General features: G+C 69.2%; 55 protein-coding genes (2 of these 55 only partly in view). 30 read left to right on the top strand and 25 right to left on the bottom strand.

Going from position 1 to position 54,678, the window contains the following annotated elements; translation table 11 throughout:
- Both AC3RCE_RS03340 and AC3RCE_RS03335 read right to left on the bottom strand, forming a co-directional pair.
- A protein-coding gene (locus tag AC3RCE_RS03340) for a glycosyl hydrolase family 18 protein (protein WP_492254524.1) crosses the window boundary here: on the bottom strand, positions 1–2,104 show its 5' portion. The gene continues 302 nt to the left of window position 1, outside the view; 2,104 of the gene's 2,406 nt are visible here — the first part of the coding sequence; its start codon is at positions 2,102–2,104; its stop codon lies beyond the left edge, outside the window.
- A gap of 568 nt (positions 2,105–2,672) precedes the next feature.
- Positions 2,673–3,203, bottom strand: a complete 531-nt coding sequence (locus AC3RCE_RS03335) for a general secretion pathway protein GspB (protein WP_492254523.1) — start codon at positions 3,201–3,203, stop codon at positions 2,673–2,675.
- 30 nt (positions 3,204–3,233) lie between these two features.
- On the opposite strand from AC3RCE_RS03335, the gene AC3RCE_RS03330 reads away from it, so the two are divergent.
- Positions 3,234–3,527 (top strand): hypothetical protein, encoded by a 294-nt coding sequence (locus AC3RCE_RS03330; protein ID WP_492254522.1) that lies wholly within the window; start codon positions 3,234–3,236, stop codon positions 3,525–3,527.
- Between the two features lie 7 nt (positions 3,528–3,534).
- Here the strand turns inward: AC3RCE_RS03330 and AC3RCE_RS03325 are convergent, their stop codons facing one another.
- Positions 3,535–5,295, bottom strand: a complete 1,761-nt coding sequence (locus AC3RCE_RS03325; protein ID WP_492254521.1) for an ExeA family protein — start codon at positions 5,293–5,295, stop codon at positions 3,535–3,537.
- Positions 5,296–5,534: 239 nt separating this feature from the next.
- Here AC3RCE_RS03325 and AC3RCE_RS03320 point away from each other — a divergent pair, with 239 nt between their 5' ends.
- The 9 genes from AC3RCE_RS03320 (at position 5,535) to AC3RCE_RS03280 (ending at position 17,117) form a co-directional block, all read left to right on the top strand.
- Complete coding sequence (locus AC3RCE_RS03320) at positions 5,535–7,481, top strand: AMP-dependent synthetase/ligase (protein ID WP_492254520.1); 1,947 nt, start codon at positions 5,535–5,537, stop codon at positions 7,479–7,481.
- Between the two features lie 37 nt (positions 7,482–7,518).
- Positions 7,519–8,304, top strand: a complete 786-nt coding sequence (locus AC3RCE_RS03315) for an ABC transporter ATP-binding protein (RefSeq protein WP_055400027.1) — start codon at positions 7,519–7,521, stop codon at positions 8,302–8,304.
- Between the two features lie 18 nt (positions 8,305–8,322).
- Positions 8,323–9,252 (top strand): branched-chain amino acid ABC transporter permease, encoded by a 930-nt coding sequence (locus AC3RCE_RS03310; RefSeq protein ID WP_218297233.1) that lies wholly within the window; start codon positions 8,323–8,325, stop codon positions 9,250–9,252.
- Positions 9,253–9,280: 28 nt separating this feature from the next.
- Entirely contained in the window at positions 9,281–10,357 is a 1,077-nt protein-coding gene (locus AC3RCE_RS03305) for a branched-chain amino acid ABC transporter permease (protein WP_218297234.1), read from the top strand.
- A 187-nt stretch (positions 10,358–10,544) separates the two neighbouring features.
- Positions 10,545–11,873, top strand: a complete 1,329-nt coding sequence (locus AC3RCE_RS03300) for an ABC transporter substrate-binding protein (RefSeq protein ID WP_218297235.1) — start codon at positions 10,545–10,547, stop codon at positions 11,871–11,873.
- Positions 11,874–12,099: 226 nt separating this feature from the next.
- On the top strand, positions 12,100–12,912 hold the full coding sequence (locus AC3RCE_RS03295; protein ID WP_218297236.1) for an ABC transporter ATP-binding protein: 813 nt from the start codon (positions 12,100–12,102) through the stop codon (positions 12,910–12,912).
- Positions 12,913–13,119: 207 nt separating this feature from the next.
- A complete protein-coding gene (locus AC3RCE_RS03290) occupies positions 13,120–14,367 on the top strand; it encodes a phenylacetate--CoA ligase family protein (protein WP_492246293.1) in 1,248 nt (415 codons plus the stop codon).
- Between the two features lie 389 nt (positions 14,368–14,756).
- The gene (locus tag AC3RCE_RS03285; RefSeq protein ID WP_218297238.1) at positions 14,757–15,746 is read left to right on the top strand and encodes a tripartite tricarboxylate transporter substrate-binding protein; all 990 of its coding nucleotides are present in this window, start codon (positions 14,757–14,759) and stop codon (positions 15,744–15,746) included.
- Between the two features lie 378 nt (positions 15,747–16,124).
- Positions 16,125–17,117 (top strand): Bug family tripartite tricarboxylate transporter substrate binding protein, encoded by a 993-nt coding sequence (locus AC3RCE_RS03280; protein WP_218297390.1) that lies wholly within the window; start codon positions 16,125–16,127, stop codon positions 17,115–17,117.
- A 48-nt stretch (positions 17,118–17,165) separates the two neighbouring features.
- On the opposite strand, the gene AC3RCE_RS03275 is transcribed toward AC3RCE_RS03280, so the two are convergent.
- The 3 genes from AC3RCE_RS03275 to AC3RCE_RS03265 all read right to left on the bottom strand — a co-directional run bounded on the left by AC3RCE_RS03275 (position 17,166) and on the right by AC3RCE_RS03265 (position 19,358).
- On the bottom strand, positions 17,166–17,552 hold the full coding sequence (locus tag AC3RCE_RS03275; RefSeq protein ID WP_492254519.1) for a nuclear transport factor 2 family protein: 387 nt from the start codon (positions 17,550–17,552) through the stop codon (positions 17,166–17,168).
- A 133-nt stretch (positions 17,553–17,685) separates the two neighbouring features.
- Positions 17,686–18,003 carry a DUF1840 domain-containing protein gene (locus AC3RCE_RS03270; RefSeq protein WP_492254518.1) on the bottom strand — a complete coding sequence of 106 codons (318 nt, stop codon included), beginning with the start codon at positions 18,001–18,003 and terminating at the stop codon, positions 17,686–17,688.
- Between the two features lie 86 nt (positions 18,004–18,089).
- A complete protein-coding gene (locus AC3RCE_RS03265) occupies positions 18,090–19,358 on the bottom strand; it encodes a class I SAM-dependent methyltransferase (RefSeq protein WP_218297240.1) in 1,269 nt (422 codons plus the stop codon).
- A gap of 107 nt (positions 19,359–19,465) precedes the next feature.
- Between AC3RCE_RS03265 and AC3RCE_RS03260 the strand changes: the two genes are divergently transcribed.
- From AC3RCE_RS03260 to AC3RCE_RS03235, 6 genes are read left to right on the top strand one after another with little or no spacing between them, the layout of a single operon-like run.
- Entirely contained in the window at positions 19,466–21,826 is a 2,361-nt protein-coding gene (locus tag AC3RCE_RS03260; protein ID WP_492246290.1) for a bifunctional salicylyl-CoA 5-hydroxylase/oxidoreductase, read from the top strand.
- A 2-nt stretch (positions 21,827–21,828) separates the two neighbouring features.
- Positions 21,829–22,320 carry a MarR family winged helix-turn-helix transcriptional regulator gene (locus AC3RCE_RS03255; protein WP_218297242.1) on the top strand — a complete coding sequence of 164 codons (492 nt, stop codon included), beginning with the start codon at positions 21,829–21,831 and terminating at the stop codon, positions 22,318–22,320.
- Positions 22,317–23,171: an enoyl-CoA hydratase family protein gene (locus AC3RCE_RS03250; RefSeq protein WP_492246289.1), complete on the top strand. Its 855-nt coding sequence runs from the start codon at positions 22,317–22,319 to the stop codon at positions 23,169–23,171. Before AC3RCE_RS03255 ends, AC3RCE_RS03250 begins: the two co-directional genes overlap by 4 nt.
- Before the next feature lie 4 nt (positions 23,172–23,175).
- Entirely contained in the window at positions 23,176–24,381 is a 1,206-nt protein-coding gene (locus tag AC3RCE_RS03245) for an acyl-CoA dehydrogenase family protein (RefSeq protein WP_492246288.1), read from the top strand.
- A gap of 4 nt (positions 24,382–24,385) precedes the next feature.
- Positions 24,386–26,050 (top strand): AMP-binding protein, encoded by a 1,665-nt coding sequence (locus tag AC3RCE_RS03240; protein WP_492254517.1) that lies wholly within the window; start codon positions 24,386–24,388, stop codon positions 26,048–26,050.
- The gene (locus AC3RCE_RS03235; RefSeq protein ID WP_492254516.1) at positions 26,047–26,451 is read left to right on the top strand and encodes a RidA family protein; all 405 of its coding nucleotides are present in this window, start codon (positions 26,047–26,049) and stop codon (positions 26,449–26,451) included. The genes AC3RCE_RS03240 and AC3RCE_RS03235 overlap by 4 nt, the downstream gene beginning before the upstream one ends.
- A gap of 889 nt (positions 26,452–27,340) precedes the next feature.
- Here the strand turns inward: AC3RCE_RS03235 and AC3RCE_RS03230 are convergent.
- Positions 27,341–28,288, bottom strand: coding sequence for an EamA family transporter (locus AC3RCE_RS03230; protein ID WP_492254515.1), 948 nt, complete (start codon positions 28,286–28,288; stop codon positions 27,341–27,343).
- A 97-nt stretch (positions 28,289–28,385) separates the two neighbouring features.
- On the opposite strand from AC3RCE_RS03230, the gene AC3RCE_RS03225 reads away from it, so the two are divergent.
- Positions 28,386–28,850, top strand: a complete 465-nt coding sequence (locus tag AC3RCE_RS03225; protein ID WP_218341419.1) for an Lrp/AsnC family transcriptional regulator — start codon at positions 28,386–28,388, stop codon at positions 28,848–28,850.
- 30 nt (positions 28,851–28,880) lie between these two features.
- On the opposite strand, the gene AC3RCE_RS03220 is transcribed toward AC3RCE_RS03225, so the two are convergent.
- The 12 genes from AC3RCE_RS03220 to phnG all read right to left on the bottom strand — a co-directional run bounded on the left by AC3RCE_RS03220 (position 28,881) and on the right by phnG (position 38,653).
- On the bottom strand, positions 28,881–29,477 hold the full coding sequence (locus AC3RCE_RS03220) for a phosphonate degradation HD-domain oxygenase (RefSeq protein ID WP_218297249.1): 597 nt from the start codon (positions 29,475–29,477) through the stop codon (positions 28,881–28,883).
- 14 nt (positions 29,478–29,491) lie between these two features.
- On the bottom strand, positions 29,492–30,298 hold the full coding sequence (phnE, locus tag AC3RCE_RS03215) for a phosphonate ABC transporter, permease protein PhnE (protein WP_492254514.1): 807 nt from the start codon (positions 30,296–30,298) through the stop codon (positions 29,492–29,494).
- A gap of 37 nt (positions 30,299–30,335) precedes the next feature.
- Positions 30,336–31,286, bottom strand: coding sequence for a phosphonate ABC transporter substrate-binding protein (gene phnD / locus AC3RCE_RS03210; protein WP_492254513.1), 951 nt, complete (start codon positions 31,284–31,286; stop codon positions 30,336–30,338).
- A 79-nt stretch (positions 31,287–31,365) separates the two neighbouring features.
- Complete coding sequence (gene phnC, locus AC3RCE_RS03205) at positions 31,366–32,229, bottom strand: phosphonate ABC transporter ATP-binding protein (RefSeq protein WP_218341415.1); 864 nt, start codon at positions 32,227–32,229, stop codon at positions 31,366–31,368.
- Between the two features lie 92 nt (positions 32,230–32,321).
- Positions 32,322–33,479 carry an alpha-D-ribose 1-methylphosphonate 5-triphosphate diphosphatase gene (locus AC3RCE_RS03200; RefSeq protein WP_492254512.1) on the bottom strand — a complete coding sequence of 386 codons (1,158 nt, stop codon included), beginning with the start codon at positions 33,477–33,479 and terminating at the stop codon, positions 32,322–32,324.
- Complete coding sequence (gene phnL, locus AC3RCE_RS03195) at positions 33,476–34,207, bottom strand: phosphonate C-P lyase system protein PhnL (RefSeq protein WP_492254511.1); 732 nt, start codon at positions 34,205–34,207, stop codon at positions 33,476–33,478. Before phnL ends, AC3RCE_RS03200 begins: the two co-directional genes overlap by 4 nt.
- Positions 34,204–34,995 (bottom strand): phosphonate C-P lyase system protein PhnK, encoded by a 792-nt coding sequence (gene phnK / locus AC3RCE_RS03190; RefSeq protein ID WP_492254510.1) that lies wholly within the window; start codon positions 34,993–34,995, stop codon positions 34,204–34,206. The genes phnL and phnK overlap by 4 nt, the downstream gene beginning before the upstream one ends.
- A gap of 5 nt (positions 34,996–35,000) precedes the next feature.
- Positions 35,001–35,459 carry a GNAT family N-acetyltransferase gene (locus AC3RCE_RS03185; RefSeq protein WP_492254509.1) on the bottom strand — a complete coding sequence of 153 codons (459 nt, stop codon included), beginning with the start codon at positions 35,457–35,459 and terminating at the stop codon, positions 35,001–35,003.
- Complete coding sequence (locus AC3RCE_RS03180; protein ID WP_492254508.1) at positions 35,456–36,373, bottom strand: alpha-D-ribose 1-methylphosphonate 5-phosphate C-P-lyase PhnJ; 918 nt, start codon at positions 36,371–36,373, stop codon at positions 35,456–35,458. Before AC3RCE_RS03180 ends, AC3RCE_RS03185 begins: the two co-directional genes overlap by 4 nt.
- The gene (locus AC3RCE_RS03175; RefSeq protein ID WP_492254507.1) at positions 36,370–37,488 is read right to left on the bottom strand and encodes a carbon-phosphorus lyase complex subunit; all 1,119 of its coding nucleotides are present in this window, start codon (positions 37,486–37,488) and stop codon (positions 36,370–36,372) included. The genes AC3RCE_RS03180 and AC3RCE_RS03175 overlap by 4 nt, the downstream gene beginning before the upstream one ends.
- Positions 37,489–37,493: 5 nt before the next feature.
- Positions 37,494–38,135, bottom strand: a complete 642-nt coding sequence (phnH, locus tag AC3RCE_RS03170; protein ID WP_369641261.1) for a phosphonate C-P lyase system protein PhnH — start codon at positions 38,133–38,135, stop codon at positions 37,494–37,496.
- Positions 38,132–38,653 carry a phosphonate C-P lyase system protein PhnG gene (phnG, locus tag AC3RCE_RS03165; RefSeq protein WP_369641260.1) on the bottom strand — a complete coding sequence of 174 codons (522 nt, stop codon included), beginning with the start codon at positions 38,651–38,653 and terminating at the stop codon, positions 38,132–38,134. Before phnG ends, phnH begins: the two co-directional genes overlap by 4 nt.
- Before the next feature lie 75 nt (positions 38,654–38,728).
- On the opposite strand from phnG, the gene phnF reads away from it, so the two are divergent.
- Genes phnF through AC3RCE_RS03140 form a run of 5 tightly spaced genes read left to right on the top strand, consistent with a single transcriptional unit; the run spans position 38,729 to position 42,477 of the window.
- Positions 38,729–39,496 carry a phosphonate metabolism transcriptional regulator PhnF gene (phnF, locus tag AC3RCE_RS03160; RefSeq protein WP_492254506.1) on the top strand — a complete coding sequence of 256 codons (768 nt, stop codon included), beginning with the start codon at positions 38,729–38,731 and terminating at the stop codon, positions 39,494–39,496.
- Entirely contained in the window at positions 39,486–40,220 is a 735-nt protein-coding gene (locus tag AC3RCE_RS03155; protein WP_492254505.1) for a DUF1045 domain-containing protein, read from the top strand. The genes phnF and AC3RCE_RS03155 overlap by 11 nt, the downstream gene beginning before the upstream one ends.
- On the top strand, positions 40,217–40,843 hold the full coding sequence (phnN, locus tag AC3RCE_RS03150; RefSeq protein WP_218297261.1) for a phosphonate metabolism protein/1,5-bisphosphokinase (PRPP-forming) PhnN: 627 nt from the start codon (positions 40,217–40,219) through the stop codon (positions 40,841–40,843). The genes AC3RCE_RS03155 and phnN overlap by 4 nt, the downstream gene beginning before the upstream one ends.
- Positions 40,840–41,262, top strand: coding sequence for an arsenate reductase (glutaredoxin) (arsC, locus tag AC3RCE_RS03145; protein WP_492254504.1), 423 nt, complete (start codon positions 40,840–40,842; stop codon positions 41,260–41,262). The genes phnN and arsC overlap by 4 nt, the downstream gene beginning before the upstream one ends.
- Positions 41,263–41,283: 21 nt before the next feature.
- Positions 41,284–42,477: an MFS transporter gene (locus tag AC3RCE_RS03140; RefSeq protein WP_492254503.1), complete on the top strand. Its 1,194-nt coding sequence runs from the start codon at positions 41,284–41,286 to the stop codon at positions 42,475–42,477.
- Here AC3RCE_RS03140 and AC3RCE_RS03135 read toward each other — a convergent pair whose 3' ends face one another.
- Positions 42,478–43,134 (bottom strand): DNA-3-methyladenine glycosylase I, encoded by a 657-nt coding sequence (locus tag AC3RCE_RS03135; RefSeq protein WP_492254502.1) that lies wholly within the window; start codon positions 43,132–43,134, stop codon positions 42,478–42,480. It lies immediately after the preceding gene.
- 85 nt (positions 43,135–43,219) lie between these two features.
- Between AC3RCE_RS03135 and AC3RCE_RS03130 the strand changes: the two genes are divergently transcribed.
- The 3 genes from AC3RCE_RS03130 to AC3RCE_RS03120 are packed head-to-tail and all read left to right on the top strand — an operon-like array spanning position 43,220 to position 45,515.
- Positions 43,220–44,374, top strand: coding sequence for an aminopeptidase (locus tag AC3RCE_RS03130; protein ID WP_492254501.1), 1,155 nt, complete (start codon positions 43,220–43,222; stop codon positions 44,372–44,374).
- A gap of 11 nt (positions 44,375–44,385) precedes the next feature.
- On the top strand, positions 44,386–44,793 hold the full coding sequence (locus tag AC3RCE_RS03125) for a polyhydroxyalkanoic acid system family protein (protein ID WP_218297266.1): 408 nt from the start codon (positions 44,386–44,388) through the stop codon (positions 44,791–44,793).
- Positions 44,794–44,810: 17 nt separating this feature from the next.
- The gene (locus AC3RCE_RS03120; RefSeq protein ID WP_218297267.1) at positions 44,811–45,515 is read left to right on the top strand and encodes a nitroreductase; all 705 of its coding nucleotides are present in this window, start codon (positions 44,811–44,813) and stop codon (positions 45,513–45,515) included.
- 16 nt (positions 45,516–45,531) lie between these two features.
- Here AC3RCE_RS03120 and ocd read toward each other — a convergent pair whose 3' ends face one another.
- A complete protein-coding gene (ocd, locus tag AC3RCE_RS03115; RefSeq protein WP_218297268.1) occupies positions 45,532–46,593 on the bottom strand; it encodes an ornithine cyclodeaminase in 1,062 nt (353 codons plus the stop codon).
- 159 nt (positions 46,594–46,752) lie between these two features.
- Complete coding sequence (locus tag AC3RCE_RS03110; RefSeq protein ID WP_218297269.1) at positions 46,753–47,481, bottom strand: IclR family transcriptional regulator; 729 nt, start codon at positions 47,479–47,481, stop codon at positions 46,753–46,755.
- Positions 47,482–47,640: 159 nt separating this feature from the next.
- On the opposite strand from AC3RCE_RS03110, the gene AC3RCE_RS03105 reads away from it, so the two are divergent.
- On the top strand, positions 47,641–48,573 hold the full coding sequence (locus tag AC3RCE_RS03105; RefSeq protein WP_492254500.1) for a hydroxymethylglutaryl-CoA lyase: 933 nt from the start codon (positions 47,641–47,643) through the stop codon (positions 48,571–48,573).
- Entirely contained in the window at positions 48,566–49,795 is a 1,230-nt protein-coding gene (locus AC3RCE_RS03100; RefSeq protein ID WP_218297271.1) for a CaiB/BaiF CoA transferase family protein, read from the top strand. Before AC3RCE_RS03105 ends, AC3RCE_RS03100 begins: the two co-directional genes overlap by 8 nt.
- Before the next feature lie 179 nt (positions 49,796–49,974).
- Here AC3RCE_RS03100 and AC3RCE_RS03095 read toward each other — a convergent pair whose 3' ends face one another.
- Positions 49,975–50,229, bottom strand: coding sequence for an acyl-CoA-binding protein (locus AC3RCE_RS03095; RefSeq protein ID WP_218297272.1), 255 nt, complete (start codon positions 50,227–50,229; stop codon positions 49,975–49,977).
- Between the two features lie 163 nt (positions 50,230–50,392).
- Between AC3RCE_RS03095 and AC3RCE_RS03090 the strand changes: the two genes are divergently transcribed.
- A complete protein-coding gene (locus AC3RCE_RS03090) occupies positions 50,393–52,027 on the top strand; it encodes a wax ester/triacylglycerol synthase family O-acyltransferase (protein WP_492254499.1) in 1,635 nt (544 codons plus the stop codon).
- Positions 52,024–52,644 carry a DUF922 domain-containing Zn-dependent protease gene (locus tag AC3RCE_RS03085; RefSeq protein WP_492254498.1) on the top strand — a complete coding sequence of 207 codons (621 nt, stop codon included), beginning with the start codon at positions 52,024–52,026 and terminating at the stop codon, positions 52,642–52,644. Before AC3RCE_RS03090 ends, AC3RCE_RS03085 begins: the two co-directional genes overlap by 4 nt.
- Positions 52,645–52,671: 27 nt before the next feature.
- On the opposite strand, the gene AC3RCE_RS03080 is transcribed toward AC3RCE_RS03085, so the two are convergent.
- A complete protein-coding gene (locus tag AC3RCE_RS03080; RefSeq protein ID WP_218341398.1) occupies positions 52,672–53,529 on the bottom strand; it encodes a LysR family transcriptional regulator in 858 nt (285 codons plus the stop codon).
- Positions 53,530–53,624: 95 nt separating this feature from the next.
- Here AC3RCE_RS03080 and AC3RCE_RS03075 point away from each other — a divergent pair, with 95 nt between their 5' ends.
- Positions 53,625–54,005: a tautomerase family protein gene (locus AC3RCE_RS03075; protein ID WP_218341397.1), complete on the top strand. Its 381-nt coding sequence runs from the start codon at positions 53,625–53,627 to the stop codon at positions 54,003–54,005.
- A gap of 113 nt (positions 54,006–54,118) precedes the next feature.
- Here the strand turns inward: AC3RCE_RS03075 and AC3RCE_RS03070 are convergent, their stop codons facing one another.
- Positions 54,119–54,678 carry the end of a tannase/feruloyl esterase family alpha/beta hydrolase gene (locus tag AC3RCE_RS03070; RefSeq protein ID WP_255591698.1) on the bottom strand. It continues 1,078 nt past the right edge of the window, so the window shows 560 of its 1,638 coding nt (coding positions 1,079–1,638); its start codon lies off the right edge, out of view — the gene reads right to left on this strand; its stop codon occupies positions 54,119–54,121.

Below are 54,678 nucleotides of genomic sequence, written 5' to 3'. Positions count from 1 at the left end.
CGGCGATGGAGCGCTCATCCTCGAAGCTCAGGTAGGTGACCGGCGTGGAGCCCCGGTACCAGGGCTGCGAGTACGTGATGTACCCCTGCTTGGCCACGTCGTCCCAGCGATATGCGGCGCCGGGCTGCCCGAAGGCGTTTTCCTCCACCAGGCGCTGGTAGTTGTTCATCCAGTCGCCGTTGTCCACCCAGCCCTGCATGCCCGTGAGGTCCTGGCGCGGCCCCGTCACCGGACGGGGGTAGTACACGCCGTAGAGCCCGATGCCAATGCCCAGCTTGGTGCGCGGTACGCCCGCGCTCAGGTAGGCCTGCACCGTGGAGGCGATGGACGTGGGGTGCAGGTCGCCCTCGCCGAACAGGGGGGAGTGGTGCCACGACTTCCAGCCCCAGTCGCCCGCCATGCTGTAGGTCATCAGGTTGTACTGGTCCACCAGCTCGGCCACCTGGGCGTGCCAGGGCGTGATGTCCGGCTGGTTCTTGTTCACCCAGAAGCCGGGCCAGCTCAGTTCCAGCGGCGCGTTCGGCGCCTGGTAGCGGGCACGCAGCGCCGAGGCGGCGCGCAGCTCGCGCAGCAGCGCCAGGGCCTGGGCGCGGCCGACCTCGGTGTCCAGCTTTTCTTCCCAGTCGATGTCCACGCCGTCGTAGTTTTTCTGCACCGCCTTGTCGAGGATGTTCTTGATGAAGCGTGCGCGCACCGTGGGGTTCGCCGTGGCGGCGATGAACCCCGCGCCATCGCTGTCCCCGCCCACCATCATCACCGCCTTGACGCCCGCCGCATGGGCCTTGGCGATCAGCGCGTCCTCCACGTTGGCCAGATGGCCCGTTCCGGCGCCCTCCAGCAGATCGCCCGCCTGTCCGCCGGGCAGCGAGCCCAGCGCGGGCGCATAGCGGCCGAACACGAAATGGGTCATGGTGGTCATGTCCACGGCGTCCGGCGGGAACAGGTTCCAGAACCAGCCCGCGTAGTAGCCATTGACCCACTTACCGCTCTTGGTCACGGGGTTCCAGCCAACACGCACGCCCTGCTGGGTGGCCGTGGCGGTGACGCCGCCCACCGGGGGCAGCGGGTTGCCTGCGTCCACCGTCACGTTGACGAGCGCGCTGGTGGCCTGGCCCGCGCTGTTGACGCACTCCAGCGTGTAGGCGGCGCTGGCGGCAGGACTGACCTGCTCGCTGCCCTGCACCGGGCGCGCACCGCTCCAGCCACCCGAGGCGGTGCAGCCGGAGGCGTTCTGAGACTGCCAGTCCAGGCGCGCGCTTTCTCCCGGCCGGATGCGGCTGGGCGTCGCGGCGAAGCTAGCGATGGTGGGGGGCACCGGCGGCGGGCTGTTGCGCACGAGGATCACCGTGGAGGCCCCGGTGGCATCTCCCTGCGCGTTGCTGCAGCTCAGGCTGTAGGTGGTCGTCACCACCGGGCTGGCGGGGGCGGTGCCGCTGACGGGGCGGTCGCCGCTCCAGCCGCCGGATGCCGTGCACGTGGCGGCGTTCTCGGTGCTCCACGCCAGGGTGCTCGTGGCGCCAGCGTCAATGGTGCCCGGGTCCGCCCCGAACGACAGGATGCGTGGCGGCGCGGGCGGCGGCGGCTCGGCCCCGCCTTCGATGACGAGCTGGGCCAGGCCTTCTCCGCCGGCCTCGAAATACTCCATGCGCACCGTATGGTTGCCGGCCGCCAGGGGCAGTTCGGCCACGTCCATCGTGATGCCGTGCGGGGTCCAGTTGTCGATCACCCGCTGGCCGTTGACGAACACGCGCACGCCATCGTCGGTAAACGTCACGAACCGGGCGGTGCCGGCCGCAAAGGGCACCGAGGCCGTCCAGCGCGCGGAGAAACCATCCACCGGCAGCCGGGGGTCGGGGCTGTCGGTCATCCAGTAGCGGTCGATCGGCCCCTCTTCGCAGCGGGTCAGCGCCGGTGCGCCGGACAGTCCGGTATTGGGAAAGTACTCCGCCAGCCACTGGCCCGGCGCGCAACTGACCTGCGCTATCGCGCTGCCGCCGGCCAGCATCCAGGAGGCGGCCAATAGCCGCAGCAGGGTCCCTGCATGGCGGGACCGGATGCGCCAGGAACGCGCTGCGCGCTCCCTCGCCGCTGGTAGATGGGGCATGGTGAAATTTCTCCTGGAAGACAAGGCAAAGGGCAAAAGAAAACAAAAACGCCGCGCGGCAGAACGGTGTGATTCCTGAATCAAATGTGGCTTTGACGCTTGTCCCATATTGATTCTTTGCTATTGGATTCATACCGGCAGCAGGCACGGCGCTTTGGCGGCGGCAGGCAGGAGCGCAGGCCTTGCAGGCAGCGCTCCGCCACCGGGCCCATTGTCCGAAGCGGTGCGCGGCAAATCCATCCGACTGATGTCCTACGACCTTGTGCGCCGGGTCGTAAGACCCGCTCCACCCCCCACCCCGAACGCGGCGCGCGGCAGAAAGGCGTGGCCGCCCCGTGCACCGGCGCGGGCTCCCCCGGTGGCGCACCGCGGTCCACCGGGCCGCACGGAGCCCAGGCGTTCGCCGCCCTGCGGCGGCGACCAGCCCCGCAAAAGCGCGTTCAGCGCGGCCCGCGCCAGGAGAGCAAAAGAGTCCACGGCCGCGCCACGGGCGGCCCTGGTGGAGCGGCAGGCGTCATGCAGACGCACCGGCCGGCATCCCAGGGGGTGCCGGCGCCCCGGGGACGCCCTATTGCGCGGCCACCGCGTACCGGTAGCCGCGGAAGGTCCAGACCGTGCGCCCCGGCTCGATCTTCTCCAGCACCAGGCCCGGCGCGGCCTGGTCGCCCTCGTGCAGCACCTGCCCGTTGACGATGGCCATGCGGTACACCGGGTTGCTGGAATGCGTGGCCCCCGTGACCTTGAGCGCGGGCAACTGCGCGCGCAGGGTGTCCGGCAGGTCGGTCTGGGCGAACACCGGGCTCGCGGGCGGCGGCGCAGCGCCGGGGTCCTGCGTGGAGCGCGGGGCAGACCCGTTGGCTGGGAGCGGCGCGCCAAGCGACTCACGCGGGCGCGCCGGATCGGCCACCGGCGCCCGTGCGGCGGGTGGTGCCACCACCACCGCGGCCACAGGCCGCTCGCGCTCACGCGCGGTGCCGCCGCGCTTGTCCGCCGCGCGCTTGCTGTCCGCCGGGCGCGGCTCGGGTGCGGGCGCCGGCGGGGCCGTCCGGGCGAGCGCGGGCTCTGGCGCCGGCGCCGGCGCGGGCACGGAAGAAGCCAAGGGGGCGGCGGCGCCACTGGAGCTGCCGTTGTGACAGGTGCTGTGGGTGTGGCGGGCGCGGCAGGGGCAGGCGCCACCACGGCGGGCGCGGCCGGGGCCACCGCCGTCGCCACCGGGGCCTGCGGCCGCAGGGCCCACCAGGTACCACCGGCCGCCAGCACGGCCACGCCCACCACCGCCGCCGCCACGGCCCACAGCGGGGCCGGCGCCGCCCGGTGGACGGCGGGCAATTCCCCGGCCGCGGGCGCGGCCTGGGAGTGCAGGCCCGGCACGGCCCCCCGGCCGCGTTCGGCGTCGGCACGCCGCAGCGCATCAAGGATGTAGGACATGGTCAGTCTCCGTTGCGCAGGCGCGGCTCGTTCACGCCCGTGGCGCGGTTGAGCAGCATGAGTGTCAGGGGGCCGGCACGGCCATCGGGCGTCACGCCCTGGGCCAGCTGGAAGCGGTGGATGCGCGACTGGCGCAGCGCGGGCGTCACCGGCCGGCTTCCGGAGCCCGTGCCGCCGGCCGCCTTGCTGGCCAGTTGCTGGTCCAGCCAGGCCGCGCCGGCCGGGGTGTCGCTGATCTCGCCGCGATCGGGCATGCCGGCCGGGGCGCGCCACAGCGTGGCGATGTCGCCGCGCCACGCCTGCGCCAGTTCGGCCACCGGCACCCGCAGCGTGCGGCCGCCGCCTTCCAGCGTGGCGGTCTCGCCGTCCAGGCCGCGCAGCAGCACGGAGACCGGGGCCTCGGCTTCATCCGACGGATACAGCGCGAGCAGCACGGGCCGGTCGATCTGCCGCACCAGGTTCAGGCCCGCGCGGCGGTTGCGGTAGCAGCGCAGCCCCTCGCGCGGCAAGGTGGCGCAAGCGTCCGCCCCCGCGGGCAGCTTCACGCCCCAGGCCGAGGCCAGCGCCTGCCAGGCCGGCGCATCGCTGGCGGGCTGCGCCAGCACGAATTGCTCCAGCGCGGAAGGTTGCGCCCCCGGCGGGATGGTGGCCGCGGCCGCCCCCTGCGCGGCGGACGCGGTGGACGCCGCCGCCAGCACCGCGGGCGCCACCAGGGGCGCGGCTACGGGCGGCGGGGGCGTGGCGGCGGGACGGGAGGCCGCGCGCGATGGAGCGGCGGCTCCGGCGTCCGTGGCCGCCTGCGGCCCCGGCTGCGGCGCGGGCCACAGGCCCAGCGCCCAGCCCGCGGCCGCCACGGCCACGGCACCCGCCACGGCGCCCAGGCCCGTGGACGCCCAGCGTGGCAGCGGTGGCCGCGCGCTGCGCGCCGCGGCGGCCGATGCCGGTGCGTCGAACACTTCGCGCGCGGCGCGGTTGACGATGGCCCTGGTGACCTGGCGCGCCCCCGCCGCGTAGGCGCCGAGCAGCGCCCGGTCGCACAGCAGGTTGATGCGCCGGGGCACGCCGTGGGAGAGCGCATGCACGCGCTGGATGGCGCGCCGCTCGAACGGGATCGGCCCGTTGAGCCCGGCCACGGCGAGGCGGTGCGCGATGTACTGCTGCGTCTCCTGCGGGGTCAGGGCGTCCAGGTGAAAGCGCGCGATCACGCGCTGGGCCAGCTGCTCCATCGAAGGCCGCGCCACCATGGCGCGCAGCTCGGGCTGGCCGATGAGAATGATCTGCAGCAGCTTGCGCTCGCTGGTCTCCAGGTTGGTGAGCAGGCGCAACTGCTCCAGCACGTCGGCCGCGAGGTTCTGTGCCTCGTCGATGATGAGCACGTTGTTGCGCCCCGAGGCGTGCGCGGCCAGCAGCGACGCGTTGAGCGGGTCGATGCAGTCCTTGACCGTCTCCACCCCCGGCACGGCCGGCTTGTGCGGCACGCCGAACTCGTCGCAGATGGAACGCAGCAGCTCGCCCACGGTGAGCTTGGGATTGAAGATGTAGGCCACGTTGCAGTTCGCCGGAATCTGCTCCAGGAAACAGCGGCACACCGTGGTCTTGCCCGTGCCCACCTCGCCGGTGAGCAGCACGAAGCCGCCGCCCGCGTCCAGCCCATACAGGAGGTGCGCCAGCGCCTCGCGGTGCCGCTCGCTCATGAACAGGTAGCGCGGGTCCGGTGCTATGGAAAACGGGGGATGCTGAAGACCGAAAAACGGGGCGTACATGCCGTGAGGATACCGCCCTGCCATGAAACGCCCCCCGGCCGTACCCGGGCACAGCGCGGGGCCTGCCCGGACAGGGAGGCAGGGTTTCACCCACCGAGTAGTTTCCCGTAAATTGTCGTCGGCAAGACAAGATGGCGTCAAAGTCAGTCCTAGCATCCGATCCATACACCCATACGCAGCCACAAGGCCGCGATCCCGGCAGTCACCGGACGGACACCTCTTATCTTTAGGAACCTGCAATGTTGACCACGTTCCCGCAATTGCTGCTCAAGCATGCCGCCGAGCGCCCCGACGCGCCGGCGCTGCGCGAAAAAGAATACGGCATCTGGCAGACCCACAGCTGGGCCGACCTGGTGCGCCTGGTGGAACAGGTGGCGGCCGGCCTGCACCTGGCGGGCCTGCAGCGCCACGAGCACATGGTGGTGATCGGCGCCAACCGCCCCCGCCTGTATGCCACCATGCTCGCGGCGCAATCGCTGGGCGCCATTCCGGTGCCCCTGTACCAGGACGCCGTGGGCGCGGAATGCATCTTCCCCCTGAACAACGCCGAGGTGCGCTTTTGCCTGGTGGAAGACCAGGAACAGGTCGACAAGCTGCTCGAGATCCGCGCGCAGTGCCCGCAGATCTCGAACATCTTCTTTGACGATCCGCGCGGCCTGCGCAACTACGAGGAAGAAGGCCTCGCGTCGCTGGACTCGCTGATCGAGGCGGGCAAGGCGCATGCCGCCAGGAACCCCCAGTGGTTCCGCGCCGAGGTGGCCAAGGCCCAGCCCGACGATGTGGCGGCGATGTTCTTCACCTCGGGCACCACGGGCAACCCCAAGGGCGTGGTGCACACCCACAGCACGCTGCTGGACCGCGCATCCGCGGGCGCCGAGTTCGACAAGCTCACCAGCAGCGAAGAGGTGCTGGCCTACCTGCCCCCGGCCTGGATCGGCCAGAACATCTTCAGCTATGCGCAGTGGCTGGCCTGCGGCTACGTGGTGAACTGCCCCGAGTCGGCCAGCACCGTGACCATCGACCTGAAGGAAGTGGGCCCCACCTACTACTTCGCGCCACCACGCATCTTCGAAGGCCTGCTCACCAGCGTGATGATCCGCATGGAAGACGCGGGCACCCTCAAGCGCAAGATGTTCCAGGCCTGCATGGCCGTGGCCCAGCGCGTGGGCCCCGCGCTCATGGACGGCCTGCCGGTGGGCACGCTCGACCGCATCAAGTACGCCCTGGGCAACCTGCTGGTGTACGGCCCGCTGCGCAACAACCTGGGTTTCAGCCGCGTGCGCGTGGCCTACACGGCGGGCGAGGCCATCGGGCCCGACCTGTTCACCTTCTACCGCTCCATCGGCATCAACCTCAAGCAGCTGTACGGCTCCACCGAGACCGCCGTGTTCGTGTGCCTGCAGCCCGACAACCAGGCGCGCGCCGACACCGTGGGCGTGCCCATCCGGGGCGTGGAGATCAAGGTCGCCGACAATGGCGAGATCCTGGTCAAGTCCGCCGGCCTGCTCAAGGAGTACTACAAGAACCCCAAGGCCACGGCCGAGGTGCTCACGGCCGACGGCTGGTACCACACGAGCGACGCGGGCTTCCTCGACGCGCACGGCCACCTCAAGATCATTGACCGCGTGAAGGACGTGGGCCGCATCAAGGGCGGCGCCAACGATGGCGCCATGTTTGCGCCCAAGTATGTGGAGAACAAGCTCAAGTTCTTCCCGCACATCAAGGAAGTCGTCGCCCTGGGCGACGGCCGCGAGAAGGTGTGTGTAATGGTCAACATCGACTTCGACGCCGTGGGCAACTGGGCCGAGCGCCGCAACCTGCCCTACGCGGGCTACACCGACCTGGCGCAAAAGCCCGACGTGTACGAACTGATCCGCGAGTGCATCGAGAAGGTCAACGCCGACCTCGCCACCGATTCCATGCTGGCGGGCAGCCAGGTCAGCCGCTTCCTGGTGCTGCACAAGGAACTCGATGCCGACGACGGCGAGCTCACGCGCACCAACAAGGTCCGCCGCGGCTTCATCGCCGAGAAATACGGCGTGCTCGTGGACGCTCTCTACGCGGGCCGCACCGAGCAGTACATCGAGACCCAGGTCAAGTTCGAGGACGGCCGCACCGGCAGCGTGAGCGCCACCCTGAAGCTGTCGGACACCAAGACCTTCGCGCCGGTGAAAAAGGCCGCATGACCCCGCACCCCACCCATTGAGTCCAGGCATTCAATCCATGACCAAAAAGAAGATCGGTGACGTCATCCTCGACGTCAAGAACATCAGCCTGCGGTTTGGCGGTGTGAAGGCGCTGACGGACATCTCGTTCAACGTCAAGGAGCACGAGATCCGCGCCATCATCGGCCCCAACGGCGCGGGCAAGAGCTCCATGCTCAACTGCATCAACGGCGTGTACACGCCGCAGGACGGCTCCATCACCTTCCGTGGCAAGACCTTCTCGCACATGAACTCGCGCCAGGTGGCCGAGATGGGCGTGGCGCGCACGTTCCAGAACCTGGCGCTGTTCAAGGGCATGAGCGTGATCGACAACATCATGACCGGGCGCAACCTCAAGATCAAAAGCAACCTGCTGATGCAGGCGCTGCGCATCGGCCCCGCCGAGCGCGAGGAGATCCGCCACCGCGAATACGTCGAGCACATCATCGACTTCCTGGAAATCCAGGCCTTCCGCAAGACCCCCGTGGGCCAGCTGCCCTACGGCCTGCAAAAGCGCGTGGACCTGGGCCGGGCCCTGGCCATGGAGCCCCAGGTGCTGCTGCTCGACGAGCCCATGGCCGGCATGAACGTGGAAGAGAAGCAGGACATGTGCCGCTTCATCCTCGACGTGAACGACGAGTTCGGGACCACCATCGTGCTCATCGAGCACGACATGGGCGTGGTGATGGACATCAGCGACCGGGTGGTGGTGCTCGACTACGGCAAGAAGATCGGCGACGGCAGCCCCGACGAAGTGCGCAACAACGAAGACGTGATCAGTGCCTATCTGGGCACGAGCCACTAAGGGCGGGAGAAAAAAACAATGGCATTCTTTCTCGAAACACTGATCGGCGGCCTCATGGCCGGCATGCTGTATTCGCTGGTGGCGCTGGGCTTCGTGCTGATCTACAAGGCATCGGGCGTCTTCAACTTCGCGCAGGGCGCGATGGTGCTGTTCGCCGCGCTGGCCATGGCCCGCTTTGCCGAGTGGATTCCCAAGTGGACGGGCATCAGCAGCCCCATCGTGGCCAACCTCGCGGCCTTCGTGATCGCGGGCGCCATCATGTTCGTGGTGGCCTGGCTGATCGAGAAGCTGGTGCTGCGCCACCTGGTGAACCAGGAAGGCGCCACGCTGCTCATGGCCACGCTGGGCATCACCTACTTCATGGAAGGCCTGGGCCAGACGCTGTTTGGCAGCGACATCTACAAGATCGACGTGGGCATGCCCAAGGACCCGATCTTCATGCTGGACAGCCTCTTCCAGGGCGGCATCCTGGTGAACAAGGAAGACGTGATCGCCGCCGCCATCGCCGCCGCACTGGTGGCGCTGCTGTCGGTGTTCTTCCAGAAGACGTCCACCGGCCGCGCCCTGCGCGCCGTGGCGGACGACCACCAGGCCGCGCAATCCATCGGCATTCCGCTCAACCGCATCTGGGTGATCGTATGGTGCGTGGCCGGCGTCGTGGCCCTGGTGGCCGGGATGATCTGGGGCAGCAAGCTCGGGGTGCAGTTCTCGCTGACCACGGTCGCGCTGCGCGCGCTGCCGGTGGTGATCCTGGGGGGCCTCACGTCCGTGCCCGGCGCCATCATCGGCGGGCTGATCATCGGCGTGGGCGAGAAGCTGTCCGAGGTGTACCTGGGCCCGTTCGTGGGCGGGGGCATCGAGATCTGGTTTGCGTATGTGCTGGCGCTGGTGTTCCTTCTGTTCAGACCGCAAGGTTTGTTCGGGGAGAAGATCATCGACCGCGTGTAACCCATAACAACAAGAACAGGAAACTTCCATGCTCTACCGCGAAAACGGCCAGTTCAAGACCAGCTACCGCGCCGACCAGCAGATCTTCCCCATCGCGCAGGACCGCATCGCCATCGCGCTGCTGCTGGCCGTCGCCTTCCTGGTCGTGCCCATGCTGGCCAGCGACTACATCTTCCGCGCCATCCTGATTCCCTTCGTCATCATGGCGCTGGCGGCCCTGGGGGTGAACATCCTCGTGGGCTACTGCGGCCAGATCTCGCTGGGCTCGGGCGCGTTCATGGCGGTGGGGGCCTATGGCGCCTACAACTTCTTCGTGCGCTTTCCGGGCATGCCGCTGATTCCGGCGCTGATCCTGGGCGGCCTCTGCGCCACGTTCTTCGGCATCCTGTTCGGGCTGCCCAGCCTGCGCGTCAAGGGCCTGTACCTGGCGGTGGCCACCCTGGCCGCGCAGTTCTTCTCCGACTGGATGTTCCTGCGCATCAAGTGGTTCACCAACAACTCGGACTCGGGCTCGGTGTCGGTGAACAACCTGCAGGTCTTCGGCCTGCCCATCGAGAGCGCCACCAGCAAGTACCTGTTCTGCCTGGCCCTGCTGGTCGTCGTGGCCCTGCTGGCCAAGAACCTGGTGCGTGGCGCCATCGGCCGCGAATGGATGGCCATCCGCGACATGGACGTGGCGGCGGCCGTGATCGGCATCCGCCCCATGTACGCCAAGCTCAGCGCCTTCGCCGTGAGTTCCTTCATCGTGGGCATGGCCGGCGCGCTGTGGGCCTTCGTGCACCTGGGCGCGTGGGAGCCCGCGGCCTTCTCGGTGGAAATCTCGTTCCGCCTCCTGTTCATGGTGATCATCGGCGGCCTGGGCTCCATCTCCGGGGGGTTCTTTGGCGCCGCCTTCATCGTGGTGCTGCCCATCGTGCTCAACCAGTTCCTGCCAGCCTTCATGGGCCTGTTCGGCATCGAGGTGTCCACCGCCGGTGTCTCGCACGCCGAGCTGATGATCTTCGGCGCGCTGATCGTGTGGTTCCTGATCGTGGAGCCGCATGGCCTGGCCAAGCTGTGGTCCACCGCCAAGCAGAAGCTGCGCCTGTGGCCCTTCCCGCATTGATTGATATGCACCCCCTGAGTCGCTTCGCGCCTTCCCCCTCTCCTTCGGGAGGGGGACGCCACCGGTGGCCTGGCAAAGCCAGTTCCACGGTGGCGCTGGCCTCGTGCATGCCAGTGCAAAGCTCGCAGCCCTTGAATCCGTCGGTTTCTTCCCCGTGCTTCAACACATTCATCCAAAGGAGACATCCATGAAGCTTTCGAAACTCGTGATCGCCGCTGCCGTGGTCGCCGCCGGTGCGTCGACCATCACCACCAGTGCCTTCGCACAAGCCAAGGAGCAGTTCTTCCCGCTGCTGTCGTACCGCACCGGCCCCTACGCGCCCAACGGCGTGCCATGGGCCAACGGCAAGCAGGACTACATCAAGATGATCAACGCCCGCGACGGCGGCATCAACGGCGTGAAGCTCACCTTTGAAGAATGCGAAACCGGCTACGCCACCGACCGTGGCGTGGAGTGCTACGAGCGCCTGAAGGGGCGTCCCGGCGTGTCGCTGTTCGACCCGCAGGCCACCGGCATCACTTTCGCGCTGACCGAGAAGGCCCCCGTGGACAAGATCCCGCTGATGACGCTGGGCTACGGCCTGTCGGTGGCGCAGGACGGCCAGGCGTTCAAGTGGAACTTCCCCTTCATGGGCAGCTACTGGACCGGCGCCGACATCCTGATCCAGCACATCGGCAAGGCCGCGGGCGGCATGGACAAGCTCAAGGGCAAGAAGATCGCCCTGGTGTACCACGACAGCCCGTTCGGCAAGGAGCCGATCCCGCTGCTGCAGGAACGCTCCAAGATGCATGGCTTCGAGCTGCAGATGCTGCCCGTGACCGCGCCCGGCGTGGAGCAGAAAGCCACCTGGCTGCAGGTGCGCCAGAGCCGCCCCGACTACGTGCTGCTGTGGGGCTGGGGCGTGATGAACTCCACCGCCCTCAAGGAAGCCCAGGCCACCGGCTATCCGCGCGACAAGATGTATGGCGTGTGGTGGGCTGGCGCCGAGCCGGACGTGCGTGACGTGGGCGAAGGCGCCAAGGGCTACAACGCGCTGGCCTTGAACACCTCGGGCCAGCAGCCCAAGGTGATCCAGGACATCCTGAAGAACGTGCACGACAAGGGCCAGGGCACGGGACCCAAGGACGAAGTGGGCTCGGTGCTGTACACCCGCGGCGTGATCATCCAGATGCTGGCCGTGGAATCGGTGCGCCGCGCGCAGGAGCGTTTCGGCAAGGGCAAGGTCATGACCGGCGAGCAGGTGCGCTGGGGCATGGAGAACCTGGCCCTGGACCAGAAGAAGCTCGACGCCATGGGCTTTGGCGGCGTGATGCGCCCCCTGTCCACGAGCTGCGCCGACCACATGGGCTCCACCTGGGCCCGCGTGCACACCTGGGATGGCGCCAAGTGGAACTTCTCGTCCGACTGGTACCAGGCCGATGAGCAGATCCTCAAGCCCATGATCAAGGCGGGCGCCGACAAGTACCTGGCCGACAAGAAGATGACGCGCCGGGATGCGGCGGACTGCCAGTCTTGATTCGGACCATCCCCCTGAGGCGCTGACGCGCCTTCCCCCTTCTCTCTTAGCGCTTCGCGCTGCGGGAAGGGGGACGCCACCAGCGCGGCGGGGCGGCCCTTGCGCGGTGGCCCTGGCCTGGGCAGCGACCGTTTCAAGGGCCAGTGAACAGCGGTTGCCTCTTTGGCAGCCGCCAATCCAAAGGGTTGTGCAGCAGCTTTTTGGATTGGCACAGGAAGGCAAGACCATGGACTCCAACAGCAACATCGTTCTCAACGTCAACGGCATCGAGGTCATCTACAACCACGTGATCCTCGTGCTCAAGGGCGTCTCGCTGCAGGTGCGCGAAGGCAGCATCGTGGCCATCCTGGGGGGCAACGGGGCGGGCAAGACAACCACGCTGCGCGCCATCTCCAATTTGCTCAAGGGCGAACGCGGCGAGGTCACCAAGGGCAGCATCGAGCTGCGTGGCGAGCGCATCGAGAACCTCTCGCCCGCCGACCTGGTGCAGCGCGGCGTGGTGCAGGTGATGGAGGGGCGGCACTGCTTCGCCCACCTGACGATCGAAGAGAACCTGATGACGGGCAGCTACACCCGTACCAGCAAGGCCGAGATCGCGGCCAACCTGGAGAAGGTCTACAACTACTTTCCGCGCCTGAAGACGCGCCGCACCTCGCAGGCGGCGTACACGTCGGGCGGCGAGCAGCAGATGTGCGCCATCGGCCGCGCGCTCATGGCCAACCCCAGCATGGTGCTGCTCGACGAGCCCTCCATGGGCCTGGCACCGCAGATCGTGGAAGAGGTGTTCAACATCGTCAAGGACCTGAACACCAAGGAAAAGGTCACCTTCCTGCTGGCCGAGCAGAACACCAACATGGCGCTCAAGTACTCGGACTACGGCTACATCATGGAAAGCGGCCGCGTGGTGATGGACGGCGCCGCCAGCGACCTGGCCAGCAACGAGGACGTCAAGGAGTTCTACCTGGGCGTGGGCGGTGGCGAGCGCAAGAGCTTCAAGGATGTGAAGAGCTACAAGCGGCGCAAGCGCTGGCTGGCTTGACGTGCCCCCTGAGGCGCTGCGCGCCTTCCCCCTCAGGGGGACGCACCCGGTGGCCTGGCGAAGCCAGTTCCACGGGTGCGCTGACGGGAGCAGCGCACTTTCTGAGACCACGGACGAATCCACTCCCAAATTCATAGCTGATTGCGATTGATGGACAAGCGCTAGAGGCCAATTTCACTTCAAACCACTTCACAAGGAACACCAGGCATGAGCACGTTCTATGACGCCCTGGAAACCCGCAGCCCCGCAGAGCGCGAAGCGGCCCTGATGGCCGCGCTGCCGCGGCAGATCGCCCATGCCCAGAAGGCATCGCCCGCGTTTGCCGGCATCCTGGCGGGCGTGGATGCCGCCGCCGTCACCAGCCGCGCTGCGCTGGCGCAGCTGCCCGTCACGCGCAAGTACGAGCTGCTGGAGCGCCAGCAGGCGGGCCGCGCCGCCAACGTGTTCGGCGGGTTCAGCGCGCTGGGCTTTGGCCCCGGCATGACCCGCGTATTCGCCAGCCCCGGCACCATCTACGAGCCCGAGGGCACGCGCCGCGACTACTGGCGCATGGCGCGGGCCATCCATGCCGTGGGTTTTCGCAGCGGCGAGCTGATCCACAACAGCTTCAGCTACCACTTCGTGCCCGCGGGCTCGATGATGGAAACCGGCGCCCATGCGCTGGGCTGCACCGTGTTTCCGGGCGGCACGGGGCAGACCGAGCAGCAGGTGCAGGCCATGGCCGAACTGCGGCCAGCGGGCTACATCGGCACCCCCAGCTTCCTCAAGATCATTGTCGAGAAGGCCGCGGAAATGGGCATCGCGCTGCCCAGCGTGACCAAGGCGCTGGTCTCGGGCGAGGCGTTCCCCCCCTCGCTGCGCGACTGGTTCGCCGAGCGCGGCATCAGCGGCTACCAGTGCTACGCCACGGCCGACCTGGGGCTGATCGCCTACGAGACCAGCGCGCGCGAGGGCCTGGTGCTCGATGAAGGCGTGATCGTGGAGATCGTGCGCCCCGGCACCGGCGACCCCGTGCCCGAGGGCGAGGTGGGCGAGCTGGTCGTCACCACGCTCAACCCCGACTACCCGCTGATCCGCTTTGGCACCGGCGACCTGTCGGCCGTGCTGCCCGGCGACTGCCCCACGGGCCGGACCAACACCCGCATCAAGGGCTGGATGGGCCGCGCCGACCAGACCACCAAGGTGCGCGGCATGTTCGTGCACCCCGGCCAGGTGGCCACCATCGCGCGGCGCTTTCCGCAGGTGCTGCGCGCGCGGCTGGTGGTCAGCGGCGAGATGGCCAACGACCAGATGGTGCTGCAGGTGGAGACCAGCGAAACCGCCGAGGGCCTGGCGCGCCAGCTGGGCGACGCCATCCGCGAGGTGACCAAGCTGCGCGGCGATGTGCAGATGGTGGCCCCGGGCACCCTGCCCAACGACGGCAAGGTGATCGAGGACGCGCGGAGTTACAAGTAGCCGCCTGCGTCGCCTTCGGCGCCTTCCCCCGAGGGGACGGCCCGCTCGCTGCGGGGCGGCCCTTGCTCGGCGCCTCCCGCCTGGCCTGCGCCGGTATCGAGCGCAGAGGACTGAAGCGGTGCGGTGCAAGCGTGCAGGCAGACAGACAGGCACCCGGTCACTGGACCACCTGCAGTTTGCGGCAACGCAAGAAATGCCCACTTGGCACGGCGGGTCACCGCAGTGTTTACCCTAATCAATACTCCTTTTTTTATAGCATTTAGCGCTTTATTGACGGGCGCTGCAGGCCTTTTTCACTTAAAGCCCCTGCCCCGGGCGGGCTACGTAATATCCGCAATGTTCCCGTAAACCCCCCTCGCTATCATGGCCCGTCATTCACAGGAGAGACCATGAAAAAGATGCTGAAACTCGCACTGATCGCTGCCGCCGCAGCCACCGCTTTCGGCGCCAGCGCCCAGGAGTTCCCCGCCAAGGACAAGACGATCACGATCGTGGTCCCCTACGCCGCGGGCGGCCCCACCGACCGCGTGGCGCGCGACCTGGCCGAAGCCATCCGCAAGCCCCTGGGCGGCATCAGCGTGGTGGTGGACAACTCCGCCGGCGCGGGCAGCACCATCGGCTCCGCCAAGGTGGCGCGGGCCGCACCCGATGGCTACACCCTGCTGCTGAACCACGTGAGCATGGCCACCATGCCCACCATGTACCGCAAGCTGGCCTTCAACGTGGCCAATGACTTCGAGTACCTGGGCATCATCAACGACGTGCCCATGACGCTCATCGCGCGTCCCTCGATGCCCGCGAACAACTACAAGGAACTGGCTGGCTGGCTGCAGCAGAACAAGGGCAAGATCAACCTGGGCAATGCAGGCCAGGGCTCGGCCTCGCACCTGTGCGGCCTGATCTTCCAGAGCGCCGTGCAGGTCGACATGACGGCTGTGCCCTACAAGGGCACCGCGCCCGCCATCACCGACCTGATCGGCGGCCAGATCGACCTGCTGTGCGACCAGACGACCAACACCACCTCGCAGATCGAGGCCAAGAAGGTCAAGGCCTACGCCGTGACCACCTCCAAGCGCCTGACGACGCCCGCCCTCAAGGACCTGCCCACGCTGGCCGAATCCGGCGTGAAGGACTTCAACGTGACCATCTGGCACGGCCTGTACGCGCCCAAGGGCACGCCCGCACCGGTGCTGACCAAGATCAACGAAGCCCTCAAGGTGGCCCTGAAGGACCCTGAGTTCATCAAGAAGCAGGAAGGCCTGGGCGCCGTGGTGGCCACCGACAAGCGCGTCGAACCCGCCGAGCACAAGAAGTTCGTGCTGTCCGAAACCGAGAAATTCGGCGCCGCCATCAAGGCCGCGGGCTCCTACGCGGACTGATCGGCACCTGCGCCCCCAGCCCGCGACCCTGCGGGCTGCGGTGCTCAGGATTGCTTGAAGGATTGAAGGAAGCAGGCAAGCCACCACGCCCCCCGGGGCCTGGTGGCTTTTTTCCTGCCCGCGCCGCCACGGGCCGCCGCACGCCGCCGCGCTCCGGGTAATCCATGTGAACCCCGGCATGCCGGCCCGCGTAAAAAGGGGACCACCGTGGCATTCTCTTGCCGGCAGATCCTCCCTCACAACGAAAGCCCGCCCATGGCGCAACATCGACAAGCCCACCACCACCACCTTGCGCGCAGCACCTCCCAGCCCCGCGCCCCGGCGCGCAGCCGCCGCGAGGCCCTGGCGTTCGCATTCACCCTGAGCGCGCTGGGCGCCATGGCCATCGCGGCGGCCGCCACCCTGCTCGCGCCAGGCTCCGCCCACGCCCAGGCCACGCCTGCCGCGGGCGGTTGGCCCACCAAGCCCGTGCGCATCGTCGTGCCCTTCGCGCCCGGCGGCACCACCGACATCCTGGCCCGCGCGATGGCCCCCGAACTCTCGCGCGCGTTCGGCCAGCAGTTCATCGTGGACAACCGCGCGGGCGCGGGCGGCAACGTGGGCGCCGAGATCGTGGCGAAATCCCCCGGCGACGGCTACACCCTGCTCATGGGCACCGTGGGCACGCACGGCATCAACCGCGCGCTGTACGCCAAGCTGCCGTACGACCCCATCAAGGACTTCGTGCCCATCACCCTGGTGGCCGCCGTGCCCAACGTGATGGTGATGAATGCCGACAAGGCCAAGGCCCAGGGCATCCACAACGTGCAGGACTTCATCCGCGTGGCCAAGGCCAGCCCCGGCAAGATGAACATGGCCTCCAGCGGCAACGGCACGTCCATCCACCTGGCGGGCGAGCTGTTCAAGAGCATGACGGGCACCTTCATGCTGCACCTGCCCTACCGCGGCTCGGGCCCGGCCCTCATGGACATGGTGGCGGGCAATGCGGACGTGATGTTCGACAACCTGCCCTCGTCCATGGCGCAGATCAAGGCGGGCAAGCTCACGGCGCTGGCCGTGACAAGCTCGGAGCGCTCCAGCGCGCTGCCCGACGTGCCCACGGTGGAGCAGGCGGGCGGCCCCGCGCTCAAGGGCTACGAGGCCAGTTCCTGGTTCGGCCTGCTGGCTCCCGCGGGCACGCCCCCCGACATCGTCCACCGCATCCAGCAGGAAGTCGCCAGGTCGCTGGCCACGCCCGCGATGAAGGAACGGCTCGTGGCGCAGGGCGCGATCCCGGGCGGCAACACGCCGGCGGACTTCGCCAGGCACATCGACAGCGAGCACAAGAAGTGGGCGCAGGTGGTGAAGACCTCGGGAGCGAAGGTCGACTGACCCGCCACGCCGGCGGCAGGCCCCCGGCGCAGCCGCCTGCCGGTCAAGTCACGGTGGCGCCGAGGGCGCGGCCAGCAAGCGCTTCTCGCCCTGGGCGAACGAGGCCCGCTGGATCCGCCCCTGGGCCACCTCGTAGACGCAGAGCATCTCCAGGGTGCCCAGCCCCTCCGGGAAATTGCGCGTGATCAGTTCGAGGTCCACCACCACGCCGCCCATCACCGTGCGCGACAGCAGCCGCGCATGCAGGTCGGGCTCGGCAAAACGCGCCAGAAAGCGCGGCCGCATTTCAGCATGCCCGTGCGCGAGCCGTTCTCCATGGAGCACATGCTGCTGCGCATCGGCGGCGTAGGTGGCCAGCAGGGCCTCGATGTCCCTGGCGTTGTAGGCATCGAGTTGCGCCTGCACGACGGCCGGCGGCGAAGGGTCGTGGATCATGATGGATGGTGAAACAAGGAAAGCGCAGGAGGGCATGGCACCCGGCCCGCACAGGGGCCCGGCAGGGCGGACAGCGGGAGCCCGCTCTGGCGCGCCGCCACTCCCGCGCGGCCACGCCGCCATTCATGCGGTGCTACACGCCCCAGACCACGTCCACGTCCTCCGCCGCGCTGCGCTTGAGCATCTCGATGAACGGCGCCACCCGCTGGCGCAGGCGCACCGTGTCGGCGCGCTCCTCGGCCACGGCGTCGTCGCTGGCGTCCTCGGGCGGGGGCAGCGTTTCCTCCGCCGCCACGGCGGCCTCGAGCGCCGCGATGGCGCCCGGGATCTGCGCCGCCGTCACGATGCCGCTCGCACCGGGTGTCTTGCCCATGATGGTCACGATCTGCCGCCCTTGCGGCTCCAGCATGATCAGATCGGCGGCAGCGCGGGACTTGAATTTGTAGAGCATGGTGAAACGTATTCCTCGGTAGGGCTTGAAGCGGCCGGCAAACCCGGCACGGCGATGGTGGACAGGCGTTTGCGGGCCGCTCCGGTTCAGCGGTTGTACATGTAGTCGCGCGTGAACGGATAGTCCGATTGTGCGCCGGCCAGGGCCCCGGCCGCCATCTGGCCGTCGGGCTTCGTGGCCAGCATCTGGTGCAGCGCCATCCAGCCGCGCTCGAACCCCAGCGCGCTGCCCGCCAGGTACAGGCGGTAGGCACGCAGCACCTTGTCGCCCTGCTCGGCGCCGGACTGCGCGGCCAGCACCTCGCGTGCCGCGGGCAGGCGGGCCTCCAGCCCGTCGGACCACGCCCACAGGGTGCGCGCGTAGTGGGGGCGCAGGTTCTCGGTGTCCACCATTTCCAGGCCCGCCCGGGCCATGTCGTGCAGCACGGCGCTCACGTGGATCAGCTCCCCCCCGGGGAAGATGTACTGCTCGATGAAGTCGCCCATGCCCGCGCCGAGCTGCGCGTTGTCCACCGCGCCCGCCGTGATGCCGTGGTTCATCAGCAGGCCCCCCGGGCGCAGCAGCCGGGCCACGGTGGCGAAGTAGCGTTCCATCTGCGCGCGGCCCACATGCTCGAACATGCCCACGGACGCCACCTTGTCGAAGGGCCGGTCCGCCTGCAGCTCGCGGTAGTCGCACAGCTGCATCCGCACACGGCCCTGCAGCCCCCGCGCCTCGATGAGCTGCTGCACATGCGCGTGCTGGTTGCGCGACAGCGTGATGCCCGTGGCATCCACGCCGTAGTGCTCCGCGGCCCACAGCAGCAGGCCGCCCCAGCCGGCGCCGATGTCCAGGAACCGCTCGCCGGGCGCCAGGCGCAGCTTGCGGCAGATGTGGTCCAGCTTGGCCTCCTGGGCCTGGGCCAGCGACATGCCCGCATCCCGGAAATAGGCGCACGAATAGACGCGCCGCGGGTCGAGCCAGAGCGCGTAGAAGTCGTCCGAGAGGTCATAGTGGAACTGCACCTGGCGGGCATCGCGGGCCACCGTGTGCGCCGCCATGGACCGTGCCCGCGCTAGCACCCGGCGCCACCAGCCGCTGTGCTGCTCGCGGGCCGGGTCGCGGGTGAGCAGGCCCGCCGCGGCGGCCATCAGGTCGCGCATGCCGCCCTCCAGCGCCACGCGGCCCTCGACGATGGCCGCGCCCACGTTGCCGATCTCGCCCATCGCCAGGGCCACCAGCGCCATGCGGTCGCGAAACCGCAGCGTGACGGCGGGCTCGGACGCGCCCAGCTGCTGCCCGGCGGGCAGCTGGACGGCCATGGGCACTGGCAACGCAGCCAGCCGCCCCTCCAGGGTGTGCAGCAAGTGCTTCATGCCGCCTATTTTTGAATGGGTGCTGCACTGCGTCAACACCTCCCCCGCACGCCCCCGCCGGGAAGGCCCCATTGACAGTATTTTGTTTAGGTCTAAACTATTTTCACATGAACATCCTCTGCATTGGCGGCGGGCCCGCAGGCCTCTATTTCGCACTGCTCATGAAGCAGCAAAACCCTGCCCACCGGGTCACGGTGGTCGAGCGCAACCGGCCGTTCGACACCTTTGGCTGGGGCGTGGTGCTGTCGGACCAGACGCTCGAGAACCTGCGCGCGGCCGACGGGCCGACGGCCGCGCTGATCGGCGATGCGTTCAACCACTGGGACGACATCAAGGTGTTCTTCAAGGGCCGCAGCGTGCGCTCCTCGGGCCACGGCTTTTGCGGCATCGGGCGCAAGCGGCTGCTCAACATCCTGCAGGACCGCTGCCTCGCGGTCGGCGTGGAGCTGGTGTTCGAGACCGACGTGGCCGACGACCAGGCGCTGGCCGCCCAGTACCAGGCCGACCTGGTGATCGCCAGCGACGGCCTCAACAGCCGCATCCGCACGCGCTACGCCACCACCTACCAGCCCGACATCGACCTGCGCGAATGCCGTTTCGTCTGGCTGGGCACTCACAAAAAACTCGATGCTTTTACGTTTGCTTTCGAGCAGACCGAGCACGGCTGGTTCCAGGCGCACGCCTACCAGTTCGACGCCGACACCTCCACCTTCATCATCGAGACGCCCGAGGCCGTGTGGAAGGCCCACGGCCTGGACCAGATGGAGCAGCCCGAGGCGATTGCATTCTGCGAGAAGCTGTTTGCCAAATACCTGGACGGCAACGCGCTCATCAGCAACGCTACGCACCTGCGCGGCTCGGCCAACTGGATCCGCTTTCCGCGCGTGATCTGCAACACCTGGGTGCACCGCGAGACCATCGGCGGCAAGCGCGTGCCCATCGTGCTGATGGGCGACGCGGCGCACACCGCGCATTTCTCCATCGGCAGCGGCACCAAGCTCGCGCTGGAAGACGCGATTGACCTGGCGAACGAATTTTCGACGGGCCTGCCTATCGATGAGGTGCTCACCCACTACGAGGCCCGCCGCAGCGTCGAGGTGCTCAAGATCCAGAACGCCGCGCGCAACTCCACCGAGTGGTTCGAGAACGTGGGCCGCTACGCCGGCATGGAGGTGGAGCAGTTCGCGTACTCGCTCCTCACGCGCAGCCAGCGCATCAGCCACGAGAACCTGCGGCTGCGCGATGCAGCATGGCTGGAGGGCTACGAGGCGTGGTTGGCAGGCGGCAAAGCTGCTATTCCCCCCATGCTCACACCGTTCACGCTCAACGGCCTCACGCTCAAGAACCGCATCGTCGTCTCGCCCATGGCCACCTACAGCGCGGTCGATGGCGTGCCGCAGGACTTCCACCTGGTGCACCTGGGCGCGCGCGCACTCGGCGGCGCGGCGCTGGTGATGGTGGAGATGACCAGCCCCACGCCCGAGGGCCGCATCACCCCCGCCTGCACCGGGCTGTGGAACGACGCGCAGCAGGCCGCGTTCACGCGCATCGTGCACTTCGTGCACGGCAGCAGCACCGCCAAGATCGGCCTGCAGCTGGGCCACAGTGGCCCCAAGGGCTCCACGCGCGTGGGCTGGGAGGGCACGGACGAGCCGCTGCCCCACGGCAACTGGCCGCTGCTGGCGGCCAGCGCGCTGGCCTACGGCGAGCAGAACCAGGCGCCCGCCGCCATGACCCGCGCCGACATGGACCGGATGACCGCCGCGTTCACGGACAGCGCACGGCGCGCGCTGGCCTGCGGCTTCGACTGGCTGGAGCTGCACTGCGCGCACGGCTACCTGCTGGCCAGCTTCATCAGCCCCATCACCAACCAGCGCACGGATGAGTACGGCGGTAGCCTGCAGGGCCGCTGCCGCTACCCGCTCGAAGTGTTCGCCGCCGTGCGCGCCGTGTGGCCGGCCGACAAACCCATGAGCGTGCGCATCTCGGCCCACGACTGGGCGCCGGGCGGCACCACGCCGGACGACGCGGTGGAGATCGCGCGCCTGTTCCAGGCGGCCGGCGCCGACCTGATCGACGTGTCGTCCGGCCAGACCACGCGCGCCGCCAGGCCGGTGTACGGCCGCATGTACCAGACCCCGTTCGCCGACCGCATCCGCAACGAGGTGGGCATCGCCACCATGGCCGTGGGCGCGATCACCGAGGCCGACCACGCCAACAGCATCATTGCCGCAGGCCGTGCGGACCTGTGCGCCATTGCCCGCCCGCACCTGGCCGACCCGGCCTGGACGCTGCACGCGGCCGCGCAGCTGAGCCCCGTGGCCGCCGCGCACACCGACTGGCCCGTGCAGTACGCCAGCGGCCGCGACCAGATGCTGCGCGAGATTTCCAAGCAAAAACAGCTTGCAGCGCTTGCCAATCAAGCGCAGGCAGCTACCAAAAGCAGAGCACCCGAGGAAGAAGGCTAGCCATGGACCTTGAAGCCCGCCTGCACGACGCCGCCCCCAGCGAGCACCCCGAGGCCCTGCGCCTGTGGCTGCGCATGCTCACCTGCACCCAGCTCATCGAAAAACAGGTGCGCAGCCACCTGCGCGCGCAGTTCGACACCACGCTGCCGCGCTTTGACCTGATGGCGCAGCTGGAACGCGCGCCCGAGGGCATGAAGATGAAGGACCTCTCGCGCCGCATGATGGTGACCAGCGGCAACATCACCGGCATCACCGACCAGCTCGTGGCCGAAGGGCTGGTGGAGCGCATGGACGTGGAAGGCGACCGCCGCGCGTACCTCGTGCGCCTCACGCCGCAGGGCCGCCAGCAGTTCATCGACATGGCGCGCCAGCACGAGCAATGGATCGTGGAGGCCTTCGCCACGCTGGGCGAGCGCGACATCAGCACCCTGCACCGCCTGCTGGGCAAGGTCAAGGAACACACCCAGAACAACTCTTTGGAGACCACGGAATGAAGCATTTCATCGGCGCAAGCAACCCCATGCGCGAGCAGTTCAACCCCCAGGCCAGCTACGTGGCCGAGCATTTCGCGTGGAGCTTCGATGCTGGCGTGGGCACTGTCACGCTCAACCGGCCGGACCGTAAGAACCCGCTCACCTTCCAGAGCTACTCGGAGCTGCGCGATTTTTTCTACGCGCTGCGGTTTGCCACCGACGTGAAGGCCATCGTCGTCACCGGCGCGGGTGGCAACTTCTGCTCGGGCGGCGACGTGCACGAGATCATCGGCCCGCTCACCACCATGACCATGCCCGAGCTGCTGGAGTTCACGCGCATGACGGGCGACCTGGTCAAGGCCCTGCGCGCCTGCCCGCAGCCCGTGCTGGGCGCCATCGACGGCATCTGCGCCGGTGCGGGCGCGATGATGGCGCTGGCCTGCGACATGCGCTACGGCACCGAGGCCACCAAGACTGCGTTCCTGTTCACCCGCGTGGGCCTGGCCGGTGCCGACATGGGCGCCTGCGCGCTGCTGCCCCGCATGATCGGCCAGGGCCGCGCCAGCGAGCTGCTGTTCACCGGCCGCGCGATGACGGCGCACGAGGGTCTGGCCTGGGGCTTCTTCAACGACCTGTATGAAAGCGCCGACCTGCTGGCCAACGTGCAGGCCACCGCGCGCACGCTGGCGGGCGGCCCCACCTTCGCCCATGGCATGACCAAGACCATGCTCAGCCAGGAGTGGAGCATGACCATCGAGCAGGCCATCGAGGCCGAGGCGCAGGCCCAGGCCATCTGCATGCAGACCGAAGATTTCCGACGCGCCTACGAGGCGTTTGCCGCCAGGCAGAAACCTGTGTTCCAGGGAGATTGAGCCCATGCACGTCGCCACCCCCCCGGCCCCCCGCCCGCCCTCGACGGCGCACCTGGCCCTGCCCTTCTTCGACGACGCCCACCGCGCGCTGGCCGAGGGCCTGGTGCCCTGGGCCGCCGCCCAGCAGGTCGATGAGACCGACGACCGCGCCGCCTGCCGCGACTGGGTGCGGCGCCTGGGCGCGGACGGCTGGCTGCGCTACTGCGTGCCCGCCGCACAGGGCGGCGCGCTGCCCGCGCTCGACTCGCGCGCGCTGGTGCTGCTGCGCGAGACGCTGGCCTACCACTCGCCGCTGGCGGACTTTGCGTTCGCCATGCAGGGCCTGGGCAGCGGCGCCATCACCCTGGCCGGCAGCCCGGCGCAGCAGGCGCACTACCTGCAGGGCGTGGCGCGCGGCGAGCTGATCGCGGCGTTCGCGCTCAGCGAGCCCGAGGCAGGGTCCGACGTGGGCGCTATGCAAACAGTAGCTACCAGCGCTTATCCATCAAGCGCTAGCGGCCAAAAAGACTCATATTCCCTCACCGGCACCAAGACCTGGATCAGCAACGGCGGCATTGCAGACTTCTACTGCGTGTTCGCCAAGACCGACCCCGCCGGCGGCACGCGCGGCATCAGCGCCTTCATCGTCGATGCGGACACGCCCGGGCTCGACGCCTCGCGCCACATCCACGTGATGGCGCCGCACCCGCTGGCCACGCTGCAGTTCGACAACTGCACCGTGCCCGCCACTGCCCTGCTCGGCGAACTGCACGGCGGCTTCAAGCTGGCCATGCGCACGCTCGACATCTTTCGCGCGTCGGTGGCCGCCGCCGCGCTGGGCATGGCGCGCCGCGCGCTGGCCGAGGCCGTGCACCACGCGCGCCAGCGCCGCATGTTCGGCCAGACGCTGGCGGACTTCCAGCTCACGCAGGCCAGGATCGGCGAGATGGCCGCGCTGGTGGACAGCGCCGCGCTGCTCACCTACCGCGCCGCCTGGCTGCGGGACACCGGCCAGGCACGGGTGACGGCCGAGGCGGCGATGGCCAAGATGACCGCCACCGAAAACGCCCAGCGCGTCATCGACATGGCGCTGCAACTGCACGGCGGGCGCGGAGTGGAAGTGGGCAGCAAGGTCGAATCGCTGTACCGCGACATCCGCTCGCTGCGCATCTACGAAGGCGCCACCGAAGTGCAGCAACTCATCATCGGCAAGGCCGTCCTGCAGGAGTGATCCCATGAAAGCCGCATCCGCCCAGCCCGACCATTTCGTGCACGACCGCCTGCCCCCGCCCGGGGCCTGGCCCACGCTGCGCTACGACCTGCCGGAGCAGCAGATCCCCGAGCAGGTCAATCTCGTGCACGCCCTGTTCGATCAGGCCGAGCGCGCGGGCCACATCGACCGGCCCCTGCTGCGCGGCCCGCACCGCACGTATACCTACCGCGACGCCTGGACCGAAGCCGCGCGCATCGCCGAGGTGCTCACGCAGGACCACGGCCTCGTGCCCGGCAACCGCGTGCTGCTGCGCGGCGGCAACACGGTGGAGATGGCACTGGCCTGGCTGGGCACCGTCTACGCCGGGCTGGTGGCGGTGGCCACCATGCCGCTGCTGCGCGCGGGCGAACTGGCCAGCATCATCGAGCGCGCCCAGCCCACGCTGGCGCTGTGCGACGGCCGCCTGCTGGCCGAGCTGCAGGCGGCGCAGGCGCAGCACCCGGTGCTCGCCACCATCGTGCCCTTCCACACCGCGCCCGACGCGGCCGACCTCATCCAGCGCGCCCAGGACAAACCGGGCACCACACCGCACTGCCCCACGGCGGCGGACGACATCGCGCTCATGGCCTTCACCTCCGGCACCACGGGCGCGCCCAAGGCCGCCGTGCACACCCACCGCGATGTGCTGGCCGCCTGCGAGGCCTGGCCGCGCCACGTGCTGCGCGCCACGCCCGACGACATCGTGGCCGGATCGCCGCCGCTGGCCTTCACCTTCGGCCTGGGCGGCCTGCTCGTGTTCCCGATGTGGGCGGGGGCCAGCGTGTACTTCCCGGACCAGCCCTACACGCCCCAGACCATGGTGACGCTGATGCGCGACGCGGGCGTCACCATCTGCTACACCGCGCCCACCTTCTACCGGCAGATGGCGCCGTTCGCCCAACAGATCGGCCTGCCCCAGCTGCGCATCTGCGTGAGCGCCGGCGAGGGCCTGCCCGACGCCACGCGCCAGCTGTGGAAGGGCGCCACCGGCATCGACATGACGGACGGCATCGGCGCCACCGAGATGTTCCACATCTTTGTATCGTCGGCGGGCGGCGAAACGCGCCCCGGCGCCATTGGCAAGGTCGTGCCCGGCTACACCGCCAAGGTGGTGGACGACGATGGCCATGAGGTGCCACGGGGCACCGTGGGCAAGCTCGCCGTCATCGGCCCCACGGGCTGCAAGTACCTCGACGACCCGCGCCAGGCCAAGTACGTGAAGGATGGCTGGAACTATCCCGGCGACGCGTTCACGCAGGACGCCGACGGCTACTTCTTCTACCAGGCGCGCGACGACGACATGATCATCACCGCCGGCTACAACGTGGGCGGCCCCGAGGTGGAAGACGCCCTGCTGCGCCACCCCGCCGTGGCCGAGTGCGGCGTGATCGGCGTGCCCGACGAGGAGCGCGGCATGGTGGTCAAGGCCATCTGCGTGCTCAAACCCGGCCACACGGGCGACGCGGCCATGGTCAAGACGCTGCAGGACCATGTGAAAGCGACCATCGCCCCGTTCAAGTACCCGCGCGTGGTGGAGTTCGTCACGGCCCTGCCCCGCACCGAGACCGGCAAGCTGCAGCGCTTCAAGCTGCGCCAGGGCGCCGCCGCCGCCACGACCACCACCCCCTCCTCGACCAAGACACCATGAAGAACACCCTTTTGCAACCCGAAGGCTGGGTGACCCCCAAGGGCTACGCCAACGGCGTGGCCGCGCGCGGCACGATGGTCTTCACCGGCGGCCAGATCGGCTGGAATGCGCAGCAGCAGTTCGAGAGCGATGATTTCATCGACCAGACCCGGCAGACGCTGCTGAACGTGCGTGCGGTGCTGGAGGCCGGCGGCGCGGGGCCCGAGCACCTGGTGCGGCTGACCTGGTACGTGGTGGACCGCAAGGAATACAACGCGCGGTTGAAGGAGCTGGGCGCGGTGTACCGCGAGGTGCTGGGGAAAAATTTTCCGGCGATGGCGTGTGTGCAGGTGGCGGGGTTGATGGAGGAGCGGGCGAAGGTGGAGATCGAGGCGACGGCGGTGGTGCCGGATAGTGCGTGATGGGGGTAATTCATGGTCGAGCGCCGCAGTGCTCAGCCGTGACGGCTGAAGCTACAGAGCCGCGAATTGACCTCCCGCCCGGTCGGGTTGAGCTTGTCGGACCCTGGGTGCGCTCGCAGGCTCGCTGATGGGCAGCATGCCTGGTTGAAGGGCGGAGGCCGGGAGTCGCCCGGCGTGCGAGTAACTTTCTTTCGCTTCGCCGAAAGAAAGTCACCAAAGAAAGGGCGACCCTACAGCCTGCGTCCCCACTCGCCCGCTGGGCGAGCGGGGCAACCTGCGGTGCTCGTGCGGGGGGCGCGCTGCGGAACTCGCTGCGCGCTTCGCGCTCCGCTCAGACAACCGCAGCGAGTCAGTCAACGAAGGCGTGTGTCCTTCGGCACACGCCCGCCCCCCGCACTGCGCTCCTCGGCGCATCCTGAAGGGCTGGGGGAGCCAACATCCACACGGGCCATCGCTGCGCTCGGCCCCCGAACGCGCAGGCGCTTCGCGCCGCGACCGCGCGGCCGAGCGCAGCAATGGCCCGTATGGTTGTTCGGATGTTGGGCTGTCCACCCCTGCTGGCTGCGCCTGCGACGAGGCGGCTGCGGGGTGGCATGCGCGTCGGAGCGCGCATGCTTCGTGCACTGACTCGCCGCAGTTGTCTGAACGGAGCGCCAAAGGCGCGCAGTGAGTTCTGCGGCGCACCCCGCAACCGCACCGACGCAGGTTTGCCCCTTCGCAACGCGAAGGGGTCGCAGACTGGGGGTCGCCTTTCTTTTGGGTACTTTTCTTTGGCGAAGCAAAGAACAAGTACCTCGCCCGCCGGGGCGACATCCCGGCCTCTGCCCTCAAACCAAACACACCGCCCACAACAAACCAACAGGCAACAACCAACCCAATACCCAGCCAACTATCCAGCCCGATACCCCACCCACGACGCCCTCCGCGCCACCCACCACCCCTGCAACGCCTTGCCATACAAAATCAACACCAGCGCCGCCCCAATCAAAGGCAACGCCGCAAACACCCACCCCGTCAGCAACTCCCCCCCCAGCGCCACCCCCACCAGCAACGCCACCGCCGGATTCACGAACGAATAGCTCCCCGCCAGCGCGGCCGACGTGTTCTGCAGCAGCCACAGGTACGCATTGAGCGCCACCAGCGTGCCAAAGACCAGCAGGTACACCCACGCCGCCCACGACCGGGCGCTCACCTGCCCCAGCGCGCTCACGGGCTCGAAGCACACCGCGGCCACCAGTCCCATCGCGCCGCCCACCAGCCACTGCGCCGCAGCCGCCATGGCCGGCGCGGGCAGCGACAGCTTGCGCGATGCGTACGAGCCCACGCTCCAGCACAGCGGCGCGCCAAAGGCCAGCGCGGCCCCCAGCCAGGTGGCGGAAAAGTCGCCCTCCATCGCCAGCAGCAGTGCGCCCACCACGCCCAGCGCCAGGCCGATCCAGCTGGTGGCCGGCACGCGTTCGCCGCCCCAGTGCGTCCACAGCGCCAGCCACATGGGCATGGTGGTGACCACGGTGGCCATGAGGCCGGAGCCGATGCCCAGCTTCTGCGCAAAGCCCACGAGGTTCATCGCGAGGAAGACCATGAGGGCGCCGACGATGGCCGAATTGCGCCACTGCGCGGCCGTGGGCAGCGCATGCCCTTGCCACAGGGCCACCAGCAGCATCACGCCGCCCGCGCACAGAAAACGGATGGCGCTCATGAACAGCGGCGGCATGGTCTGCAGCGCGATGCCGATGGCGAAATAGGTGGTGCCCCACACCACATAGACCAGCAGCAGGGCCACGGCCACCGCCCAGGTGCGCTGTGGGCGGGCTTGCGCATTGAAAATCGCCGGCATATTCTTCACCTTACCGAATAATTTATGGAAACCGCGAGGTTTTCGGAATTTTTACCAAAATCAGGCGGCTATGCAAGCAAATATTCAGACAGATGACATGGACGCCAGAATTATTTCGGCATTGGGTGCGGATGGCCGACGTTCCTATGCCGATGTGGGCGCCGAGGTGGGGCTGTCCACCGCCGCGGTGCACGAACGGGTGAAGAAGCTGCTGGACAAGGGCGTCATCCGCCGTTTTTCGATCAGCGTGGACCCCGAGCGCGTGGGCCTGAACTTCACGGCGTTCGTGGCCATCCGCAACGATGGCGGCATCCACTGCCGCGACGTGGCGCCGCGCCTGCGCGCGATGCCGCAGGTGGAAGAACTGCACAGCGTGGCGGGCGAGTACGACTTTCTGGCCAAGGTGCGCACCACCCACGCGCGCGCGCTGGAAGACGTGATCTACGAAATCAAGGCCATCGCGGGGGTGGCGCGCACCACCAGCACCGTGGTGCTCAACACCGAGTTCGAGGACCGGCCGCTGGACCTGGGGTGGATGGGCAGCGGCAAGGCCCCGCCCTGACACGGGACACTGCCCGGCCCACCCGCCAGGTCAGCGCACCCACGCGGCCGAGCAGCGGTACGGGTAGGCCACAGGCTTTGCCTGGGCAGGCGCGTGGGCCACACGGCCCATCAGCGCCACATAGTGCTCCAGGGCCGGCGTCGGCAGGCCAGGCACCTTGGCATGGTCGTCGTAGCGGCGCAGGCGAATGGCCTCCTGGGCAAAAGGCAGGGCTTCGAAGCGCATCGCCTCCTGCGCCGTGAAAGGCCCCCCCTGCAGGGCCAGGCTGTGCCGCGACGCGGGCGAGAGCGTCTCCCGGTAGCCCGGCTCCAGGGTGCACAGGTAGCGCTTGGCGTCCACGTGCAGGCGGATGGGCTCCAGCACCGCATCGGGCAGCAGGCCGCGCAGGAACGGGAGGGCCATGTACTGGTGCAGGTCGTCCTGTGCGGCCGCATCGCCACCGGGCGCCAGCAGGTGCCCCAGGTCATGCAGCAGGGCGGCCACCACCGTGGCGGGGGTCTCGCCGGATTTCTCTGCCCATTGCGCGCACTGCAGCGCGTGCTCCAGCTGGCTGACGGCCTCGCGGCCGTACTGATGGATGCCCCGGGTGGCCAGCAGGTGGGCGATGTCTTCAAGGCTCAATGCCACGGTGCGCCCCTGTGTCAGACCAGGGCCTTGCGGATGCGCGCCGACACCACGTCGATCGCGCTCACGGTGACCACGATGATGAGCATCACCGCGCAGGTCTCGGCGTACTGGAAGCCGCGGATGATCTCCCACAGCACCACGCCGATGCCACCCGCCCCCACCATGCCCACCACCGAGGCAGAACGCACGTTGGCCTCGAAGCGGTAGAGCGTGTAGGAAATCCACAGCGGGGTCACCTGGGGGATCACGCCGTAGATGATCTCGTGCAGCGCGCTCGCGCCGGTCGAGCGGATGCCCTCCACGGGCTGCGGATCGATGGCCTCGACCGCCTCGGAGAACAGCTTGGCCAGCGTGCCCGTGGTGTGGATCCACAGCGCCAGCACCCCCGCGAACGGGCCCAGGCCCACCGCCACCACGAAGAGCATGGCGAACACCATCTCGTTGATGGCACGGAAGGCGTCGAGCACGCGGCGCACCGGCTGGTTCACCCACCACGGCGCGATGTTGGACGAGGCCAGCAGCGCCAGCGGCACGGCGGTGACCACCGCGAGCGCCGTGCCCCACAGCGCGATCTGCAACGTGACCAGCATCTCCTGCACGTAGATCTGCCACTGCGAGAAATTGGGCGGAAAGAACTCGGCCGCGTACTGGGCCATGTTGCCCGAATCCTTGACGAGGTCGAGCGGGCGCATGTCGGCGCCCTTCCAGGAGGCGGCCAGCACCACCAGCAGGATGCCCCAGGAGAGGTACCAGGCGAGGCTGCGCTTGGGCGCAGTGGTGCTCGCCAGGGTCGCGAGCGAAGGGGTCAATGCGGAAGACATGGTGCGGGCTGGCCGGATGCGTTGCGTGCTGACTGGCTTACTTCAGGGACGCCAGCTGCTGGTCGATCTCGGCCAGGCGGGTCTTCTTGTCGGCGTCGGCCAGCGTGGCATCGGCCTCGATCTTGTTGCGCTTGCCGAACAGGTCGAGCTGGCGAATGGGCGTGAGCTGCGCATTGGTGGATGGCTTGAAGCCCGAGAGCTTGGAGATCTTCATGACGATCTCCTTCTCGCGCGCATCGGTCTTGGCGTAGTTGTAGAAGAAGTCCTTGATCTTGGCCTTGAGCGGCTCGGGCAGGTCCTTGCGGATCACCATGGGATCGAGCGGGATCAGGGGCGATGTCCAGATGACCTTGATGTCCTTGAACTTCTCGGGCTGGCGCTCCTTGAGCTTCTCGAGGTTTTCGCTGTTGTTGGTGGCCACGTCGACCTGCTTGTTGGCCACGGCCAGGGCGTTGGTCTCATGGTTGGCGCTGCGCGCGATCTTGAAGTGCGTCTTGGCGTCGACCTTGTTCTGCGCGAAGGCGTAGTAGCCGGGCACCAGGAAACCCGAGGTGGAGTTGGGGTCGCCGTTGCCGAAGCTCAGCGACTTGCCGTTCTTGAGCACGTCGTCCAGCGAAGCCAGGGGGCTGTCCTTGTGCACGATGAGGTGCGAGTAGTAGCCCTGCGTGCCATCGGCGTTGACCATCTGCGCGAACACTTCACCATTGGCGCGGTCCACCGCCTCCATGGCCGACTTGTTGCCCAGCCATGCCACCTGCATCTTGTTGAAACGCATGGCTTCGATGAGGCCCGCATAGTCAGACGCGAAGAAGGCGTTGATCTTCAGGCCCGTCTGCTTGGCCATGTCGTCCAGCAGGGGCTGCCAGTCGGCCTTGAGGTTCTGCGAGGCTTCGGTCGAGATCATGCCGAAGTTGATGGCGTCCTGGGCGAGGACGCCCGTGGTCAGGCCCAGGCCAAGGGCCATGGTTGCGCAGAATTTCTTGATCATGGAAGGCTCCGGAAGGTGAAAGCGGGAGGGGAGAAAGGCAAAAACGAAGGGCGAAGAGACAGGGGACGGCGGGCAGGCCTCAGGCAGCCTGCGCCAGCGGCTGTGCGGCCCAGCCGGGGGTCGGCGCCTGCGCCGGTGCGGGCACCACGGCCAGGGGCAAGGTGGCGCCCAGGATCTCGTCGGCCTGCACGCCATACAGCTCGCGCAGCAGGGCGGGTGTGAGGGCGGCCGAGGGGCCGTCGTAGACCACACGGCCCTGGTGCAGCGCGACCACGCGGGAGCAGTACTTGATGGCCACGTCCACCTGGTGCAGCGAGACGATGACGGTGCTGCCGTCCTCGCGGTTGATGCGCGCCAGGATGTCCATGACCTTGCGCGAGGATTCGGGGTCCAGCGAAGCGATGGGCTCGTCGGCCAGCACCACCCTTGCGCCCTGCACCAGGGTGCGCGCAATGGCCGCACGCTGCTGCTGCCCACCCGAGAGAGTGGACGCACGCTGCGCATGGCAGTCGGCGATCCCCACGCGGGCCAGGGCCTCGAGAGCCAGGGCGCGCTCATGCGGGCGGAATACGCGCAACCAGCCGCGCCATGGGGGCGTGCGGTGCAGCAGGCCCACCAGCACGTTCATCATCACCGGCAGGCGGTCCACCAGGTTGAACTGCTGGAACACGAAGCCCACCTGCGAGCGCACCTTGCGGATATCGCGGTGGATGCGCCCGCCCTGCTGCACGCAGCGGCCATCGACCTCGATCAGCGAGCGGCTGTCGCCATCGGCCACCACCAGGCCGGCCACATGGCGCAGCAGCGTGGACTTGCCCGAGCCCGAGGCGCCGATCAGCGCCACCATCTCGCCGGCATGCACCGTGAGGTCGATGTCGCGCAGCGCGTGCTTGCCGTTGGCGAAATGCTTGTTCAGTTGTTCGATGCGCAGGGCAATGGGCATGGCGGATTCCAAGTCGTCTATACAAATGCAGTGTGGAAGGCGGCTGTGACAGTGCCTTGACAGTTGCGGGAAATTTGCATGTCAGGCTACGTTCAGAGCACGCGCTGCCCTTCGCGCCAGACACCGCGCACCACGGCCTGCTGTGAGCCATCGGGCAGCTCGGCCATGTGCACCTGGACCAGGTCGGCGCGCAGGCCCGCAGCCAGCTCGCCCCGGTCCTGCATGCCCGACGCGCGTGCCGGGTTGCGCGTGACGGTGGCCACGGCCTCGGGCAGCGTGAGGATGCCGTCATGGACGAGGCGCATCACCGCGCTCAGCAGGCTGCCCGGCACGTAGTCCGACGAGAGGATGTCCAGCAGGCCCTGGCGTGCCAGGTCGGCCGCCGCCACGTTGCCCGAATGCGAGCCGCCGCGCACCACGTTGGGCCCGCCCATCACGGTGAGCAGGCCGCGCTCGCGCGCTGCCCTTGCCGCCGCCAGCGTGGTCGGGAACTCGGACATGCCCGCGCCTTCGGCATGGGCCTGCTCGACGTGCGCCACCGTGGTGTCGTCGTGACTGGCCAAGGCGATGCCATGGGTGCGGCAGTAGTCCACGAAGTAGGCACGGTGCGGCTCGGCGTACTGCGCCTGCAGGGTGGCCGCATGCTGCACCTGGCGCTCGAACTTCTCGCTGCTCCAGCCCTTCTTGCCGGTGTAGTAGGTGCGCGCCTGCTCGATGTTCTCCCACTGGCGCTGGCCGGGGGTGTGGTCCATCAGCGAGATCAGCGACAGGCGCGGATGGCCCTGGAAGGGGCCGAACAGGTCGATGGTGTTGGGCGCGGGCAGCTCGCAGCGCACGTGCAGGTGGTGGTCTGCGCGCAGCAGATTGCGCTCGGTGCAGGTGTCGATGGTGTCGAGCACGCGGTTCCAGGCGCTGCCGCGCAGGCTGTCCACGTCGGCCTCTCCCACGCCCAGCGCGTCGAGCACGGTGGTGATGCCCGCCGCTGCGATCTCGGCATCGTGTGCCAGCAGCGCCGGCATTTCGGCCCACTGCACCTTCGGGCGCGGCATCAGGTGGCGCTCGAAGTTGTCGGTGTGCACCTCCACCAGACCGGGCAGCAGGTAGTCGCCCCCGAGGTCCATGCCCTGCAGCGCGGCGGTGCCGCCCGAGGCCAGGGCGGCTATGCGCCCGTCCTGCACCGAGAGCGAGCCCTGCACCACCTCGCCGGGCAGCACCATGCGAGCGTTGTGAAAGACCGCAGCAGCGCTCATGCGGCCACCCCGCGGAAGTCAGCCACGTTCACGCGGCGCGTGGCGACGGCGACACCCACGTGCGCGTCGTGGAAGATGCCGACCAGGGCGGCGCCGCGCGCCACCGCCTCGCCGATCAGGGCTATCACCGTGTCGGTGTTGGCGGCGTCGAGCGATGCCGTGGGTTCGTCGAGCAGCAGCAGGGGCTTGGGCTTGATCATGTTGCGCGCGATGTTGATGCGCTGCTGCTCGCCGCCCGAGAAGGTGGCGGGCGGCAGGTGCCACAGCCGCTCGGGGATGCGCAGGCGGGTGAGCCACTGGCGAGCGGTCTCGCGCGCGGCTTCCAGTGCGTGGATGTCGTCGCCCGCGTCTTCGGCCAGGGGCTCGGCCACCACGTCGAGCGCGCTCACGCGAGGGATCACGCGCAGGAACTGGCTCACGTAGCCCACGGTGTCGCGGCGCAGTTGCACCAGCGCGCGCGGGCTGGCCTGGGTCACGTCCACCGCCGGGCCGCTGGCGGGCTGCACGGTGATGCTGCCTGCGTTGGCGCGGTAGTTGGCGTAGATCATTTTCAGCAGCGTGCTCTTGCCCATGCCCGAGGGGCCGTCGAGCACCACGCATTCGCCCGCGCCAACGGTGAGGTCCACGTTGCCGAGCACGGGCAGCTCGATGCCGTTCTGGTGGTGCAGGGTGAAGCGCTTGGCCACGCCCTTGAGCTCCAGGATGGGTGGTTGGGTGTTCATCATCATGGTTGCAGTACCGAGGAAACGAGGAGCTGGGTGTAGGGGTGCTGCGGGTCGTCGAGCACCTGGTCGGTCAGGCCCGACTCGACCACCCGGCCGCGCTGCATCACCACCATGCGGTGCGCCAGCAGGCGGGCCACGGCCAGGTCATGCGTGACCACGATGGCGGCCAGCTGCATCTGCCGCGTGAGCTGGCGCAACAGGTCCAGCAGGCGCGCCTGCACCGAGACATCGAGGCCCGAGGTGGGTTCGTCCATGAACACCAGGCGCGGCTGGGTGACCAGGTTGCGCGCGATCTGCAGGCGCTGGCGCATGCCGCCGGAGAAGGCGCGCGGCGCGTCGTCGATGCGGCTGGCATCGATCTCCACGCGCTGCAGCCATTCGGTGGCGGTGGCGCGCAGGCGGCCGTAGTGGCGCTCGCCCAGGCCCATGAGGCGCTCGCCCACGTTGGCCCCGGCCGACACGTCCATGCGCAGGCCGTCGGCCGCGTTCTGGTGCACGAAGCCCCAGTCCGTGCGGGCCAGCAGGCGCTGCTGCGCCTCGCTCATGCCCAGCACGTCCTGCAGGCTGCCGTCACGCGCCTGGAACTGCACGCTGCCCGCATCGGGCCGGCTGCGCGCGGCCACGGCGTTGAGCAGGGTGGACTTGCCCGAGCCGGACTCGCCGACCACGGCCAGCACCTCGCCGGGCCACAGGTCGAACGAGGCATCCTGCAGCGCGACGCGCTGGCCGTAGCGCTTGCCGATGCCGCGCACGCTGAGCAGGGGGATGGGGGATGAAAGGGTGGCGTCCATGGCGATCAGGGTTCGATGGAAAAGCTCAGGCCGTGCTGCGCAAAGCCCAGGGATTCATAGAAGGCATGCGCATCGGTGCGCTTGCGGTGGGACGACAGGGCCAGCTTGTAGCAACCGGCCTCGCGCGCCTGCTGCACGGCGTGGGCCATCATCTGGCGGCCGATGCCCTGGCCCTTGCGGTCGGCGGCCACCACCACGTCCTCGACCACGGCCGAGGGCGCGCCCCGGTGGGCCAGGTTGTGCATGACCAGCAGGGCGTAGGTGCCGACCACGTCGGCATCTTGCTCGGCGCTCTCGCAGGCCACCCAGAGGCGGTAGCTCGGATAGGCGCGGAACTGCGCAAGCATGGCCTTCGCCTCGGCGAGGCTGAGCACCCGCTCGGGGCTGTCCTCGATGCCCTGGTACAGGGCCAGCACCTCATCCAGATCGGCCTCGGTGGCCTCGCGCAGGGTCACCGTGCTCATGCGGTCGCCCCTTCGGACACAGTTGCCGCTGCGGCGGCCTGGCGCTCCTGGCAATAGTCCGAGTCGGAACACACGTGCATGCGCGTGCCCTGGTCGTCGGTGATGACCTCGTCGAGGAAGCTGTCGGTGGCGCCGCACAGGGCGCAGGCGCAGTCCCAGCGCTGCACCTCGAAGGGGTGATCCTCGAAGCCCAGGCTCTCCACCGGCGTGTAGGGCGGCACGGCGTAGATGCGCTTTTCGCGGCCTGCGCCGAAGAGCTGCAGCGCCGGGTTCATGTGCATCTTGGGGTTGTCGAACTTGGGGATGGGCGACGGCGCCATCACGTAGCGGCCGTTGACCAGCACCGGGTAGTCGTAGGTGGTGGCGATGTGGCCGTAGCGCGCGATGTCCTCGTAGAGCTTGACGTGCATCAGCCCGTACTCGGCCAGGCCGTGCAGGGTGCGCGTCTCGGTCTCGCGCGGTTCCAGGCGCTGCATGGGCTCGGGCACGGGCACCTGGTAGACGAGCACCTGGCCCTCGGCCAGCGGCGTCTCGGGGATGCGGTGGCGCGTCTGGATCAGCGTGGCGTCGGTGGTGCGCGTGGTGGTGGCCACGCCCGTGGTGCGCTCGAAGAATCGGCGGATGTTGACCGCGTTGACCGTGTCGTCCGAACCCTGGTCGATGACCTTGAGGCAATCGTCCGGCCCGATGATGGCGGCCGTGACCTGGATGCCGCCCGTGCCCCAGCCATAGGGCAGCGGCATCTCGCGCGAGCCGAAGGGCACCTGGTAGCCCGGGATGGCCACGGCCTTGAGGATGGCCCGGCGGATCATGCGCTTGGTGCGCTCATCGAGGTAGGCGAAGTTGAAGTGGCCGTCGGTGGGCGCGGCATCGGCGGGCAGGCCCATCAGCGCGGGCTCGTGGGGCGCGTTCATGCGTCGTCTCCCAGGGTGGTTTCTTCGGAGGGGTGGGACGCCGCAGTGGCGCGCATGCGGCGCACCAGCTCCAGCTCGGACTGGAAGTCCACGTAGTGCGGCAGCTTCAGGTGCTGCACGAAGCCCGAGGCTTCCAGGCTGTCGCTGTGCGAGAGCACGAACTCCTGCATCTGCGCGGGCGACTCCACCGGCTCGCCCAGCTCGTCGGCGCGCAGGGCGCGGTCCACCAGACTCATGGCCATGGCCTTGCGCTCGCTGTGGCCGAAGGCCAGGCCATAGCCGCGCGTGAACTGCGGCGGCTGCTGCTTGCTGCCCGCGAACTGGTTGACCATCTCGCATTCGGTGATCTCCATGTCGCCGATGGAGATGGCAAAGCCCAGTTCCTCGGGCACGATCTCCACGGCCACCGTGCCCAGGCGCAGCTCCCCCACGAAGGGGTGCGAGTGCGCGTAGCCGCGCTGCGTGGAATACGCCATGGCTAGCAGGAAGCCTTCGTCGCCGCGCGCCAGGTTCTGCAGGCGCGTGGCCCGGTTGGCCGGAAAGCGCAGCGGCTCGCGCGTCAGGTCGGCGGGGGCCGGATCGCCTTCGGGGATGGGGCGGGTCTCGATCAGCCCTTCCTGGTTGAGCAGGTCCACCACGCGCGGTGTGGTGGCGGGCGCATCGCTCAAAGGTGCGGGGGCGGCCGCTACGGCAGCCGGTGCATCGCCCCGGGCCAGCAGCGTGAAGTCGAGCAGGCGCTGGGTGTAGTCGTAGGTGGGGCCGAGCACCTGGCCCCCGGGCAGGTCCTTGAAAGTGGCCGAGATGCGCCGGGTGAGCGCCATGCGCGCAGTGTCCAGCGGCAAGGTGGTGCCCAGGCGCGGCAAGGTGGCGCGGTAGGCGCGCAGCAGGAAGATGGCTTCCACCAGGTCGCCCGCCGCCTGCTTGATGGCCAGGGCCGCGAGCTCGGGATCGTAGACCGAGCCTTCGGTCATCACGCGGTCCACGGCCAGCTTGAGCTGCGCGCGGATCTGCGCCACCGAGAGCTCGGGCTCGGCCGTGTCGCCCCGGCGCTGCTCGGCCAGCAGGCGGTAGCTGTTGAGGATGGCGGTTTCCCCGCCCTTGACGGCAACGTACATGCGGCTCAGGCCTCCACGGTGGATGGTGATTCGATGCGGGTGGTGCGCGGCAGGCCGGCGATGTGCGTGGCCGTGGCCAGCACCACGTCCACCCCGCGCGGGAAGGCGCCGTGGTTGTCGGCCCACTGCGCGCAGAAGTCCTCTGGCAGCCCCGCGACATGCAGGTGCTGCGCACTGCGGATGCCGGGGCCCGCAAGGCGCCAGGCGCCTGCGCCCTCCACAGCCGGGGCCAGCACCGCCACGTCGATCACGCAGGTGGCGGACTGGTCGGGGTATTCATCGCTGCCGCGCTGCAGGCTGTCCAGGGCGGGCATGGCATCGCCGGCGGCCACCCAGGCGAAGCGCGCCTGCTCGGGCGCCTCGACCAGTACGCAGCCGGTGTGAAAACGCAGCCACACGCCGGCCTGGCTGGTGGCCAGTTGGGGGGACAGCCACAGCGTGCATTCGCTGTCGAGCAAAGCCAGCAGCACGGCGGCCGACGCGGCGTGGCCGGTGGCGGGCACTTCGGCATCGTGCACGATGGCGACCGGATCACCCGGCTGCGACAGGGCCCGCAGCACCGCGCGGAACACGCCCTGGCTGCCCAGGGCCTCGCTGGAAAAGCCCGCACCCAGTGCGGACAGGGAGATCGTCGGGGTGGCGCTCATTCCTGGTCCTCGTCGCTGTCGTCATTGCCACCGCTTTCGCGGGCCACCGTGAAGAAGTCCACCCGTGTGCTGGCCGTGCGGGCCTGGCGCTCGGACTGCACCTGGGCCAGGTGGCGGCGGATGGGGTCGAGCAGGCTGGTATCCAGCGCAGCCTGGCGCACAGGGTCCTGCAGCAGCGCATCGGCCAGGGCCGCCAGTTGCACCTGGCGGTGCGAGCGGCCGAGCACGTAGGCCACGCCCACGGTGGGCTCGCCGCCATCGGCGCCGTCCACGTCCACGCGCAGTGCGCAGCGGGTGACCGTGACCTCACCCAGGTTGAAACGCTCGCCGGTGCCGCCGGCGCGGCCCTGCACCATCATCAGACCGGTTTCGGGAGCGCGCAGCCAGCGGGCGGGCAGTGCGGCGTGGTCGTGCAGCGCGGGCTCCAGAAGGTCGATGGGCGCGCGGGCCAGCAGCGCCATCCAGTGCGCCCGCGAGAGCGGGCGGCCCGGGCCCGGGTTGTCAAAGGCTTGAAACATGGAGGTGGTACTCTTTAAGTTGTATAGACAAATTGAACAACTGGCGCCAGCTTAGACAGCGCGCATGTAGGTTTCATGACAGCCACCACCAGCACACAAGTTCTTGCCAACCCCGTTCCGGCCGCACGCCCGGCACGCGACAGCTTCTGGACCCGCATCGCCGCCGAACTGGCCGAGGCCATCGGCAGCGGCATCTACCCCCCGGGCCAGCGCCTGCCCTCGGAGCACGCACTGGCCGAGCAGTTCGGGGTGAACCGCCACACCATCCGCCGCTCGCTGGCCAGCCTGTGCAGCCAGGGGCTGGTGCGCATCACCCAGGGCAGCGGCACCTACGTGGAGGACTTCGCGGTGGACCTGGCGCTGGGCAAGCGCGTGCGCCACCAGCAGGGCCTGGCGCAGGCCGGCCTGCGCGGCAGCCTGGTGGTGCTGCAGGAACAGACGGTGCGCGCCACGGCCGCGCTGGCCAAGGCCCTGCAGGTGCCGACGCGCAGCCCACTGCTGCAATTGCGTGTGATCGGCCAGGCCGAGGGCCAGCCGCTGCACGTGAGCGAGCGCTACTTTCCCCTGCCCCGCTTCGCGGGCCTGGCGGCCGTGGTGCGCGAGACCGGCTCCATCACCGCCGGCTTCACCGCGCATGGCGTGGCCGACTACACGCGGCGCGAAAGCCGCATCACCGCCGAGCTGCCCGATGCCGCCGTGGCCGCCGAGCTGCGCCAGCCCGCCGCGCGCCCGGTGCTGCTGGTCGAGAGCCTGAATGTGGACCTGGCCGGCACGCCCATCGAGTGGGCGCGCGCCTGGTTCGCGGGCGACCGCGTCAAACTCACCATCACCCATGACGAATAACCACGCCACGGCCCCCACGGCGGCCCACCGCTATGCGGTGTACTTCGCTCCCCACCCCGGCACCCTGGCCTGGCTGGCCGGCAGCCACTGGCTGGGCCGCTGCGCGGCGCTGCTGCGGCCCCTGCCACAACTGGACATCCACGGCGTGGCCAAGGAAGAACTGGAGCGCCTGACCGCCGCGCCGCGCCGCTATGGCTGGCATGCCACGCTCAAGACGCCGTTCGCGCTGGCGCCGGGGGTGGACTGGCTCACGCTGCAGCATGCCGTGCAGACGCTGGCCGGCAGCCTGCGCCCCTTCAACATGCCGCCCCTGCAGGTCCAGCGCATCGACGACTTCCTCGCGCTGGTGCCCATGCCCTCGCACCCGGCCAACGCCGAGATCCAGGCCGCAGCCGCCGCCTGCGTGACGCAGCTGCAGCCGCTGGCGGCGCCCCTGTCCGCCAGCGACCTGGCGCGCCGCCGCGCGGCCGGGCTCACGCCCCGGCAGGATGCGCTGTTGCAGCAGTGGGGCTACCCCTTCGTGCTGGAGGAGTTCCGCTTCCACCTGTCACTGACCGGCTCCCTCGCGCGCGAGCGTGAAGACACCGTGGAACTGGTGCTCGATGCGGCCGAGCAGTTCTTCGCCGACCTGCCCCCGCTGCGCTTCAACAGCCTGGCACTGTTCGCCGAGCCCGCGCCGGGCGCCGACTTCGTGCTGCTGGACCACCTGGAGCTGGGCGCATGACGGCCCGGCTGGTGTACTTCATGGGCCCTTCCGGCGCGGGCAAGGACAGCCTTCTCGGCTGGCTGCACGCGCACCTGCCAGCCCCATGCCCGGTGCACTGGGCACGGCGCACCATCAGCCGCCCCGCTGCGCCCGGCGGCGAGGCGCACGAGAGCGTGCCGCCCGAGGCCTTCGCGGCGCTGCGCGGTGAGCAGGCGTTTGCCCTGCACTGGGAGGCTAACGGCCTGGGCTATGGCATCCGGGCCGCGCAGCTCGCGCCACTGGCCCACGGCCAATGGGTGCTGCTCAACGGTTCGCGCGCCTACCTGGCCGATGCACTGGCGCGGTTCCCCGACCTGGTGGCCGTGCACATCACCGCCAGCCCGCACGTACTGCGCGAGCGGCTGCTTTCGCGCGGCCGCGAGACCCCCGGGGAGGTGGAAGCCCGCGTGCAGCGTGCGGCGGCGTTCATGCCGCCCCCGGGCGCGGCCAGCCTGGAAGTGCGCAACGACGGAACGCTGAACGACGCCGGCCAGCAACTGCTGCACGCGCTGAAGCGGTTGCCGGGCTGGCCCGCGCACGGTGGCAAACTTTCAGGTCTTCACACCGCCCCTTCGTCAGCAAACCACCACGCCCCACCATGACCGCCATCACCATCTATCACAACCCAAAATGCGGCACGTCCCGCAACACGCTGGCCATGATCCGCAACAGCGGCGCCGAACCGGAAGTCATCGAATACCTCAAGACCCCGCCCGATCGCGCCACGCTGCTGGCGCTGATCGCCGCCACGGGCGAGCCCGTGATCAACGCCGTGCGCACCAAGGAAACGGTTTTCACCGAACTGCAACTGGATGCGCCCGGCGTCACCGATGACCAGCTGATCGACGCGATGCTGGCCCACCCCATCCTCATCAACCGCCCCCTCGTCGCAACGCCGCTGGGCACGCGGCTGTGCCGTCCCTCGGAAAAGGTGCTGGACATCCTGCCCTCGCCCCAGCAAGGCGCCTTCACCAAGGAAGATGGCGAGGTCGTCGTCAGCGCCCAGGGCCAGCGTGTCTGAGACCGTGGCGCCTCGCGCGGCATGAGCGCCGCGCCACAGCGCTGGACCGTGGCGCGCCTGGGCACGGCCCAGACCCTGGCCTGGGCCTCGTCCTACTACCTGCCCGCCATGCTGGCCGTGCCCATGGCGCGCGACCTGGGCGTGGCCACGCCCACCGTGTTCGCCGCGTTCTCGCTGGCGCTCATCGTGTCCGCCCTGCTGGGGCCGCTGGCGGGCCGGACCATCGACCGCCATGGCGGCCGGCCGGTGCTGGTGGGCACCAACCTGCTGTTTGCCGCCAGCCTGGCGGGCATGGCACTGGCACAGGGCCCGGTGGGCCTGTTTGCCGCCTGGGTGCTGATGGGCGTGGCCATGGGGTCGGGCCTGTACGAAGCGGCCTTTGCCACGCTGGTGCGCCTGTATGGCCAGGGCGCGCGCGGCGCCATCACCGGCATCACGCTGATCGCGGGCTTTGCCAGCACGGTGGGCTGGCCGCTGTCGGCCTGGATGGAGGTGCACTGGGGCTGGCGCGGCGCGTGCGCGGGCTGGGCCGCGCTGCACCTGCTGGTGGGCGTGCCGCTGAATGGCTGGCTGCCCCGCACCGCGCCCGGCGAGCATGCCCCGGCCGCACCAGCGGGCACCGACCCCGCCGCCACGCCGGTGGCGCCCGCAGTGCCTGCGCCAGGCCACGCTGTGCGCACCGCCGTGCTGCTGTCCTTCGTTTTCGCCGTCACCTGGTTCACCAGCACGGCCATGGCCGCCCACCTGCCGCGCCTGCTGCAGGCCAGCGGCACCTCGCTGCAGGCGGCGGTGGCCCTGGCCGCGCTGGTCGGCCCGGCCCAGGTGGCGGCGCGGTTGCTGGAGTTCGGCTTCCTGCGCCGCCTGCACCCCTTGCTGTCTGCGCAGCTGGCGGCCGCGGCCCACCCGGTGGGCGCGGCCTTGCTCATGGTGGTGGGCGGCCCGGCCGCGCTGGTGTTCACCGTGCTGCACGGGGCCGGCAACGGCATCCTGACCATCGCCAAGGGCACGCTGCCGCTGGTGTTGTTCGGGCCCGCCGGCTACGGCGCGCGCCAGGGCCTGATGATGGTGCCCGCCCGCGTGGCGCAGGCCTTCGCGCCGGTGCTGTTCGGCATGCTGCTCGATGGCGTGGGCGCAGCCGCCCTGTGGGCCACCACGCTGCTGGGGCTCGCGGCGCTGGCGGCGCTGTGGGTTCTGCGGCCGGTGGCGCGGCCCTGATCAGCCGCGCGGCGGCACAAACTCCGCGCGCGCCCGCAGCGCCGTGGCGCGCGAATGGCAGCCTTCCAGGTGGTCGTTCACGAGCCCCATGGCCTGCATGAAGGCGTACACCGTGGTGGGGCCCACAAAACTCCAGCCGCGTTTTTTCAGGTCCTTGGACAGGGCGATGGACGCGGGCGAAGTGGACAGGGTGCGCGCCACCTCGCGCGTGAGGCGCCCGGGCCGGTCGGCGGAGGAAGGCTCATAGCGCCAGGCGTAGTGCGCCAGCGATCCGAACTCGCGCCGCAGCTCCAGCACGCGCCGCGCGTTGTTGATGGTGGACTCGATCTTGCCCCGGTGGCGCACGATGGCCGCGTCCTGCACCAGGCGCTCGACGTCGGCCGGGCCGAAGGCGGCGACCTGCTCCGCGTCGAAGTGGGCAAACGCCGCGCGAAAGCCCTCGCGCTTGTTCAGGATGGTGAGCCAGCTCAGGCCCGACTGAAAACCCTCCAGGCAGATCTTCTCGAACAGCCGCCGGTCGTCCGCCACGGGAAAGCCCCATTCGTGGTCGTGGTAGTGGCGGTAGAAGGACGTGGCCTGGCACCAGACGCAGCGCAGGCAACCGGCCTCGTCGGCGAACAGGCCGGCAGGCAGGTCGGGGGTGGGTTCGGCGGTCATGCGCCGCATTCTAGAAACTGCACCGGCCACGCTGCTGACAACCGTTCGCACGCCCGGCGCGATCTTCTGCCCATAAACTGCCCCCATGCGCCAGTTTCTCCCCTGCCTGCGGGCCATGTCCGCCCCGTTGCTTTGCCTTGCACTGTCCGGGTGTGCCAGCACGACCGGTTCGCTGGGCTACTACTGGCAGTCCATGGTGGGGCACCTGGAACTCATGCAGTCGGCCGAGCCCATCGACCGCTGGGTGGCACGCACCGACATCGCGCCCGCGCTGCGCGAGCGCCTGCAGCTGGCGCAGCGCGCCCGGGCCTTCGCCGTGGCCGAGCTGGGCCTGCCCGACAACGCAAGCTACCGCCGCTACGCCGACCTGAAACGCCCCGCCGCCGTGTGGAACGTGGTGGCCGCGCCGCCGCACGCGCTCACGCTGCACACCTGGTGCTTTCCGGTCACGGGCTGCATCGGCTACCGCGGCTACTTCGCCCAGGCCGACGCCCAGGCCGAGGCCGACCAGCTCGCCGCGCAGGGGCTGGAGGTGGAGGTGTACGGCGTGCCCGCGTACTCCACGCTGGGCTACATGAACTGGGCGGGGGGCGACCCGCTGCTTTCCACCTTCATCTCCTGGCCCGAGGGCGACTTCGTGCGCCTGCTGTTCCACGAACTGGCGCACCAGGTGGTGTATGCCGAAGGGGACACGCTGTTCAACGAGTCCTTTGCCACGGCGGTCGAACGCATTGGCGTGGCGCGGTGGCTGGCCACCCATTCCACCCCCCAGGCGCGCGAGGCCTACGCCACCAGCGAGGCGCGGCGCGGCGCGTTCCGCGCGCTCACGCGCGCCACGCGCGAGCGGCTGGCCGCCATCTATGCACAAAAAGATGCCCTGGCGCTGGAGGATCAAGCGCTGAATGCTATTAAAAATGAAGCAATGCAGGCATTCCGCGGGCGCTACGCCCAACTGCGCGCGCAGTGGCTGGGCACGGCTTCGGGCACCCAGCCTTCGGTCACCACGGCCCAGGTGGCGGGCTACGACCGCTGGGTGGCCAAGGCCAACAACGCGAGCTTTGCCGCCCAGGCGGCCTACGACGAACTCGTGCCCGCGTTCGAGGCCCTGTTCGAACAGCAGGGCCGCGACTGGCCCCGGTTTTATGATGCAGTACGGCAGCTGGCGCAGCAGCCCCAGCCGCAGCGCCGCGAGGCCTTGCGTGCCCTGCTGCCCGCGCAGCCCCCACAAAAATCCTCTTAAGGAGACACCCTGTGCCTGACATCCACATCCATCGCGAACACCACCTGGGCCTGAAAGAGGCCCGCAAGATCGCCTTCTCCTGGGCCGAGAAGGCCGAGGAAAAATTCGACATGGAATGTGTCTATGAAGAGGGCGACACAGAAGACACGCTCACCTTCACGCGCTCGGGCGTCAAGGGCACGCTGCTCGTGGACGCGCGGCAGTTCGAGATGAAGGCCCAGCTGGGTTTTCTGTTCGGCGCGTTCAAGGACCGCATCGAGGCCGAAATTGGCGAACAGCTCGATGCCCTGCTCAATGCGCCCCACCCCGGCACCAAGAAGCCCGCCGCCGACAAGAAGAAACACGCGGCAGAGGCGGGTGCCGGCAAGCCGGGTACCAAGGCGGCGGCCAAACCTGCGGCCAAGGCCAAGAAGGCGTAGCCGCCAGGGCCCGGACCATGACATCCACCGCCACCGGCACCGCCGCCCACAGCCCGGCGTTCGACACCCTGTCCGCGCTGCTTCACACCCGCTACAGCTGCCGCGCCTTTCTGCCCGAACCCCTGCCGCGCACCACCATGCAAGCCATCCTGGCCACCGCGCAACGCACGGCCTCGTGGTGCAACGCGCAGCCCTGGCAGCTCACCATTGCCAGCGGCGCCACGCTCGAGCGCCTGCGCGGCGCACTGCAGTCGCACATGGCCGCGGCAGCCCCTGCGCCCGACCTGCCCTGGCCCCGCGAATACCGGGGCGTGTACCAGGAGCGGCGGCGTGAATGCGGCTGGGGCCTGTACGAGGCCCTGGGCATCGCCAAGGGCGACCGCGAGGCCTCGGCGCAACAGGCGGCGCAGAACTTCACGATGTTCGGCGCGCCGCATGTGGCCATCGTCAGCAGCGACGAGGCGCTGGGCGTCTATGGCGCGGTGGACTGCGGCGCGTACGTGTCAAGCTTCATGCTGGCCGCGCACAGCCTGGGCGTGGGCTCCATCGCGCAGGCCGCGCTGGCCTCGTACCCCGGCGTGCTGCGCGAGGTGCTGGGCATCGGCGCGGACCGCACCATCGTCTGCGGCATCTCGTTCGGCCTGGCCGACCCCGCGCACCCCGCCAACCACTTTCGCACCACGCGGGCAGACCCTGCCGACAGCGTGGTGTGGCACGACTGACGGGGCGGGCACGTCCTCAGGCCGCCGCGCGCAGCAAGGGGCCGCGCGCGTGCAGCACGCCAAACAGGTTCTTGGGGTCGGACAGTTCGGGGATGAGTTCGATGGGCTGGCCCACCCCCAGTTCGGCTGCGGCATGGCGCATGAACCGCAGCGCGGAAAAATCCTCCAGCGCGAAGCCCACCGAGTCGAACACGGTCACCTGCGCATCGCTGCCGCGGCCCGGCAGGCGGCCCGCCAGCACCTCCCACAACTCGGTCACCGCGAAGTCGGACGGCAGTTGCTGGATATCGCCCTCGATGCGCGTCTGCGGCGCATATTCGACGAACACCTGCGCCTGGCGCAACACGTCGGCATGCAGCTCCGTCTTGCCGGGGCAGTCGCCGCCCACCGCATTGATGTGCATGCCGGGCGCCAGCATGTCCGGCGTGAGGATGGTGGCGTTGGTCTTGTCGGCCGTCACCGTGGTCACGATGTCGGCGCCGCGCACGGCCTCGGCCGCGCTGGCGCAGGCCACGGTGCGCAGGCCGCCGCCCTGCAGGTTGGCCTGCAGCTTGGCGGTGGCGGCCGGGTCGGTGTCGAACAACCGCAGCGTGTCGACGCCCAGCAGGTGGTGGAACGCCAGCGCCTGGAACTCGCTTTGCGCACCGTTGCCGATGAGCGCCATGGTGCGCGCGCCAGGGCGTGCCAGGGCACGTGCGGCCACCGCCGACATGGCGGCCGTGCGCAGCGCCGTGGTGAGCGTGAGCTCGCTCAGCAGCAGGGGCGCCCCCGTGGCCACGTCGGCCAGCACGCCGAACGCCATCACGGTCGACAGGCCCAGCCGGGTGTTGCGCGGGTGGCCGTTGACGTACTTGAAGGCATACGTCTCCCCGTCGGCGATGGGCATGAGCTCGATCACGCCGTCCCGCGAATGGCTGGCCACGCGCGCCGACTTGTCGAACGCCTGCCAGCGCAGGAAATCGGCATGGATGTTGTCGGCGATGCCGCGCAGGCAGGCCTCGATGCCCTTGCGGCGCACCAGGTCGATGACATCGGGCGCGCTGAGGTACAGGGTGGTGAAGGTGTTCTGGGAACGCATGGTGCTTGTCTCCGTAAGGGATGGGACAAGTTTCCCGGAGCGCCGCAGCAATGTGAATCGCCAGAACTGCCGCATATTGCAGGCCGGGTTGGCGAAACGGCAGCGCAAACTGCCCTTCTGCCCAATCCCGCGCACCACCTCTGTCTCAGCCTCTTCTGGCTACACCTGCCCGTTCAGGCGGCGTGCCGCCTCCAGCACCGGCTTCACGTAGCGCTCGTCATAGCGGTGCGCGGGCATGGTCAGCGTGACCGCCGCCGCCAGGCTGCCATCGGCATGGAACACCGGTGCCGAGATTCCGGCGACCTCGTCGAGCCGGTCGCCCACGCTGGCGGCATAGCCATCGGCCCGGATGCGCGCATGCAGCGCGCGGTCCCGCGCGCCCGGCACGCGCCCGGGCGCCGGATCGAACGCCACCAGCACCCGCCCGCCCGTGCCGCGCTCGAGCGGCAGCAGATCGCCCGCGCGGATGTGGTCGCGCACGGGGTGTGGCGAATCCACCCGGAACTGGCACAGGCGCACGTCCCCCTGGCGCACGTGGTAGGCCGCGCTTTCGCCCGTGGCGGCCACCAGATCGCGCAGCACCGGCAGCACCACCCGGTCGAGGGAGAACGCGGCGGCGTACAGCGCATACAGCCGCGCCACCTCGGGGCCCAGGGCGTAGCGACCGTCCGCGAGCCGCTGCACCCATCGTGCATGCTCCAGCGATGCGAGCAGGCGCAGCGCCGTGCTCTTGTGCAGCTGCGTGCGCGCGGCCAGTTCCGCGAGCGGCAGGGCACCGTCGCCCTGCCGGAACGCACCCAGCAGCGTGAGCGCGCGGTCCACGGCCGCCACGCCGCCCGGTGCGGCATCGGCATCGGCCAGGGATTCATGGGCGGATTTGCGGGGCATGCGGGCGCGGGGTGGAAACAGGACGCAGGGGCGGGGGCTTGACGCGAAAGCGCAAACCGTCAATCATTTCAATAGAAAGAACTTCGTTCCATCTATTAGAACGACAACCCTCCGCAGCGTCAAGCCCCGGCGCTCGGCCAGCCCCGCAGGAATCCGCCCATGCCCGTCCCCGACATCCTCATCAGCGAAGTAGGCCCGCGCGACGGCCTGCAGTCCGTGAAGGCCACCATGCCCACGGGTGACAAGCTGCGCTGGATCGACGCGCTCGTGGCGGCGGGCCTGCGCGAAATTGAAGTCGGCTCCTTCGTGCCCGCGCGCCTGCTGCCCCAGATGGCCGATGTGGCCGAGGTGGTGCGCCACGCGCTCACCCACCCCGGCATCACCGTGATGGCCCTGGTACCCAACCTGCGCGGCGCCGAGGCCGCGCTGGCCAGCGGCGTGCACAAGATCACGCTGCCCGTGTCGGCCAGCGCGGCGCATTCACTGGCCAACGTGCGCAAGAGCCCGGAGGCCATGGTGGACGAGCTGCACGCCATCACCCGCCTGCGCGCCGAGACCGCGCCACAGGTGCTGGTGGAAGTGGGCATTTCCACCGCGTTCGGCTGCACGCTGCAGGGCGAGGTGCCCGAGGACGACGTGATCCGCCTGGCCGCCAGTTGCGTGGCGGCGGGCGTGGACGAGGTTGGCCTGTCGGACACCACCGGCATGGCCAACCCCGCGCAGGTGCGGCGCCTGTTCACGCGGCTGCGCAGCGAGATCGGCCCGCACGCGGGCGCGGCCCACATGCACAACACGCGCGGCCTGGGCCTGGCCAACTGCCTGGCCGCATACGACGTGGGCGTGCGCACCTTCGACGCATCGCTGGGCGGCCTGGGCGGCTGCCCCTATGCGCCCGGAGCCTCCGGCAACGTGGTCACCGAAGACCTGGTGTTCATGTTCGAGGCCATGGGTCTGTCCACGGGTGTGGACCTGCACAAGCTCTTCGCGGCCCGCGTGCCGCTGCAGGCGGGGCTGCCCGGCGAACCGGTCTACGGGATGACGCCCGAAGCGGGCCTGCCCAAGGGCTGGACCCAGGAGACACCACATGCCTGAAAACAACGAGAGCGCCCCAGGCGGCGGCCGGACCGCCCTGCCCTACACCGGCATCCGCGTGGTGGAGTTCACCCACATGGTCATGGGCCCCACCTGCGGCCTGGTGCTGGCCGACCTGGGGGCCGAGGTCATCAAGGTCGAGCCCATCGGCCATGGCCGCGAGGGCGATGCCACGCGCAAGCTGCGCGGGTCGGGGGCGGGCTTCTTCCCGCTGTTCAACCGCAACAAGAAGAGCCTGGCGCTGGACCTGGAAACCCCCGAGGGCAAGGAGGCCGTGCTGCGCCTGATCGCGACGGCCGACATCGTGAGCGAGAACTTCAAGCCCGGCACCATGCAGAAGCTGGGACTGGACTACGCGAGCCTGAAGGCCCTGAACCCGCGCCTCATCTACGTGAGCCACAAGGGCTTTCTGCCCGGCCCGTACGACCACCGCACCGCCCTGGATGAAGTGGTGCAGATGATGGGCGGCCTGGCCTACATGACCGGCCGGCCCGGCGACCCGCTGCGCGCGGGCACCAGCGTGAACGACATCATGGGCGGCATGTTCGGCGCGATCGGCGCCATGGCCGCGCTGGCCCAGCGTGAAAAGACCGGGCGCGGCCAGGAGGTGCAGAGCGCGCTGTTCGAGAACAACGTGTTCCTCGTCGCGCAGCACATCATGCAGTTCGCCGTCACCGGCCAGCCTGCGGCCCCCATGCCCGCGCGCATCTCGGCCTGGGCGATCTACGACGTGTTCCAGGTGAAGGACGGCGAGCAGATCTTCCTGGCCGTGGTGAGCGATGGCGCCTGGGCGGTGTTCTGCGATGCCTTCGGCTTTGCCGACCTGAAGGCCGACCCGCGCCTGGCCAGCAACAACGACCGCGTGCGCGAACGCGCCTGGATGATGCCGCTGCTGCGCGAGCGGCTCGCGCCCTACAGCGCCGCGCACCTGGCCGACGTGTTCGAGCGCCACGCCCTGCCCTTTGCGCCCATCACGCGGCCAGAGGACCTGCTCACCGACCCGCACCTGAACGCCACCGGCGCCCTCGCCCCCATGACCCTGCCCGACGGCCGCGCCACCCAGACGGTGCTGCTGCCGCTGGCCATGGACGGCCAGCGCCCCGGCGTGCGCCTCTCGCCGCCCCGGGTGGGTGAGCACAATGCGGAGCTGCTGGCCGAGCTGGGTTACGACGCTATAAAAATTGAAGCACTTGGCGCTTACCCAGCAAGCGGTAGCGCCTGATTTTTCTCTGGTTGCTGAGGACCTGCCAAAAAACAAGCGGCCGAGGCCGCTTGTTTTTGACTCCGCCAGCCCGCCCACCAAGGGGCAGGGCCCAGACCAGTGTCACCGTGGAACCGGCTTTGCCGGGCCACCGGTGGCGTGTCCCCCCTGAGGGGGAAGGCGCGCAGCGCCTCAGGGGGCTACTGGAGTGACGTGATCAGGTCGACATATTGCTGCTTGGCGGCATCCGCTTCAGTGCCCTTGAGCTTTTCCCACGCGTCCCATTTGGCACGGCCCACCATGTCGGAGAAGCTGGGCTTCTTCTCGGTGTTGTCGCCCGCGGTGGCCTGCTTGTACAGCGCGTAGATCTTGAGCAGCGTGGCGTTGTCTGGGCGCTCGCTGAGGTTCTTGGAATTGGCTACGGCGGCTTCGAAGGTGGCGTTCAGGTCGGCCATGTCGGTTGCTCCTTGGATGGAAAACGAAAGAAGGGGAAGGGGGAGGGAAAGAACGGTGTCGGCAAGGGTTTGCTGCGTTGTATCTTACGGGCTGCGCACCGCGCCAAGCGGTGCCATCCATAGAGGCAAGCCCCCAAAAACAACCACAACAGGTGTACATCTGATGGTGACCCGCATCCCAGCCCCCCGCGCCCCGGCCACCGAAGGCGCCGCCAGCCCCCTGCGCAAGGTGCGCGCCCAGGCCCCCGACGTGGCCCGCCGCGCGGCCCAGGCCCTTCCGCCCGCCGCGCGCAAGGCCGCCGGCGTGGTGCAAAAGAACGTGCGCCGTGCCGCCACCGGCATGCTGGGCCTCTCGGGCGAACGCATGAGCAAGGTCGACACGGCCTGGCTGCGCATGGACTCGGCCAGCAACCTGATGATGATCAACGGCGTGTGGACGCTCTCTCCCGGCATCGGCTGGGACGCGCTGTGCGAGCGCGTGCAGCAGCGCCTGCTGCAGTACCCGCGCTTTCGCCAGCGCGTGGTGGAGGACGCGGCCGGGGCCACCTGGGTGGAAGACCGCCAGTTCGACATCGCCGTCCATGTGCTGCGCGAGACGCTGCCCCGCACCCCCGGGCAAAGCATGCAGCGCGCCCTGCAGGACCGCGTGGGCGAGCTGGCCATGCAGCCGCTGGACGCGCGCCGCCCGCTGTGGCAGATGCACCTGATCGAGGACTTCGTGGGCGACGACGGCCAGCCCGGCAGCGCCCTCGTGGTGCGCATCCACCACTGCATCGCGGACGGCATCGCGCTGATCTCGGTGACCATGTCGCTGGTCGATGGCGGTGCCGAGCCCCCCAGGCGCAAGTCCCGTGCGGACAAGGAGGCCGCCACGGCGGAGGACTGGATCGCCGACACGCTCATCAAGCCTTTCACCGGCATGACCGTGAAAGCGCTCGATATGGCCGGCGACAGCGCGGCCAGGTCGCTGCAGATGCTGGGCGACCCCGAGAAGGCGATGCAGAACGGCCTGTCGGGCACCCTGGACATGGCGCGCGTGGCCTACCAGCTGGTGAGCGACGCGGCCGCCCTGGCGCTGATGCCCGACGATTCACCCACGCGCCTGAAGGGCCAGCCCGGCCAGGCCAAGCGCGTGGCGTGGTGCCCGCCCATCCCGCTGGAGGAGGTCAAGGCCATCGGCAAGGCGCTCAACTGCTCGATCAACGACGTGCTGCTGTCCTGCGTGGCCGGCGCCATCGGCGGCTACCTGCGCAGCCAGGGCGACGACCCCACGGGGCAGGAGATCCGCGCCATGATCCCCGTGAACCTGCGCCCCATGGAAGAGGCCTGGAAGCTGGGAAACCGCTTCGGCCTGGTGCCACTGGTGCTGCCCATCGGCATGGCCAACCCGGTGGAGCGCGTGTACGAGGTGCGCAAGCGCATGAATGCGCTCAAGGGCAGCACCCAGCCCATCCTCGCGTTCGCGATGCTCGCCGTGGCGGGCCTGATGATCAAGCCCGCGCAGGACGCGCTGCTCAACCTGTTCGGCCGCAAGACCACGGCGGTCATGACCAATGTGCCGGGGCCCAAGGAGCAGCTCACGCTGTGCGGCGCGCGCGTCACGCAGTGCATGTTCTGGGTGCCGCAGTCGGGGGACATCGGCCTGGGGGTTTCCATCCTGAGCTATGGCGGCGGCGTGCAGTTCGGCGTGATCACCGACACCACGCTGTGCCCCGAGCCGCAGCGCATCATCGACGCGTTCGCGCCCGAGTTCGACCAGCTCTCGCTGCTCACGCTGATGCTGCCCTGGGGCGAATGAAGCGGCACCCTGTGACGCTGCGCGGCCTGGCGGCCCTGGCACGGCGGCCGCGGATGAAGGCCGCCGCACTGCTGGCGGCGCTGTGGGCCGCTGTGCCCCTGGCGCAGGCCGCCGTGCGCGAGGAGCATGCCGAGCGCCCGTACGCCGTGCATGCGGAGCCTGGCGACACGCTGCGCCAGGCGCTGAACGCGGCCACGCCCATCGTCACGGACGGCCAGCGCTTTCACGGCCACACCCGCTGGAGCGTGCGCTGGACCTTCCGCTGGGGGCGCGAGGCCTCGTCGGGCGAATGCCGCATCACCGAGGTCACCACACGGCTGCGCACCGAGGTGCAGCTGCCCGAGCTTCGGCGCGCCACGCCGGCGCAGCGGGCGCTGTTCGACCGCTACCTGCCGGCCCTGTCACGCCACGAGCAAGGCCATGTGCAGTTCGGGCGCGACGCCGCCCGCGCCATCGACCAGGGCATTGCGCAGCTGCCCGCCGCGCCGGACTGCGCCACGCTGGAGCGCCAGGCCAACGCGCTGGGCCACCGCCTGCTGCGCGAACACGCCGAGCGCGAGAAGCAATACGACCACGACACGCGCCACGGCGCATCGCAAGGCGCCAGGCTGGAGTGAGCGGATCATCGCCCGCCCTCGGCCAGGCTAGCCCCGCACCGCGCTGCGGAAAGCCGCGGACAGCGCCGCCAGGGCGTCGCGCGGGCGGCCGTCCCTGATGCGGGTGTGCAGCAGCACGGGCAGGCGGGGCAGTGCGGGCAGCGCAAGGCGCGTGCCGACGTCCACCGCGCCCAGGGGCAGCATGCGCGGGGCCAGCGCCGCCACCCCCAGCCCGGCCATCACGGCCGCGGCCACCGCCGCCACGCCGCCGCCCACAAACACCTCGGCCCAGGCCATGCCGGCGGCATCCAGCGACCGCCCCGCCATCGCGCGCACGCCACAGGGCTCGGCCAGCGTGGCCAGGGGAAGGGGTTCGCCCGCGCGGTGCTGCCAGCCGGGGGCCGCGAGCCAGCCGAACTGCTCTTCGGCCAGCAGCTCGCCGTCGCTGCGGCCCACGTGCATGCGGGCCAGCACCGCATCCAGCTCGCGCCGGTCGTAGGCTTGCAGCAGGTCGCCGGACGAGCCGATGCGGATCTCGATCAGGAGCTGCGGGTCCTGCGCGTTCATGCGGGCGATCAGCGCGGGCAGCTCGGGCCCGGCCACGTGGTCGCTGATGCCGATGGTCAGGCGCTGGCGCGCCTGGGCGAACGTGGCGAGCGCGCGGTCGTGCACGGCCAGGAGTTCACGGGCGTGTTCCAGAAAGGCGGCGCCCCGCGCGGACAGCTGCACATGCCGGGGCGTGCGCTCGATGAGCCGGCAGCCCAGGCGGGCCTCCAGCCGCTGGAGCTTGAGGCTCATCGCGGCCTGCGCCGTGCCCATGGCCTCGGCGGCGCGCGTGAAGCTGCCCAGCTCGGCAATGCGCACGAAGGCCTCGACGGCATCCAGATCCAGGGATCGCTCAACCATTTGAATTTGATATTTCTGAAATAGATATCCATAGCATATTCATATGGATAGCATTTCGCCAGCTTCTTCTTTTGTTGTTCAAAAAGGATCTTGCGATGCCCCTCATCCACATTGCCATGCGCGCCGGAAAGCCCGCGGCCTACCGCCAGGCGATCTTCGACACGCTGTACCGCGCCCTGCGCGAAACCTTCAACGTGCCCGAGGACGACCAGTTCATGACCATCACCGAGCACGAGGCCGCGAACTTCCGCTACAGCCCCACCTACCTGGGCGTGGTGCGCAGCGACGACGTGGTGTTCATCCAGATCACCGCCAACAACACGCGCACTCTGGAGCAGAAGAAGGCGCTGTTTGCACGCATCGCGCAGCTGCTCGGGGAAAGCCCGGGCCTCAGGCCCGAGGATGTGTTCGTGAACATCGTGGAGGTCGCCAAGGAGAACTGGTCCTTCGGGCATGGCCTGGCGCAGTACGCGTAGCCATCCCTTCCACGGCGCTGCGTGCCGTGGGCGGCGGTGAAGGCGGGTCGGCACGGCACCTGCGAACCAGCCGCCGGGCGGGGTGAACGGGCCGCCATGGCGGCCCGCCGCGTTCAGGACGCCGAGCAGGTAAAGCTCTCGGCCTTGGCGGGGTCGCCCATGCCGTTGTAGCGCGGGAACTTGGGGTACTCGCACACCGGGCGCTGGGCCACGGGCGTGGTGGTGCCGGGTGCGAATTGGGTGGCCACCAGCTTGTCGGGCGCCGTGCCCTTTTCCACCCAGGCGTCCATGGCGGCGAGCAGGTCGATGGAGCGCGGCTCGGTGCCCGCGCCATCCAGGTCATGCCCGTTGGAGGGCGAGGTGACCATGCGCGCGAAGCCCTGCACCTTGCTCGCGCCCAGGCGCTGCTTCACCGAGTCGAAGTAGTCCGCCGTGCGGTACACCGACACGCACGTGTCGCCCAGGCCATACCAGATCAGCAGCTTGCCGCCGTTGTCGGCAAAGGCGGAGATGTCCGGGTCGGTGCCGTCGATCATCTCGGCCAGCCGCAGATATTTCGCCTGGTACTGGGTCGGGTCGTGCGTCAGGATGCTGGCGTTGGGGTTGCCCTCCACCAGGCGCGCGGCTTCCGTCACGGCCATGTGGTTGAACGAGTCGGGGTTCTCAAAACTGG

Source organism: Acidovorax sp. GW823-FHT05D11 (genome assembly GCF_058795695.1).
This window is presented reverse-complemented; position numbering and strand designations above follow the sequence as displayed.

Bases quoted from the DNA above. Each gene is read 5' to 3' on its own strand.
- AC3RCE_RS03325 (WP_492254521.1), bottom strand. From the start codon at position 5,295: ATGTACGCCCCGTTTTTCGGTCTTCAGCATCCCCCGTTTTCCATAGCA.
- AC3RCE_RS03320 (WP_492254520.1), top strand. From the start codon at position 5,535: ATGTTGACCACGTTCCCGCAATTGCTGCTCAAGCATGCCGCCGAGCGC.
- AC3RCE_RS03315 (WP_055400027.1), top strand. From the start codon at position 7,519: ATGACCAAAAAGAAGATCGGTGACGTCATCCTCGACGTCAAGAACATC.
- AC3RCE_RS03310 (WP_218297233.1), top strand. From the start codon at position 8,323: ATGGCATTCTTTCTCGAAACACTGATCGGCGGCCTCATGGCCGGCATG.
- AC3RCE_RS03305 (WP_218297234.1), top strand. From the start codon at position 9,281: ATGCTCTACCGCGAAAACGGCCAGTTCAAGACCAGCTACCGCGCCGAC.
- AC3RCE_RS03300 (WP_218297235.1), top strand. From the start codon at position 10,545: ATGAAGCTTTCGAAACTCGTGATCGCCGCTGCCGTGGTCGCCGCCGGT.
- AC3RCE_RS03295 (WP_218297236.1), top strand. From the start codon at position 12,100: ATGGACTCCAACAGCAACATCGTTCTCAACGTCAACGGCATCGAGGTC.
- AC3RCE_RS03290 (WP_492246293.1), top strand. From the start codon at position 13,120: ATGAGCACGTTCTATGACGCCCTGGAAACCCGCAGCCCCGCAGAGCGC.
- AC3RCE_RS03285 (WP_218297238.1), top strand. From the start codon at position 14,757: ATGAAAAAGATGCTGAAACTCGCACTGATCGCTGCCGCCGCAGCCACC.
- AC3RCE_RS03280 (WP_218297390.1), top strand. From the start codon at position 16,125: ATGGCCATCGCGGCGGCCGCCACCCTGCTCGCGCCAGGCTCCGCCCAC.
- AC3RCE_RS03275 (WP_492254519.1), bottom strand. From the start codon at position 17,552: ATGATCCACGACCCTTCGCCGCCGGCCGTCGTGCAGGCGCAACTCGAT.
- AC3RCE_RS03270 (WP_492254518.1), bottom strand. From the start codon at position 18,003: ATGCTCTACAAATTCAAGTCCCGCGCTGCCGCCGATCTGATCATGCTG.
- AC3RCE_RS03265 (WP_218297240.1), bottom strand. From the start codon at position 19,358: ATGAAGCACTTGCTGCACACCCTGGAGGGGCGGCTGGCTGCGTTGCCA.
- AC3RCE_RS03260 (WP_492246290.1), top strand. From the start codon at position 19,466: ATGAACATCCTCTGCATTGGCGGCGGGCCCGCAGGCCTCTATTTCGCA.
- AC3RCE_RS03255 (WP_218297242.1), top strand. From the start codon at position 21,829: ATGGACCTTGAAGCCCGCCTGCACGACGCCGCCCCCAGCGAGCACCCC.
- AC3RCE_RS03250 (WP_492246289.1), top strand. From the start codon at position 22,317: ATGAAGCATTTCATCGGCGCAAGCAACCCCATGCGCGAGCAGTTCAAC.
- AC3RCE_RS03245 (WP_492246288.1), top strand. From the start codon at position 23,176: ATGCACGTCGCCACCCCCCCGGCCCCCCGCCCGCCCTCGACGGCGCAC.
- AC3RCE_RS03240 (WP_492254517.1), top strand. From the start codon at position 24,386: ATGAAAGCCGCATCCGCCCAGCCCGACCATTTCGTGCACGACCGCCTG.
- AC3RCE_RS03235 (WP_492254516.1), top strand. From the start codon at position 26,047: ATGAAGAACACCCTTTTGCAACCCGAAGGCTGGGTGACCCCCAAGGGC.
- AC3RCE_RS03230 (WP_492254515.1), bottom strand. From the start codon at position 28,288: ATGCCGGCGATTTTCAATGCGCAAGCCCGCCCACAGCGCACCTGGGCG.
- AC3RCE_RS03225 (WP_218341419.1), top strand. From the start codon at position 28,386: ATGGACGCCAGAATTATTTCGGCATTGGGTGCGGATGGCCGACGTTCC.
- phnE (WP_492254514.1), bottom strand. From the start codon at position 30,298: ATGTCTTCCGCATTGACCCCTTCGCTCGCGACCCTGGCGAGCACCACT.
- phnD (WP_492254513.1), bottom strand. From the start codon at position 31,286: ATGATCAAGAAATTCTGCGCAACCATGGCCCTTGGCCTGGGCCTGACC.
- phnC (WP_218341415.1), bottom strand. From the start codon at position 32,229: ATGCCCATTGCCCTGCGCATCGAACAACTGAACAAGCATTTCGCCAAC.
- AC3RCE_RS03200 (WP_492254512.1), bottom strand. From the start codon at position 33,479: ATGAGCGCTGCTGCGGTCTTTCACAACGCTCGCATGGTGCTGCCCGGC.
- phnL (WP_492254511.1), bottom strand. From the start codon at position 34,207: ATGATGATGAACACCCAACCACCCATCCTGGAGCTCAAGGGCGTGGCC.
- phnK (WP_492254510.1), bottom strand. From the start codon at position 34,995: ATGGACGCCACCCTTTCATCCCCCATCCCCCTGCTCAGCGTGCGCGGC.
- AC3RCE_RS03185 (WP_492254509.1), bottom strand. From the start codon at position 35,459: ATGAGCACGGTGACCCTGCGCGAGGCCACCGAGGCCGATCTGGATGAG.
- AC3RCE_RS03180 (WP_492254508.1), bottom strand. From the start codon at position 36,373: ATGAACGCGCCCCACGAGCCCGCGCTGATGGGCCTGCCCGCCGATGCC.
- AC3RCE_RS03175 (WP_492254507.1), bottom strand. From the start codon at position 37,488: ATGTACGTTGCCGTCAAGGGCGGGGAAACCGCCATCCTCAACAGCTAC.
- phnH (WP_369641261.1), bottom strand. From the start codon at position 38,135: ATGAGCGCCACCCCGACGATCTCCCTGTCCGCACTGGGTGCGGGCTTT.
- phnG (WP_369641260.1), bottom strand. From the start codon at position 38,653: ATGTTTCAAGCCTTTGACAACCCGGGCCCGGGCCGCCCGCTCTCGCGG.
- phnF (WP_492254506.1), top strand. From the start codon at position 38,729: ATGACAGCCACCACCAGCACACAAGTTCTTGCCAACCCCGTTCCGGCC.
- AC3RCE_RS03155 (WP_492254505.1), top strand. From the start codon at position 39,486: ATGACGAATAACCACGCCACGGCCCCCACGGCGGCCCACCGCTATGCG.
- phnN (WP_218297261.1), top strand. From the start codon at position 40,217: ATGACGGCCCGGCTGGTGTACTTCATGGGCCCTTCCGGCGCGGGCAAG.
- arsC (WP_492254504.1), top strand. From the start codon at position 40,840: ATGACCGCCATCACCATCTATCACAACCCAAAATGCGGCACGTCCCGC.
- AC3RCE_RS03140 (WP_492254503.1), top strand. From the start codon at position 41,284: ATGAGCGCCGCGCCACAGCGCTGGACCGTGGCGCGCCTGGGCACGGCC.
- AC3RCE_RS03135 (WP_492254502.1), bottom strand. From the start codon at position 43,134: ATGACCGCCGAACCCACCCCCGACCTGCCTGCCGGCCTGTTCGCCGAC.
- AC3RCE_RS03130 (WP_492254501.1), top strand. From the start codon at position 43,220: ATGCGCCAGTTTCTCCCCTGCCTGCGGGCCATGTCCGCCCCGTTGCTT.
- AC3RCE_RS03120 (WP_218297267.1), top strand. From the start codon at position 44,811: ATGACATCCACCGCCACCGGCACCGCCGCCCACAGCCCGGCGTTCGAC.
- ocd (WP_218297268.1), bottom strand. From the start codon at position 46,593: ATGCGTTCCCAGAACACCTTCACCACCCTGTACCTCAGCGCGCCCGAT.
- AC3RCE_RS03110 (WP_218297269.1), bottom strand. From the start codon at position 47,481: ATGCCCCGCAAATCCGCCCATGAATCCCTGGCCGATGCCGATGCCGCA.
- AC3RCE_RS03105 (WP_492254500.1), top strand. From the start codon at position 47,641: ATGCCCGTCCCCGACATCCTCATCAGCGAAGTAGGCCCGCGCGACGGC.
- AC3RCE_RS03100 (WP_218297271.1), top strand. From the start codon at position 48,566: ATGCCTGAAAACAACGAGAGCGCCCCAGGCGGCGGCCGGACCGCCCTG.
- AC3RCE_RS03095 (WP_218297272.1), bottom strand. From the start codon at position 50,229: ATGGCCGACCTGAACGCCACCTTCGAAGCCGCCGTAGCCAATTCCAAG.
- AC3RCE_RS03090 (WP_492254499.1), top strand. From the start codon at position 50,393: ATGGTGACCCGCATCCCAGCCCCCCGCGCCCCGGCCACCGAAGGCGCC.
- AC3RCE_RS03085 (WP_492254498.1), top strand. From the start codon at position 52,024: ATGAAGCGGCACCCTGTGACGCTGCGCGGCCTGGCGGCCCTGGCACGG.
- AC3RCE_RS03080 (WP_218341398.1), bottom strand. From the start codon at position 53,529: ATGGTTGAGCGATCCCTGGATCTGGATGCCGTCGAGGCCTTCGTGCGC.
- AC3RCE_RS03075 (WP_218341397.1), top strand. From the start codon at position 53,625: ATGCCCCTCATCCACATTGCCATGCGCGCCGGAAAGCCCGCGGCCTAC.